This is a genomic window from Streptomyces sp. NPDC107521, assembly GCF_055598485.1.
In genome coordinates this window covers 57672-114165 of the sequence record NZ_JBVKAT010000014.1, presented here as the reverse complement: position 1 = coordinate 114165, position 56494 = coordinate 57672, and the positions used below count along the sequence as shown (strand labels likewise).

The window sequence follows — 56494 nt, the reverse complement described above, 5'->3', positions numbered from 1 at the left end:
CCCGTCATGGGACGCGGCGCCGTCCGGGCCGCCGCCCCGGGAGCGGCCGGTGCGGAAGCCGCCGGACCGCCCGCCGCCGGGCCCGGTACCCCCCGACCTCCTACCAACCGATCCGGTGCCGCCGGGTCCCGAGCCGCCGGGTCCCGAGCCGCCGGGGTCCGTGCCGCCGGGGTCCGTGCCGCCGGGGTCCGTGCCGCCGGGGTCCGCGCCCCCGGGCGGCGCGTGCAGCAGCACCACGGCCGCCCGGTGGCCCGACGCGTCCTCCACCTCCAGCCGCCAACCGGCGACCTCGATGTCGTCCCCCACCTCGGGGATGCGTCCCAGCTCCGCCGCGACCAGCCCGGCGACCGTCTCGTACGGTCCCTCCGGCACCCGCAGCCCCAGACGCGCGAGCCGGTCCACCCGGGCCGAGCCGTCGGCCCGGTACAGGGCGCGGCCCCGTTCGTCCGTGCCGGCCGCGGCAAGCTCCGGGGTCTCGTGCGGATCGTGTTCGTCGCGCACCTCCCCGACGACCTCCTCGACGATGTCCTCCAGCGTGGCCACGCCCGCCGTGCCGCCGTACTCGTCGATCACCACGGCCATCGTGCGGCGCCCGGAGAGCCGGTCGAGGAGCCGGTCGACGGTGAGCGTGCCCGGGACGAGCAGCGGCTCCCGCATCAGCTCCGCGACGGGGGTGAGGGGCCGCCGCTCGGCGGGCACCGCGAGGACGTCCTTGATGTGGACCGTGCCGACCACCGAGTCCAGCCCGCCCCGGTGCACCGGGAACCGGGACAGCCCCGTCGCCCGGGTCGCGTTCGCCACGTCCTCGCAGGTCGCGTCCGCGTCCAGGGCGACCACCTGGACGCGCGGGGTCATCACGTTCTCGGCCGTCAGGTCGGCCAGGTTGAGGGTGCGGACGAAGAGTTCGGCGGTGTCCGCCTCCAGCGCGCCCTCCTTGGCGGAGTGGCGGGCGAGGGCGGCGAGTTCCCGGGGGCCGCGCGCGGACTCCAGTTCCTCGGCGGGCTCCACCCCGAACCGCCGCACCACCCGGTTGGCGGTGTTGTTCAGATGGCCGATGAAGGGCCGGAACGCCGCGCTGAACCAGCGCTGGGGGCCGCCGACCCGCCGGGCCACGGCCAGCGGGGCGGAGATCGCCCAGTTCTTCGGCACCAGCTCGCCGACGATCATCAGGAAGACGGTCGACAGGGCGGTGCCCAGGACCAGGGCCAGCGAGGAGGCGAGCGAGGGCGACGCGCCGAGGGCCTTCAGCGGCCCCGCGAGCAGCGCCGCCACCGACGGCTCCGCGAGCATGCCGACCACCAGATTGGTGACGGTGATGCCCAACTGCGCCCCGGAGAGCTGGAACGTCAGGTTCCGTACGCCTTTCAGCGCGCTGGCCGCGCCGCGTTCCCCCCGTTCGGCGGCCCGCTCCAGCTCGCCGCGCTCGACCGTGGTCAGGGAGAACTCGGCGGCGACGAATCCGCCGCACGCCAGCGAGAGCAGGATGGCCAACAGCAGCAGGAGCACCTCGGTCATCGCCTCACCTCGGCTCCATGATCGGCCGGATGGCCGGGGTCCGCTCGGTGTCGTGGGCCCGGATGCCGTCTCATGCGCCGGTGCGCACCGCCTCTCCGTCGGCCGGGGACAGTGGTCGCGCCCAGCGACGCCACCGCTCCTGCGGCGCGTACCCGGCGGCCCGCCAGGCATGCTCGGCCCGTTCGTTGCGCACCAGCACCATGGCGTCCGCGCGTCGCCCGCCGAGCCGGACGAAGCGTTCCTCCGCGGCGGCCAGCAGTGCGCTGCCGATGCCCCGGCGGCGGTGGTCGGGGTGGACCGCGAGCCGGTACAGATGGCGGCGCCAGCCGTCGAAGCCCGCGATCACCGTGCCGACCGGCGCGCCGCCACGGTCGGCCGGGGGCAGGGACCCGGGGTCGCGGATGATCAGCCGTTCCGCACCGGCGCGGTCGTCGCTGACGCTGGTGCCCGCGGCGGCCGTCTTCCAGAAGGCCAGTACGGCGTCCAGGTCATCGGGGTCGGCAGGGCGTATCCCCAGTTCGCTCATGCGGCGGTCCCACCACCCGCGCCGGACGGCCCGTCCTGATTTCCGGTATGCGGACACCGGGACAGGGGCCATCGCGCGAGCGGACCGTGCGGCCGGGTCAGGGGTCCGGGGTCCGGAAGACAGGCGGGGCCGGGCCCCGGGTGCTGAAGCCGGTGCCGGTTCCGGTGAGCTTGTGCGACGGCGGCCGCTGGACGGCCCGCGCCGGACCCCGCACCGGTCCGGGGAGGTGTCAGAACAGTCGCGAGGCGCTCTCCGCGTCCGGCTCCTCCAGGGCGAGCAGGGCCCGTTTGCGGGCCAGACCGCCCGCGTACCCGGTGAGGGAGCCGTCGGCGCCGACGACCCGGTGGCAGGGGACCAGCACGCAGAGCGGGTTGGAGCCCACCGCCCGTCCGACGCGCTGGGCGAGGAGCGGATCACCGAGCCGGCGGGCGATGCTCCCGTACGTCGTGGTTCCGCCCCGGGGAACCGCGCCGACGAGGTCCCAGACGGCGTGCTGGAAGGTGTCGCCCTCCGCGGCGAGGGGCAGCGCGAACGCCGTGCGGCGCCGGGCGAGGTACTCCCGGAGCTGGGCCGACGCCTCGGCGAGCAGGGAGTCCTCATGCTCCGCGACCGCGGGCCCGAAGGTCTCCCGGGCGGGCCGGCGGACGTGGTCCGCGAAGTACAGGCCGGTGAGGGCCGGGCCCCGGGCCACCACGGTGAGGGGGCCGAGCGCCGAGTCGGTGACGGTGTGCCGGGGGTCCGTGAGCGGGATGTCCATGGTGGTCCTGGGGATGCGGGGGAGGGGTACGGAGGTACGGGGAGAGGGGACGGAGGCAGGGGGGAGGGCGGGCTGCCCGGGGCCGCGCGGCCCCGGGCGGCCGGACGGGCGCTCAGGCCCCGGCGAGGTGCGCGGCGTTCCGGTCGAGGCGGCCGAAGTCGGCGTCGCAGGGCCAGCTGCAGAACCCGGCGCGCTCGACCTCCTCGTAGAAGGGGGTCCCGTCGTCGCCCCGGTGGGCCGCCCGGTCGTGGTGGAGGTGCACCAGGGGGTCGCGGTGGCGGTCCATCGGGCCGTACCGCTCCGCGCGCCACACGAAGTCCTGGTCCTCGCCGCCCCAGCCGCAGAACCGCTCGTCCATGCCGCCGATCCGGGTGAACAGGTCCTCGCGCAGCCATACGCAGCCGCCGGGGGGCCGGCGCAGGTGGACGCCGCGCAGCCGCTCCTGGCCCGGCTCGGGCGCCCCCTCCAGGCAGCGGGTGCGGACCGCCCGGACGCTGGCGGCGGGGTCCAGGAAGAGCAGGTCCTCGAAGGGCCAGTGGGCCTGGGTGCCGGGCCGCCGGAACCGCTCGACGGCGCGGGCGACGAAATCGCGGTCGACGAGGATGTCCCCGTCCAGGACGCACACCAGCTCGGCGGGGCGCGCCCCGTGGACCACGCCGACGTTCACCGTCCAGGACTTGTTGAACCGGCCCGGGTCGGGTGCGAACACATGGCTGTCGCAGGCGGGGGCGAACAGGTCGCGGTGGCGGGGCACGGAGTCGCTCTCCACCACGACGACGCGGTAGCGCTCGCGGGGGTGGGACTGGTCCGCCAGAGCGTTGAGGACCGCCGCCAGGTTGCGGAGCCGTCCGGTGGCCCCGTCCGGGGCGCGGAACGGGATGACCACGGCGGCGTCCACGGGGTGGGTGCCGCGGTGCGGCGCGCTCGCGAGGGAGCCGAGCAGGGCGGCCGGGTCGGGGGCCTCCCCGGCGGGCTCGGCGCGGGCCGGGTCGCCGGGCTGGACGATCAGCCGGGACAGCGACTCGGTCCGGGCGGCGGCGGCGCGCAGCCCGTCCACCGCCGGGTCCCCGCCCCCGGGGCCGCCCAGCAGTTCGGTGAGCCTGCCGGTGAGCGCCGCCGCGGCGCCGTCGTCGGCGGGGTCCCCGGTGAGCCGGTCGGCGGCGGCCCGGACCAGGGCGTCCTCCATGGCGCCGAGCGCCCGAGCGGCGGCGTGGTGGGCGTCGGCGGACCAGTCCCAGTAGTCGGGGGCGACCGCCCGCGAGACCGGGTCGTGGACCAGGACCAGGCTGCCGGTGAGCGCGGTGGCGAGCACGGCGGGGTCGGACGGGCGGGCGGCGGACATGGCGGGCTCTCCCAGCGGTGTCGGACGGATGCGGTGGTGCGGGGACCGGAGCCCCGCGCGGCCGTGGGGGACCGGGCCGGAGCGGCTGGCGGGGGAGCCGGTCCGGGCCCGGCGGGCGGGATCAGCCGCCGTCGGCCGTCCGGGCCCAGCGCACCGGGGTGAGGTCGGGCAGGACGAGGTCGGCCCGGGCGAGGTCGGCCGCGTCGTGCGTGGTGGTGAGGGCGACGCAGCGCAGACCGGCGGTCGCTGCGGCCCGCACCCCGGCCGGGGCGTCCTCGAAGGCGACGCCGTCGGCGGGGTGGACGCCGAGCGCCTCGCAGGCGGCCAGATAGCCCTGCGGGTCGGGCTTGCCCGCGCTCACGTCCTCCGCGGTGACGATGACCTGGAACAGTTCGGCGCCGCCCACGTGGCCGAGCAGCTCCACGGCGTGCTCGCGCAGCCCGGAGGTGACCACGGCCAGCGGCACGCCCCGGCCGCTGAGGTCGGCGAGCAGTTCGGCGGCGCCCGGGACGGCGAACGGGGGCGGGCTGTCGGGGCCCATCAGATAGCCGCACGCCTCCTCGAAGAGTTCGTCGACGGTGTGCCCCGGGAAGCGGTGGACGTGGTCCGCGAGGGCCTCCTGCCCGCGCCGTCCGACGAAGGTCGCCAGCAGCGCGTCGTCGCAGGGCAGCCCGTGGGTGGTGAACAGGCGCGTCCACGCGGCACGGCTGCGGTGCTCGGTGGCCACCAGCGTGCCGTCCAGGTCGAACAGCGCGGCCTTGGCCTGGAGGTGGTGGAGTTCGGGCTCGGTCATGGCGGGTCCTTCGTGGGTCGTTCGTCGGTGGAGTGCCGGGACGGCCGGTCAGTCCGCGGAGGGCGTGGTCCGGCCGGGTGGCTCCTTGGTGGTGAACACCGCGGTGGCCGGACCGGTTGCGGCACCGGTGTCCCCCGGCCCGGGGAGCCCGTCGGCGCCGGGGTCCGCCGCCGTCCCGCCGGGGTCCGCGGCCGTCCCGCCGGAGGCCGCCGTCCCGCCGGAGGCCCCCGCCCCGCCCGGTACCACCGCCTCGTCGGCGGCCGTCGCGCCGTCGTCGCCGGGAGCCGCGGCCACGGCCCGCAGCGCGGCGAGGGCGCACAGGGCGGTGATGACGGCGAGCCCGGCGCAGGTGAGCGTCCAGGCCACGGTGGGGCCGGCCCAGGAACTGCGGCCGAGCCACGGATAGGCGGCGCCGAAGAGGGCGACGCCGGTGACCCCGACGACGGTGGACAGGGTGTTGACGGTGCCGCTGAGCGTCGCCGCGTAGCGGGGCGGGACGGCGGTGGTGAGCACGTTGAGCAGCGACGTGTGGGTGAGCCCGAGGCCGAAGCCGCCGACGCAGAGCACGGCGGTGAGCGGCCAGACGGCGGTGCCCGTACCGGCGGGCACGACGGGGGCGAGGGCGTAGGCGGCGGTGAGCAGGACGCAGCCGGCGAACGGGAGGAGGCGGGCGACGGACCGCGGGGACCGGCCGAGGACGGGACCGGCGAGCCCGAAGGCCAGTACCCAGCCCAGCGGGACGAGACCGGCCTGCCAGGCGGGGAGGCCGAGCTCCCGCTGGAGGTGCAGGGAGAGCAGGTAGAGCATGGCGATGTAGGTCAGCGTGGTGCCCGCGTAGGCGGCCAGCGACCAGCGGACGGTGGGAGCGGCGAGCGGGCGCAGGTCGAGCGCCGGCCGGCCGCCGCGGGCGATGACCCGGCGCTCGGTCCGCACCAGCTGGGCGGCCAGCGGCACGGCGGCGGCCAGCAGCACCCAGATCCAGTCGGGCCGCTCCAGGCTGAGCGGGATGAGGACCGCGAGGGTGGCGGCGGCGAGCAGCACGGTGCCGGGGACGTCGTTGTCGCGCCGCCCGGCGGGGGCGTCGGCCGGGTCCGGACGGTCGCGGGGGAGCAGGGCCACGCCCATCAGCAGCACCAGGACGCCGATGGGGCCGTTGAGGAGGAACACGGCACGCCAGCCGGTGCCGAGCAGGTCGGCGGAGACGATGGTGCCGCCGAGCACCTGGCCGAGCGCGGCGCCGCCGGAGAGAGTGACGGCGTTCCAGCCCAGGGCGCGGGCGCGGCCGGGCCCGGTGAACCAGCGGTGGATGCCGACCAGGACCTGGGAGGTCATCAGGGCGGTCGCGGCGCCCTGGAGGCAGCGGCCCGCGATCAGGACACCGGTGCCGGTGGCGAGTCCGCAGGCGAGGGAGGCGAGGGTGAACAGGGCGAGGCCCCACAGGTAGACCCGGCGCACCCCGTGGTGCTCGCCGAGCCGGGCCGCCGGGGCGAGGAGCACGGCGGAGCACAGCGCGTAGGAGGTGACCATGAGGGTCAGCTCGGAACTGCCCACGTCGAGGTCGGCGCTGATGGCGGGCGCGGCAAGATTGACGATCGCCAGGTCGATGTTGGCCATCGCCTGCCCGATCAGCAGGACCAGCAGGGCACTCCCGCCGGGTCCGGCGCGCCCGCCGGTGGTCGCTCGCACACTGTCTCCCCTCTGGGTGGCCTCCCGTCGGGGAGGCCCGCTTCATGGGGTGGAACACCGGCCGCCCCGGTCCGGTTGCGCCGGTCCGCGGCGCGCGGCCGCGGGGCAGGGCGTCCGGCCGCGGGGCGGGGCGTCCGGCCGCGGGGCACCCCGGCGGGCGGCACCCCACCCACGGGGCACCGCACCTCGCGGCATCCCACGGCGCTCCGCCCCGCCCCACCGCGCCGCGCCGGACCGGCCGGTGGGCCCGGGTCAGGCCGCCGCGGCGTCCAGGTCGAGGTCCCGGTAGGACGCGGCCCAGGGGAGGCGGGCCTCCAGCGCGGCGGAGGCGCGGATGACGAGGGCGTCCTCGCGCCGGCGGGCGGCGATCTGGAGGCCGACGGGGACGCCGTTGGCCGCCCGGCCGACCGGCACCGAGGCGGCGGGGCTGCCGATCAGGTTGAAGGGGCTGGTGAGGGACCAGCCGACGAAGGGGTCGACGGCCTGGCCCTCGACGCTGCTGGGCCCGACGGTGTCGCGCCCGTCGGAGTTGGGGATGCCGGAGACGCAGTTCACCGGGCTGACGACGAGGGAGTACCGGTCGAAGAGGTCCTCGAAGGCGTACAGCACCCGGGTGCGCTTGAGGTCCTCCAGCCGGAACTCCACGGCGCCGAGCGCGTCGCCGACCCGGATGGAGTCGAGGTAGCCCCGGTCGATGGAGCCCGCGTAGTCGCCCAGCAGGTCGATGCCGTTCTCGCGGGAGATGGCGGCCGACTCGGCGTGGGCGACGGACAGGTAGCGGCGCCAGGTCGCGGTCAGCTCGGAGTGCGGCAGGGGCAGCCGGAAGTCGACCTCCTCGACCGTGGCCCCCGCGTCGCGCAGAGCGGGCAGCGCGGCCCTGACGGCGGCCTCGACCTCGGGCTCCACGGGGTAGCCGCCGAGGTCGGGGCTGTAGGCGACGGTGAGCCCGGTGAGGTCGCCGTGGAGTTCTTCGGTGAGCCGGCCGGGGGACGGGAAGGAGTACGGGTCGTAGGGATGGGCGCCGGACATCAGGTCGACGCCGAGGGCGGCGTCGGCGACGGTGCGGGCGAGGGGGGCGTAGCAGATCATCGGGTTGAGGCGACGGAAGGCGTTGGGCCGGGCGGGGACGGGGACCCGTCCGAAGGACGGCATCAGGGCGAAGACCCCGCAGAAGGCCGCGGGGACCCGCAGCGACCCCCCGCCGTCGGAACCCTGGGCGAGCGGCACCATGCCGGAGGCGACGGCGGCGGCGCTGCCGCCCGACGAACCCCCGGCGTTCATGGCCGGGTTGAAGGGGGTGGAGGCGGGGCCGTGGAGGGCGCTGTCGGTGGTGGCCTTGAAGCCGAACTCGGGGGTGTTGGTCTTGCCCACGACGATCGCCCCGGCCTCCTCCAGCCGCTCGACGCAGAGGACGGTCTCCTGCGGGACGTCCTCGGCGAAGACCAGGGAGCCCCGTCCCGTCCGGACGCCGGCCACGGGGTCGAGGTCCTTCACCCCGATCGGCACCCCGTGGAGCGGGCCCAGTTCGGCGCCCGCGGTGACGGCGCGCTCGGCGGCGGCGGCGCGCTCCAGGGCGCGTTCGGCGCAGACGGTCACGAAGGCGTTGACGGCGGGGTTGGTCTTCTCGATCCGGTCCAGCGCCGCCCGCACCGCCTCGACCGGGGAGACCTCCCGTCGGCGGACGGCCGCGGCGAGTCCGGTGGCGCTCAGTTCGGTGGTTTCGCTCATCTCACGCCTCGCACTGATTCGTCGGATGCCCCTTGTCGAGCCGGCGTGAGGGGGAACACCGGGCGGGGTCCCCCGGTTGCGGGCGGTGCGGTCACCGGGGCGTGGGCGGCGCGGTCCGCGGGCGGCGGGCGGCGCGGGGCGTGACCGGGAGGCTGGGGCGGGAGCCGGTGCCGTCCCGGCCTCCCCGGTGGGCGGCCCGGGGCGGGGTTACCGCACGCTGAGTGGTCGACTAGTGTCCTTGCGGAGTTCTAGGTCTAGACCTATCGGAGATCCGGTCATGGTTCTTGTACCCAGCACCCCGGTCGCCCCGTCAGCCACCTCACCGGCTCCTGGCGACCCGCCCGTCCCGTTCACCGCGCCCGCTCCGGTCACCGAACCGGTCCCGGGAGCCTCCACCGCCCCGGCGGGCAGCCCATCCGCCCCGCTGCGCGCCCTCGCCGCCGCCCCCGGTCCGCCACCCGCGCCCGTACCCGCGCCCCCCTCCACCGCCCCCGACGTCACCGCCCCGGGAGGCACCGGCGGGGCCGGCACCGTCGTGCGGAAGGGCGCGTCGCGGGCGGGGGACTCCCCGGCGGGCATCGGGGCCCCGTCCGTCCTCCCCGGCACCGCCGCCGCGTCCGGCACCCCCGGCGTGCCGGACCCACCGGGCATCCGCCTCCTCCCACCGGCCGTCCCACCGGCCGTCCCGCCGGTCGCCCCGCCCGTGGTCCCGTCCACGGGCCCGTCCGTCCTCCCTCCCGGCGGAGCCGACGGTGCCCGCCCCCACCTGCTGGGGCTGCTGGGGCGGCACTTCACCCGCGCCGAGTCCAGGGACCGGGCGCTGGCCTACGTCCGCGCCCTGCTGGCCGACCCCACCCGGGGCAGCGCGGCGGAGATTGCGGAACGGACCGGGGCCGACAGCGCGTGGAGCACCCAGAGACTGCTCACCCGCACGGTCTGGGACGCCGACCTGCTGCGCGACAGCCTCCGCTCCCATGTCGTGTCGCTCCTGGGGGCGTCCGGACCGTGCGTGGTGCTCTGCCGCCACGAGCGGACCCGGGTGGGGACGGGAGTCGTCGCGGTCGGCCCCGGCCGGTCCCGGACGGCGGGCCGGGACCGGGGCACCCAGGTCGCGGCCCTGCTCTGCTACGTCTCACGGGACACCGGCGCCCTGATCGACCGGGAGCTGTACCTGCCGCCCAACTGGACCTCGGACCCGGCGCGCTCGGCACGGGCCGGGGTGCCGCCGGAGCGGCTGGGCCGCCGCAGCATGGCGGAGCTGGGCCGGGAGATGCTGGAGCGGGCCCTCGCGGCCGAGGTGCCCGTCGGATGGGTGGTGGGAGGCTCGGACTTCGCCGACCCGGCGCTGCGCCAGTGGCTGTGCGTCCGGCGGCTGCCGTTCTGCGTCGAACTCCCCCAGCTCCCCCGCCCGGGTGAGGAGCCGGAGACCGCGCCGCTGCGGGCGGAGCCCGGCCGGGAGGAGAGCTGGCAGTTGCTCGGCCGGGGCCTGGGACCGGCCTACGGGCAGCCGGCACCGGGGTTCCGGCTGACCCTGCTGGCCCGCCGCCGTCCCTCCGGGCGGACCACGCGCTTCCTGCTCCACGCGCCCGGCACCACCCCGGAGACCGCCGCGGCCCGCGGAGCGGCGGCCGCCGCCGCGACGGCCGGCCGGGCGGTCGGGGAGGCCGACACCCGGGCCGGGCTGAGCAGCCATCAGGTGCGCCGCTGGGTGGCCTGGTACCGGCACACCACCCTGGCGATGGCCGCCGCCGCGCTCCGGCTGGAGGACGCCCCCGGCAGCGCCGCCCCGAGGGCCCCCGGAAACGGCCGTCCGGCCCCCGACGACCCGGACCGGTGAATTCCCTTTCCGTCCGGAACCCCGGCCCCCACGCGCAAGTACCGTTCCCTTCCGGGTGTGCTTGCTGCTCCGAGCGGGTGCGTGCTCTAATCGATCGCGGCGGAAATCAAGCAACACGGCGGGAATCCCCACCGTATTCCGTCCCCGTATCTGCTCTGCCGAATCCATTCGGTGCCGGGAATGCCTTCCGTTCGCACGCGCCCCCTCGATGAACTCCGAATGACATTCCGGAGGGAATGAGGGTTCCCTTTGGGTCCGCGCGGTCCCGGCGTCTCTGCACGCGTGTCTCGACAAGGCTGTTCCTACCAGGAGTCTGCGAAGTGACATGCCCCAATTGACGAGTGTGACCGGTCTGACGGCCGAGGGAGAGGCCCGGCTGGCCCTGGCCGGGCTGCGGGCCCGGGCCCAGGAGCTCAGCAGGGTGGCGGAGGCGACGGCCAGGGTGCTGGCCGCGCCGGAGGGACTGTCGACGGAGGTCCCGGCCTTCCGGGAGTTCGCCCGGGAGTCGGTGCCGCGCTGGCACTTCGCCATGCTCAACGACCACGAGCGCAACGACGCGCTGGCCACCGCCCTGGAGCGGGTCGTCCCGCAGGGCGGCACGGTGCTGGACATCGGCGCCGGCACGGGTCTGCTGGCGATGATGGCGGTGCGGGCCGGCGCCCGCCACGTCTACAGCTGCGAGACCAATCCGCTGATGGTCGAGGTGGCCCGGCAGGTGGTGGCGGCCGAGGGCTACGCCGACCGGGTCACCGTGCTGCCCTGCCGCTCCGACGAACTGATGGTCGGCCGGGACCTGCCCCGCCCGGTGGACGCCCTGGTCTCCGAGATCGTGGACTGCGGCCTCATCGGCGAGGGCATCCTGCCCTCCGTCCGCCACGCGCGCAGCGAACTGCTCGCCCCCGACGGGGTGATGCTCCCGCGGCGGGCCCGGCTGCTCGGGTCCCTGCTGCACAGCGAGAACGCGATGAACCTCAACCGGGTCGGCCGCGTCGGCGGGTTCGATGTGTCACGGCTCAACGTCTTCGCCACGCCCGGCCACTTCCCGTTCCGGCTGCACACCTGGCCGCACCGCACGCTCTCGGACCCCGTCGAGCTGGTCTCCTTCGACTTCACCGAGGGCCCCCTCGGGCCGGGCCGCCGTGCCCTGGCGATCCCCGCGCGCGAGTCCGGGACGGTGCACGCGATGGTCGCCTGGTTCGAACTGGACCTGGGCGGCGGGGTGATCCTGCGCAACTCGCCCGAGAACGTGGGCTCCCACTGGATGCAGGCACTGATCCCGCTCGCCGAGCCCGTCGAGGCCGTGGCCGGGACCACCGTCCCCCTCGACCTCGTCTGGAGCGAGACCCGCCTCTCCCTCGCGTGAGACCCCGGGGCCGCGACGCCCCGCCGCCCTCCCGGTCCGGGGCCGCCGCCCCGGCGAGCCCCCGCTCCGGGCGCGACCGCCCCCTCCGCGCGACGACGCACCCCCGCGACGCCCCCGGCCACCGCACCCCGCGACGTCCCCACGACCGCACCGCGCGCGACCCCGGCGCCCGGCCGTCAGGCCCCGCGCCCCACCGACCAGCGGAAGGCAGACCCGACCATGGCGCACGCATCTGCTCCGTTCCAGCCGTTCGCACTGCGCGGCGACGCGCTGCGCGAGGCGATCCTGGCCTACGCCGCCAACCCGCTGTACCGGGACAACGAGGAGTGGGAGAACTCCGACAACCCCTACCGCCGCCAGTTGCGCCCCCAGGTCCTGCCCCATCTGGACTTCGACCGGGTGCCGGGCCGCGACCGCGTCCTGGAGTACAGCAGCCTCGCCGCGCAGCGCCTGCTCACCAGCATCTACGAGGCCGACCTGGTCTTCTTCCCGAGAGCCGGACTGGGCGGGCTGGACGAGGACTTCCGCCGTTTCTACAGCCCGGACAACCGTGCCCGGGGCGAACTGATCCGGCCCGCGCTGGAACGATTCGCCTTCGGCTTCCTCGACGAGGAGGTGGAGGTCAGCGGCGACTGGACCACCGAGAGCCTGCTCGCCTACCTGGACGGGCTGGACGTCCACGCCCGGGGCGGGGCCTCGCCCGCCGAGAAGGCCGTCCGCGACTCCTCCGACCCGCGCCGCGCGGCCCGCATGTGGCTCATCCAGTTCGCCCCGGACTTCCTCTCCGAGGCGTCGCCGATGGCCCGGAACATCCTCGGGTGCTACGGCGCCGAGCAGTCCGAATGGTTCAAGATCCTGATCGACGAGTACGGCTACGGAGTTCACCGGACCAAGCACAGCACGCTGTTCGAGTCGACCATGGAATCCGTGGGCCTCGCCCCGGATCTGCACCGGTACTGGCAGTATTACCTGGTGTCCAGTCTGGCATTGAACAACTACTTCCATTACCTCGGAAAGAACCACGAGCATTTCTTCCGCTACGTCGGCGCGCTCTACTACACGGAGAGCACCCTCGTCGACTTCTGCCGCCGCGCGGACGGACTCCTCACGGACGTCTTCGAGGGCGGCGCGGACACCCGCTACTTCTCCGAGCACGTCCACATCGACCAGCACCACGGCCGCATGGCGCTGGAGAAGCTGGTGAAGCCGCTCATCGAGAAGCACGGCACACAGGTCATTCCCGAGATCGTGCGCGGCATCGAGGAGTTCCGGCTGCTGGGCACCCTCGCCGACGAGGACTTCGCCACCCAGATCGCGTGGATGGACGACGCCGACCGCTACAAGGAACTCCACGGCCCCCTGTACGCGGCCATCCGGGAGGGCCGGGTGACCGCCCCCGTCGCCGACATCGTGGAGCCGCACGGCGAACTGTCCAACACCCACAGCCACGAGGGCGACGAACTCTGCCACATCGTCAGCGGCACGATGCGCTTCGTCAGCGGCTTCGACTCGTACCGCATCCTGGAGGCCGGGGAGGGCACCGTGATCCAGCGGAACCGCCTGCACGGCGCGATCATCGAGTCCGAGGAGTGCGTCTACCAGATCCACTCGGTAGGGGACCACCGCGCATGCCTGTCGTGACCTTCCGGGCCGCGGGCGCCGGCAACTGCGTCCGCGTCGCCGACCTGCCCTACGTGTACGTCCGCACCGGGGCCGGCGGCGCCGTCCTGCCCGCCTCCTGCCCGCACCGGGGCGGCCCCCTCAACCTCGCCGAGGTGGACCCGGCCGGGCGCCGCCTGGTGTGTCCCTGGCACGAACGGGGCACCTCGCTCGCCCGGCTGCGCCGCCAGGTGCCCGCGGTCCGCTCCGCGGACACCGTCACCGCGGTCCTGCCCGGCCCGGCCGACGCGCCCGTGGAACTCTGCCACCTCCCCCTGTCCCCGGCGCTCGACGCCGGGACGTGACCCCGCCCCGGGGGCGGCCCCGCGAGGCCGCCCCCGGGAGACAGGAACCCCGTGAACCCCACGCCCTCCCCGCGGGCCGCCGTCGTCGTCGACCCGTTCTCCTCCGGGGCCCGGTACGCGCCCGAGTTCGCCGCCCTCGGTGTCCCCGCGGTCGCCGTCGGCTCCCTGCCCGAGGTCCCCTCCGTCTACGCCGACTCCTGGGAACCCGCCCGCTACCAGCGGGTGTTCTCCTTCGACGGCGACCTCGAACGGCTGGTCGAGGCGGTCCGCCCGCTCGCCCCGCGCTGCGTGCTGGCGGGCGCCGAGAGCGGCGTCGAGCTCGCCGACCGCCTCACCGAACGGCTGCTCCCGGACCAGGCCAACACCCCGGCCCTGGCCGCCGCGCGCCGCGACAAGGGCGCCATGGCCCGGGCCCTGCGCGCCGCCGGGGTCCCGGCCATCCGCCAGATCTGCACCGACGACCCGGAGGCCGTGCGGGACTGGATCGCGCGGGAGCGGCTGCACGGCCGCGACCTGGTCGTCAAACCGCCCCGGAGCGGCAGCACCGACGGCGTCACCCGGGTCCCGGCCGGCGCGGACTGGCGCGTCCCCTTCGACGCCCAGCTCGGCCGGATCAACCAGTGGCACAACCTCAACGACCGGATGGTGGTCCAGGAGTACGCCCGCGGCACCGAGTACGTCGTCGACACCTTCAGCCACCGGGGGCGGCACACCGTCGCCGACGTCTGCCGCTACGGCAAGACCGACAACGGCGGCCAGATGGCCGTCTACGAACGGCTCACCTGGACCGCGCCCGACGACCCGGCGGTGCCGGTGCTGACCCGCTACGCGGAGGCCGTCCTCGACGCGGTCGGGCTGCGGAACGGCGCCGCCCACATCGAGATCATGCTGACCGCCGACGGCCCCCGCCTGATCGAGATCAACTCCCGCCCGCACGGCGGCGGCCACCCCCTCTTCAACCTGGCCGCCACCGGCGACAGCCAGGTGCGCCGCGCCGCCCGCTGGTTCGTCCGGGAGGAGGCCCCGCCGCGCGGCTACCGGCTGCTGCGCCACATGTCCGTGGTCTTCCTGATCGCCCGCGCCTCCGGCACCGTCTCCGGCACCGGGGCCCTCGACGGCATCCGTGACCTGCCGTCCCACCACCACTCGGCGGTCGGACTCCGCGACGGCGACCGGGTCGAGGCCACCCGCGACCTGCTGGGCACCCTCGCCCTCGGCTTCGCCGTGCTCGCCCACCCCGACCCCGCCGTGGTCGAGCGCGACGTCGCCGCCGTCCGCGCCATGGAGGCCGCCCTCGTGGTGACCCCCGACCCCGGCCGCGCCCCTGCCGCCGGGCCGCCGCCCGCCGGACGCGGCACGCCCCGGTGACCCCGGGCGCCCTCGCCGTCGCCACCGGCCCCGTCTTCCTGGCCAGTTGCGCCGCGGTGGTGTGCGGCCCGGGCCCGGACAGCATGCTGGTGCTGCGCCTGGTCAGCAGGACCCGGCGGCGTGCTCCGGTGCTGGCCGCCGCCCTGGGCATGCTGCTCGCCGGAACCGGCTACGCGGCGCTGGCCGTCAGCGGCAGCATGGCGGTGGTCGCGCTGAGCCCCGGACTCTTCCTGCTGTGGCGGGCGGCCGGGGCGCTGGTACTGGCCTTCACCGGGGCGCGCGCCCTGCGGGAGGCCCTGCGCCCGTCGTCGGCGCCCGACGGACCCTCCGACGCCGGGACGGAGCGGCCCGGCCGACTGCCGAGGCACCTGCTGCTGGGTTTCCTCAGCACCGCCGGAAACCCCAAGGTCGGGCTGTTCCTCACGGTCTTCCTGCCGCAGTTCGTCCCGGCCGGCCGTCCCCCGGCCGGGACCCTGCCGCTGCTGGCCGCCGTCTACCTGCTGATCGGCGCTCTCTGGCTGCTGCTGCTCACCGAGGTCGGGGTGCGCCTGGTGACCGCGGGGCGGCGGAGCGGCCGGGCCGCGTTCCCGCCGTACGCCGCCCGCGCCGGGAACGCCGTCGCGGGACTGGTCCTGCTGGGGCTCGCCGCCGGCCTGGTGCTCCGGTGACCGCGCCCCGCGCGAACCGGGCCGGGGCGCGGGGCCGTTCAGCCCTCGCGGCGGTCCGCGGGCGGCGGGCACCGGTGAACGGACCACCGGAGGACGGCGGTGGGCCCCGGCCGTCTCCCGCGCGCGAACGGTGACCGGGTGACCGGCGGTGCCCGTACGGGCCCGGACACCGCTCCGGCCCCGCGTGCGGAGGGCGGCCCCCCGTACGCCCGTGGACCGGTGCCCCGTCAGGCCGCCACGGGGCGGCAGCTCAGGCACCCCCGGTATCCGGCCGCCCGCGCCGCGTCCACCGAGGCGAACGGCACCCGGTGGCGTTCGGTGATGCGGCGGGCGTGCGCACAGGTCGGGTAGCAGAAGATCCGGGTCGTGTCGCTGCCCAGATAGCGGGTGCCCTCGGCGGAGAACCGGTCCAGACGCTCCTCGTCGACGCCCTCGTGGGCGCGCAGCCGGTCCACCAGCTCCGGCGCCAGACCGCAGGCCAGGGGGCGGCCGTCCGGACCGCCCAGCCGGTGCACCGGGATGAGAACGGGGGCGGGGTTGGCCCGGACGGCCGCCAGCAGCTCCGCCGCACTCGCCCCCGGCAGTCCCGCCTCCCGGCCCAGCCAGCCCAGGGGCCGCACCTGGCCGCGCGGGATGCCCCGCACCGCCTCCAGGACCCGCCACCGCTCGGGGGGCAGGGCGCCGTAGTCGTAGCGCAGCATCCGGTCGCGGCCGGTGCGCAGCGCCCCGGCGACACCGGGCAGCGGACGGGCGGTGCGCAGCGCGCTGTGCCCCGTGCGGCGCAGGTGCGCCTCCTCGAACTCCTCCGGGGTGCCGTACCGGTCGGCCGGGGCCGTCCCGGTGACCGCGCCCCGGCCGTGGGCCACGTAGAGCGCGGTGACCGGGCCCGCGACCAGGGTGTAGCGGTCGTACGCGCGGTCGGGGACCCCGGCCCGCCGCATGATGCGGAGGGCCAGGTCCGCCGGCATCGGCACGTTCAGGGAGCCGAGGCCGGGAGGAGCGCCGCCACCGGTCCCGGCGGAGGACGCGCCGGGCGCGGCCGACCCGTTCACGGCGCGGTGGGCCGGGTCGCGGGGCCCGTCGGGGCCGCCGGACCCGGGGTGGAGCCGGCTCATCCGATCACCTCCTCTTCCGCCAGGTGGGGCGTGGCGCGCAGCGCGGCCAGCCCCCGCGACACCTGGGCCTTGACGGTGCCGACCGGGCACTCCAGCAGTTCCGCGATCTCGGTGTAGCTCAGTTCCCCCATGTGGCGCAGTACCACCGGCACCCGGTGGTGCTCGGGCAGTCCGGCGAGCGCGGCCACCAGCCGCTCCCTCTCGAACGCGTGCTCGGTGAGCCGTTCGGGTCCCGGACCGGCGTCGGTCAGGGGCAGCTCCTGGACGTCCACGCCGTCGTCCGGGGCCGGCCGCCGGGTCAGGGTCCGCACGTGGTTGCGCCACACATTGGTGCCGATCGCCAGCAGCCAGGCCCTCGGCCTCAGCGCCCGCCGCCGCTCCGGCACGTAGTCCCGCAGCGCGGTGTAGGCCCGCAGGAAGGTCTCCTGCGTCAGGTCCTCCACGTCGCGCGGGGCACCGGACAGCCGCAGCAGCACCGAGTACACGGCACCGCCGTGGGCGCGCACCAGTTCCGCGAACCCGCGGTCGAGGTCCGCCGCGAGTAAGTCGGTGAGCGGAGAGGGCATCGTGTCCATCACCTCCCTGAACACCGCCGTCCGTCGAACGGTTGCGCCCGCCGGCGCCGCGCCGGGGACGGACGCCGGACCGCCCCCGTCCGCCCGGCGGGCGGGCCCTGCGGCGTCAGGTGCGGGCTCCCGGGGTGCCCGGCCCCGGTCGCGGCACCGGCTGTCCGCGGACCGGGGCCCGGTGCGGCGGCGGCGCGTGCGGGGGACCGCCGGGCGGGCGGGACCGTGACGTCAAGGGCCTACCGTCCGCCGGGTCCCGGCCGCCACGCGGTGCCGAGCACGCAGTACGACACCGGCAGGGCCGGGCCCCGCTCGGGGAGCCGCATCCGCCGGTAGGGGCCCAGAGTGAACCCGGCCGACCGCAGGGCGGCGACCGGCTCCCGGGACAGATGGCAGCCGCCGGCCACGGCGGGCCAGAGCGTACGGTCCAGCGCGCGCTGGGCGAGGTTCATCGCCCGGCCGCCGCCGAGGCCGTGCTCGAAGAACCGCACCTGACCGCCCGGCCGCAGCACCCGGCGGACCTCGGCGAGCGCCCGCGGCACGTCCCGGACACTGCACAGCACCAGGGAGAACACGGCCGCGTCGAACGCCTCGCCCTTGACCGGCAGCGCCTCCGCGACGCCCGGCACCACGTCCACCGGCACCTCGGCGCGTACGGCGGCCTCCAGGGCCGGACGGCGCAGCAGCCGCTCGGGCTCGATCACCACGACCTCCGAGACGGCCGCGGGGTAGTGCGCGAAGTTCAGGCCGTTGCCCGCGCCGATCTCGATGACCCGCCCGGACAGACCGGCCAGCAGCCGCTCCCGGACCGGGCCGATGCCGAGCCGGGTCTCGGCCCGGGTGCCCGCGCGGGCGTAGCAGCGGGCGAACAGCGGATGGCGCACGGCGTCCCGCGCCGTGCCGCGGTCCCGCACCGGTCCCCGGACCATGAAGCCTCCTCCACGGGCGCCCCCGCCCCACCATCCTGCCCCCGGCCCCCGCCCGGCGCCCGCGCACGCCGTCACCGCCGTGCGTCCCGGCCGCGTCGGGCCCGCGGCGCCGCCCCCGCACCGGAGCCACGGCGGGACGGCACGCGGGCGGGCACAGGCGCCCCGGTCACGCGGTGCCGGGCGGGCGCGCGCCGTGCGCGCAGCGCCGCGCACGGGCCTCACGGGTCCCCGCCCGAGCTCACCTGCCCCGCCGGACGGTCCGGCCTCCGGCCCGGGGCGGCACCCGGGCCCCGGTCCCGTTGGCGCGACGCCCCGGGCCCCGGTCCCGTCGAAGCGGTGCTCCAGCAGAGGGGATGGCGCCGGGCGGGGTGACGGAGGCCCGGCACCCGAGGACGCGGCCCCGGCCGGGGCGGGCGCCGGACGGGTGGGCCGGCCGCGGAGGCCCGAACCCCGGGCCCGAACCCCGGGCCAGGCGTCCTCCCGGGACAGTCGCCCCCCAGGGTCAGGCGCCCTCCCGGGCCCGGAAGACGTCCGCGTCCCAGGTGCCGTGCAGGGCGGGTGCCAGCCACTCCGGGGCCGCCGTGCGGAAGGCGCCCGGGTCGAGCCCGCCCGCCCCGGCGGGCACGGCGCCCAGCAGCGGCGCCCCCGCGACCTCCGGCAGATCCGCCAGGTTGCAGCGGGAGGCCAGGTCCGGGGCGCCGGGCCAGCTCCCGATCACCACGCCCGGCAGCCGCAGCCCCCGGTTCCGCAGCTCCCGCGCCGTCAGCTCCGTCGTGTTCAGGGTGCCGAGCCCGGCCGACGCCACCACCAGCACCGGCGCGGCCAGCGCCCCGGCGGCGTCCGCCAGGGTGCCCCCGGCGTCGTCGAAGCGGACCAGCAGCCCGCCCGCACCCTCCACCAGCACCAGATCGTGCTCCGCGGCCAGCTTGCCCGCGGCCTCGGCCACCTCCCACGGACGCACCGGCGCCCGCCCCGCCCGACGCGCCGCCGTGCCCGGGGCCAGCGGCTCCGGGTAGCGGGCGACCTCGGCCACCGTCACCGCCCCGGCCAGCCGGGCGGCCTCCAGGGCGTCCCCCGGCTCGTCCGGCGCCACCCCGGTCTGCGCGGCCTTGAGCACGGCCACCGACTCCCCGGCGGCCAGCGCCGCCGCGGCGACGGCGGCGGTCACGACCGTCTTGCCGACCTCCGTGCCCGTGCCCGTGATCACCAGTACCGGCATGTCATCCCTCCCGGGCCGCCGCGCGGACCGCCGAGGCGATCCGCGCCACGTCCGTGTCGCCCGTGACGTACGGCGGCATGGTGTAGATCAGGTCCCGGAACGGCCGCAGCCACACGCCCTCGCGCACCGCCGCCGCCGTGGCCGCCGCCATGTCGACGGGGTGGTCGAGCTGTACCACCCCGATCGCGCCCAGCACCCGCACGTCCCGCACCCCGGGCAGTCCGGCGGCCGGTGCCAGCCCGTCCCGCAGTCCCGCCTCGATGCGCTTGACCTCGGCGAGCCAGTCCTGGCCGAGCAGCAGCCCGATCGAGGCGCAGGCCACGGCCGCCGCCAGGGGATTGCCCATGAACGTCGGCCCGTGCGCCAGTACCGGAACCTCCCCCCGCGAGATGCCCTCGGCCACCCGCGGGGTGCACAGCGTGGCCGCCATCGTGAGGTACCCGCCGGTCAGCGCCTTGCCGACGCACATCACGTCCGGCGTCACCGCCGCGTGCCCGGCCGCGAACAGGGCGCCGGTGCGGCCGAACCCGGTGGCGATCTCGTCGAGGACCAGCAGCACGCCGTGCGCGTCGCAGGCCTCCCGCAGCACCCGCAGATACGAGGGGGAGTGGAACCGCATCCCGCCCGCGCCCTGCACCACCGGCTCGACGATCACCGCCGCCAGCTCGTCGGCGTGCCGTTCGACCGTCGCCCGCAGGTGCTCGGCGTACTCCTCCTCGTACCGCTCGGGCGGGGCGTCCGCGAAGACCTGCCGGGGCAGCGCCCCGCTCCACAGCTCGTGCATCCCGCCCTCGGGGTCGCACACCGACATCGGCTGCCAGGTGTCGCCGTGGTAGCCGCCGCGCCAGGTCATCAGGCGGCGCTTGGCGGGGCGGCCGAGCGAACGCCAGTACTGCAGGCACATCTTGACGGCGACCTCGACCGACACCGACCCGGAGTCCGCGAGGAAGACGTGCTCCAGGCCGTCGGGCGTGATGTCGACGAGCAGCTTCGCCAGCCGCACGGCGGGCTCATGGGTCAGCCCGCCGAACATCACATGGCTCATCCGCTCCAACTGCTCGCGGACGGCCTCGTTGAGCACCGGGTGGTTGTAGCCGTGGATCGCCGACCACCAGGAGGACATGCCGTCGACCAGTTCCCCGGAGCCGTCGGCCGGCCGCAGCCGGACCCCGCTCGCCGACTCCACGACGAGCGGGTCCTGCCGTCCGGGCATCGGACCGTACGGGTGCCACACGTGCCGCCGGTCCAGGGCCAGCAGTTCGGCCACCGTCGAAGCGGGCTCAGGCATTGGGCGCGAGGTCCGTCCCGGCGCCGCGGCGGCGCACCGCGACCAGATCGGGACGCGGTCCGGCGGCCGGACCCGCGGTGGTCACCGGGCCGCTCCCGGCCGCCCCGCCCTCGTCCGTCCCGGGCGCCGCGCCGTCGGCGGCTTCCGGAGCCGGCGCGGACGCCGACGCGGGGGCCGCCCCGCAGATCCCGTGCCCCTCGTGGCCGCCGTCCGCGCCGTGCGGCCCGCAGGCTCCCTCGCCCCCGGAGCCGCAGGCCCCCGCTCCGCCGTGCCCTCCGCAGCCCCCGGCGCCCTCCGGCGCCCCGTGGCCGCCGGCCACCCGGTGCTCCGGCAGGGTCACCCGGTCGGTGCCCTCCACCTCGAACCCGGCGTCCGCGATCATCTCCAGGTCGGCCCGGCCCGCCTGGCCCTCACTGGTGAGGTAGTCCCCGAGGAAGATGGAGTTGGCCAGGTGCAGCGCCAGCGGCTGCATCGTCCGCAGATGGACCTCGCGCCCGCCCGCGATGCGCACCTCGACGTCCGGGCAGACGAAGCGGGTCATGGCGAGGATCCGCAGGCAGCGCTGGGGGGTGAGGTTCCACTCCTTGGCCAGCGGCGTGCCCTCGAACGGGATCAGGAAGTTGACCGGCACCGAGTCCGGGTCCAGCTCGCGCAGCGAGAACACCACGTCGACGAGGTCCGCGTCGCTCTCGCCCATGCCCGCGATCAGCCCCGAGCAGGCGGACAGCCCGGCCGCGTGCGCCTTGTGCACCGTGTCCACCCGGTCGGCGTACGTGTGGGTCGTCGTGATGTCCCCGTACGTCGCCTCGGAGGTGTTCAGGTTGTGGTTGTAGGCGTCGGCGCCCGCCTCGCGCAGCCGCTCCGCCTGGCCGTCCGAGAGCAGGCCGAGGCAGGCGCACACCTCGACGCCCTCGTTGCTCCCCTTGATGGCCCGGATGGTCTCGGAGACCCGCTCCACGTCCCGGTCGGTCGGGCCGCGCCCGCTGGCCACCAGGCACACCCGCTTGGCTCCGCCCGCCACTCCCGCGGCGGCGGCGTCGGACGCCTGGCCGGGCTTGAGCCAGGTGTACTTGAGGATGCCGGCCCGGGAACCGAGCCGCTGCGAGCAGTACGAGCAGTCCTCGGGGCACAGGCCCGACTTGAGGTTGACCAGATAGTTGAGTTTCACCCGTCGGCCGAACCAGTGCCGCCGCACCCTGCCGGCCGCGGCCACCACGTCCAGCAGGTCGTCGTCGGAAGTCGCGAGGACGGCCAGCGCCTCCTCGCGGGTCGGCGGCTCGCGCCGAAGCCCCTTGTCCACCAGCGTGTTCAGCAGGTCCATGGGAACCGATCCTGTCCTACGCGGAGGCTCCGGGCCAAGGAGGCTTCGCACAACACTGGCCGATCGACGTGTGGGTATGACCACACCTCGTACGGGTGAACGGACGGCTAGGGTCTGTTCACTGCCTACAAAACCCCTGCGGAGGACCGACCCATGGCGTTCGGCTGGATCGACGAGGCGGCGGAACGGCGCCGCCGGGCCGGACTGACCAGGACCCTGCGCCCGCGCCCCGCCGACTCGCCGCTGCTGGACCTGGCGAGCAACGACTACCTCGGCCTCGCCCGGCATCCGGAGGTCACCGGGGCCGCGGCCCGCGCCGCGGCGGTCTGGGGCGCCGGCGCCACCGGCTCCCGCCTGGTCACCGGCACCACCGAGCTGCACGCCGAACTGGAGCGCGAACTGGCCGCGTTCTGCGGCTTCGAGGCCGCCCTCGTCCTCTCCTCCGGCTACGCGGCCAACCTCGCCGCCGTCACCGCGCTGGCGCCGCACGGCAGCCTCCTCGTCTCCGACACCGGCAACCACGCCTCGCTGATCGACGGCTGCCGCCTCGCCCGGGGCACCACCCGGGTCGTGGGGCACGCCGATCCCGAGGCCGTGGCCAAGGCCCTCGGCACCCACGACGGTCCGGCCGTCGCCGTCTCCGACACGGTCTTCTCGGTCGACGGAGACGCCGCGCCGGTCGCCGCCCTCGCCGCGGCCTGCCGGGAGCACGGCGCCGGGCTGATCCTGGACGACGCCCACGGCCTCGGGGTGCTGGGTCCGGGAGGGCGCGGCTCGGCCCGCGCGGCGGGGCTCGCGGGCGCCGACGACGTCGTCGCCACCGTCACCCTCTCCAAGTCGCTCGGCAGCCAGGGCGGCGCCGTGCTGGGCCCGGCGCGGGTGATCGCCCATCTGGTCAACACGGCCCGGACGTTCATCTTCGACACCGGGCTCGCCCCCGCCGCGGCCGGGGCGGCCCTCGCCGCGCTGCGCCTGCTGCGCCGCGAGCCGTGGCGGGCCGCGTGGGCGCGGGAGGTGGCGGCCGGTCTGCACACGCGGCTGACCGCCGCGGGTCTGGACGCGGTGCGTCCGGACGCCGCGGTGGTCTCCGTGCGTGCTCCCTCCCCGGAGGAGGCCGTGCGGTGGTCGGCCGACTGCCGTACGGCCGGCCTGGCCGTGGGGTGCTTCCGCCCTCCGTCCGTGCCCGATGGCATCTCACGGCTCAGACTGACCGCACGCGCGGACCTCTCCGGGGATCTGGTCGACCGTGCCGTACGGGTGATCGGCGAGACGCGGCCGTGAGTCGGCGGAGCACGGTCGTGCGTCGCGTGGTGCCCGTACGCGGTGCGTGACGCGGGGTCGCGGCCGGGTCAGCCCCGGTGGACCGCGGCGGTGAACGTCGACCAGCTCTCGGGGGAGAAGAGCAGGGCGGGTCCGGCCGGGTCCTTGGAGTCGCGCACGGCGAGCCGTCCGGCCCAGGGGCCGGCCGACGGCCGTGCCGTCTCCACGCAGTTGTTGGCTCCGGTGCTGTAACTGCTGCGCAGCCACCGGACCTCGTGCAGATCGGTACTGGCGGGAACACTCCGGGTGAGTGGGGACATGGTGCCTGACATGGTGCCTCCTTACGCGCCGGCCGCGGTCGCGGCAATGAAGTCCAACGATTCCTCGGGCGAAAGGGCATGGACCAGAAGGGCGTTGAAGGCCTCGGTGTAGGCCTCCAGGTCTTCTTTCCGTTCGAGATAGAGGCTACTCGTCAAGTGGTCGAGAACTACCACGTCAAGATCGGACGTGGTCGAAAACGACAGGATGACGAAAGGGCCGGTGACGCCGATGTGCGCCCCGGCGGCGAACGGCAGCACCCGCAGCCGGACCTGCGGCAGCCGCGCCGCCTCCACCAGCCGCTCCAGCTGGCGGGTCATCACCCCCGGTCCGCCGACCTCCCGCCGCAGCACCGCCTCGTCCAGCACCGCGTTCAGCCGCAGCGGCGGACTCGCGCGCAGCACGTCCTGCCGGGCCAGCCGGACCTCCACCAGGGCGTCCAGCCGCTCCTCGGGCAGCCCCTCCACCGCCGCGCGGGTCACCGCGCGGGCGTACTCCGGCGTCTGGAGCAGGCCCGGGACCACCGTGGTCTCCAGTGTGCGCATCGCCGTGGCCTGCGACTCCAGGCTGATGAAGTCCCGGTAGGTGGGCGGCAGTACACCGCGGTAGGCATGCCACCAGTGCTCCCGGCCCACCGCGTTGTCGGAGCCGGCCAGCACCACCAGCAGCTCCCGCAACTGGGTGTCGTGCACCCCGTAGGCGTCCAGCAGGAGCCGCACGTCGGGCGGCCTCACCCCGCTGGTGCCGGTCTCGATCCGGCTGACCTTCGACTGGTGCCAGCCCACCAGCCGGGCCGCCTCACCACTGGTGATCCCCGCCGCCGTGCGCAGGGCGCGCAGCTCCGCGCCCAGTTTGCGGCGGCGCACCACGGGACCGTGCTGCATGGGTCACTCCCTTACTCCCCACGAGCCGCCCGAATACGGTCCGCCGTCGCGGAGTTCACCGCTTCGAGCGACAGATATATGCATATCCTGGCGGATCGCCCCCTCCGCCGGTGCGGTGATGGCAGTCTGACGGCGAAGCACCAGTCCGGGACCGTACTCGAACCCCACGCTTCATGCCGGACCGCGGTCCCGCGGGAAAGGGGCGACATCGCCATGGCAGACCATCTGGAAGCATCCGTCACTCTGCCGAGCGAGCCCGCGTCGGTGGCCGTGGCGCGCACCTACGCGCTCGGCACACTGGCCGAATGGGGGCTGACGGCCGACGCCGGCGTCGTGGAGGCGGTCCGGCTGATCGTCTCCGAGCTGGCGACCAACGCGGTGCAGCACACCTCGGGACTGTCGCCCACCTTCACGGTGGACCTCGCGCTGGACCGGCACCAACGGCTGAGCGTCGGCGTCACCGACAGCCACCCGTGCTTCCCCAAACGGCTGCGAGCCGCCACCCAGCAGGACAGCGGGCGGGGCATGGTGATCGTCCGCTGGCTGGCGGCGGAGCGCGGCGGGAGGCTGCGGGTCTGCTCCACGCGCGAGGGCGGCAAGACGGTCCGGGTCGAGCTGCCCTGGCCCCCGCAGGAGCCGTCGGCGGCCGAACCGGTCCCGGTACCGGTCGCGGCCCCCCATCCGGGCCGGGGGGACTGAGCCGGGGAGGTCCTCCCGGGGCCACCGGGTAGGCCGGTACGGTCGGTGCGCAGGGGCGAGCCGGTGCGCAGGGGCGACCGGAGGCCGGGCCGCGCCGCGGGAGTCCACCGGGGCCGGGTCCGGGGCCGGAGGGCCCGGAGGGCCCGAACGGTGGAGGTCCGGGAGGGTGCGCGTCCAGGAAGCGTTACGCCGGAGGGCCCGGCCCGGAACCACCCGCGGCCGGGAGGCCGGCGTGGCACCCCGGGCGCCCACGCCGGGCAGGCGGACCGGTGCCCCGGCACCCGGGCACTCACGCCGGTCACGGAGGCCCGGCGCACGGGCCCGGCGACCCGTGTCCGTGCCCCGCGCGGACCCGTCCCCCGGCCGGACAGGGCACCGAGGCCCGGACCAACGGCGGCCCGGAGCACCGGAGCACGGAGCACCCGGACCAGGGGGCACCGTCGGCCGGGGGCGCCGGCGGTCCGCCGGATCGGCACCGGTGCCCGGGACGCCTCACCCCGGACGCCTCACTTGACCCGCCCGTACCAGACGCTGTTGGTCCAGATCTTCTCCAGCCGCACCACGGCGCCCGTCTTCGGCGAGTGCCAGATCTTGCCCTGCCCCGCGTAGATCCCGACGTGGTAGACGTTCGGGCCCGCGTGGAAGAACACCAGATCGCCCTGCTTGCGGCTGGAGGAGCTGATGTGGCGGGTGCTGTTGTACTGCTGCGCGGCGGTGCGCGGCAGCTTCTTGCCCGCCTTCTTGAACGAGTACTGCGTCAGGCCCGAGCAGTCGAACCGGCTCGGACCGGTGGCGCCCCACTGGTACGGGGAGCCCTTCTTGGACGCCGCGACCTGGAGTGCCTTCGTGGCGTGGCCGGCCGCGGCGGCCCCGGGGGCCGCGCCGGGGACCACGATGGCACCGCCGACGGCGGCGATGGTGAGGGCCGAGGCCGTACCGGCACGGGCCATGAGGGACGGGACGCGATTGAGCGCAGTCATGCGCAACCCTTCGTCAGCCGCCTGTGAAGGATGACCTGTCGGATTCGGGCTGGCGAAGTTGCCCGGCCGCTTCTGCGCGGCTTCACCCCAAGGGCTGCTCGGCCCGGCCGTGGCGCGACCGTACCGGCGACCCGTCGTGCTCGGGTCCTCCACTCCTGCCGATCCACTCCTTGTCGACCGTTCGTCCGGGCGGCGGCAGGACTCGGCGTCCGCCCGGACCGCCCCGCCGCTGCGGCGGGGTCTTGTCGTCAGTCACGGATCTTGTCGTACTCAAGTCGGAAAATCCCAATGAAACCGGAGCTCTGTGTTGTTACTCACCGCTGACCCGTCCGGGTGCACGAGGTTGATCCGGCGTCATCCCCGGGCCCGGTCCGGCCCCCGCGACCTGCGGCGCGGGCCGTCCCCGCACGGGTGCACCGAACGGCGCGGAGCGCAACTCCGGGGGGCCGGGAACCGGGGTGTTCCTACGCCGAAAGGCGGTCCGCCGTTCGGCCCGCTCCGCCGCCAGGGGCGTCGCGCCGCGGAGTGTGCCCGTCCTCCGGCGGCGGACTCCCGGCCTCCGCCGTTCGGCCCGGGACGCCCGGCGCCCCTTCCCGACGATCGAACACGATTGTCCATTTATCGGATTGGCAAAGAAGTCCCGCCGCCCCTGTCTCCGGGCGACGCGCAGCCGCAAGGATGCCCCTGTTCGTCACCATCCATATACGGAGGGCCAGTTGAGGAAGATCAGACGGGGACGGAGGGCGGCGGCGCTCGGCTCGGCCGGAGTGCTCGTCACCGCCACGCTGATAGCCGGCGCCGTCTCGGTACCCGCGGCGAGCGCGGCCCCGGCCGCCGAAGCCGCCCACGCGGACCTGAACGGCCAGGACGGCAACGACCAGGGCGGGAACGGGAACGGCCGGGGCGGGAACGGAAACGGCCGGGGCGGTGACCGCGAGGCGCGGGGCGCCGCCGTGGCCGCCGCCCGCGCCGCGCGGGCCGGCGTCGACTGGAAGGACTGCCCGGCCGACTGGAACCTGCCCCGCCCCATCCAGTGCGGCTGGGTCACGGTGCCCGTCGACTACGCGCGGCCGGACGGCCGGACGATCCGGCTCGCCGTCGACCGCATCGGCAACACCGGCACCCCCGCCGAGCGGCAGGGCGCCCTGGTCTACAACCCCGGCGGCCCCGGCGCCTCCGGGATGCGCTTCCCGGCCCGCGTCACCAACAGGAACGCGATCTGGGCCAAGGCCGCCAAGGCCTACGACTTCGTCGGGTTCGACCCGCGCGGCGTCGGCCGGTCCGCGCCCGTCTCGTGCGTCGACCCGCAGGTGTTCGCCGCCGGTCCGAAGGCCGACCCGGTGCCCTCCTCCGAGGCCGACAAGCGCCTCCAGCGACGGCTCGCCCGGGAGTACGCCGAGGGCTGCGGCGAGCGCGGCGGGGCGCTGCTCCCGTACCTGACCACGCCCAACTCCGCGCGCGACCTCGACGTCATCCGCGCCGCCCTCGGCGAGAGCGGGCTCAACTACCTGGGCGTCTCCTACGGCACCTACCTGGGCGCCGTCTACGCCACGCTCTTCCCCGGCCATGTCCGCCGCATGGTCGTCGACAGCGTCGTCGACCCCTCCCGGGAGAAGATCTGGTACCAGGCCAACCTGGACCAGGACGTCGCCTTCGAGAAGCGGTGGAAGGACTGGCAGGACTGGGTCGCGGCCAACGACGCCGTCTACCACCTCGGGACCACCCGCGCCCAGGTCCAGGCCCAGTGGCTGGCCCTGCGCGCCACCGCCGAGAAGGCCCCCCTCGGCGGGGTCGTCGGCCCGGCCGAGCTGATCGGCTTCTTCCAGAGCGCCCCGTACTACGACTCGGGCTGGGCGCCCGTCGCGTCCGTCCTCAGCCGCTACGCCGCCGGTGACACCCAGGCGGTCGTCGACGCCGCCGCGCCCGACCCGTCCGACACCGCGGGCAACATCGCCGCCGAGAACAGCAACGCGGTCTACACGGCCGTCGAGTGCGCCGACGCCAAGTGGCCCACCGACTGGCGCACCTGGGACCGCGACAACACCCGGCTGCACCGCGACAACCCGTTCATCACCTGGGCCAACGCCTGGATGAACCTGCCCTGCGCCACCTGGCCCGGCCCGCAGCGCACGCCCGTCGACGTGCGGACCGGCAAGGGCCTGCCGCCCGTCCTGATCGTCCAGTCCGAGCGGGACGCGGCCACCCCGTACCCCGGCGCCGTCGAGCTGCACCAGCGGTTCAGGGGCTCCCGCCTGATCACCGAGCGGAACGCCGGTTCCCACGGCGTCACCGGGCTGCTCAACCCGTGCGTCAACGACCGGGTCGACGCCTACCTGCTCACCGGCGGGCTCGACGCCCGGGACGTGACCTGCGACCCGCACGCCACGCCCAGGCCGTAACCCCGCGAGCGCGACGAGGGGCGGCCGGAGCCACCGGCCGCTCCTCCCGCGCACCCCGGCCCCGCCGCCCGTACGGCCGCTAGCGGCCCGGCCGTCCCGGTGACCCGGAGGACCCCGCCTCCCGCTCCGCCGCCCGGGCGGCCCCGCCGTCCGCCCCGCCTTCCGCTCCGTCCGTCCCGGCGGTCTTGGCGTCCGTCCCGGCGGCCTTGGCGTCCGCCTTGGCCTCGGTCGCGTACCGGTCGACGTACTCCTGCCGCGACAGCGTCATGACCGCGTACATGATCTCGTCGGTCACGGCGCGGAGCACCGCCTTCTGGTTCTCCAGGCCGGCGAACCGGGAGAAGTCCAGCGGCTCCCCGAACCGGATCACCACCGGGTGCAGCCGGGGCAGCCGCCGTCCCGGGGGCTGCGCCTCGAAGGTGCCGATCATCGCGCAGGGCACCACGGGCACCCCGGCCTCGAGCGCCATCACCGCGACCCCCACCTTGCCCTTGTAGAGCCGCCCGTCGTGCGAACGGGTGCCCTCCGGGTAGATGCCGAGCAGCTCGCCCCGGCCCAGCACCCCGAGCCCCTCGCGGATCGCCGCCCGCCCCGCCTCCTTGCCGCTGCGGTCCACCGGGATCTGCCCGATGGAGCGGAAGAAGAAGGCGGTCAGCCGCCCCTTCAGCCCCGGGCCGGTGAAGTACTCGGCCTTGGCCAGGAAGGTGATCCGGCGCCTGAGCACCGCCGGCATCAGGAAGTGGTCGGAGAACGAGAGGTGGTTGCCGGCCACGATGGCGGGCCCGGTCTCCGGCACGTGGTCCAGGCCCTCGATCCGGGGGCGGAAGACCAGCTTCAGCAGGGGGCCCAGCAGGACGTACTTGAGCACGTGGTAGAACACGCCCGGTCTCCCAATCTCCCGTTGCCCGCCGGGCCGTGCGGACGGCGCCCGCGGCGCGTGGCGCGCGCCCCGGCGCCCCGGCCGGGCGGCGGGCCGCCCGGGGCCCGGGAACCGATCGTAGCCCGGCCCCTTCGGCGGGCGCCGCCGGGCGCGGTTCGGACGCTCTTCGGCCAACTCGATTGACGCGGCGGGTGCCCTCCCTTGTGCTGTCCCCTAGCAGCGGGCTACGAAGCCCGGATGTACGGCTCCCGAACGGAGCCCGGCAGGGGAGGGGACATGACCGGGGGAGGGGACATGACCACAGGGCCGGCGAGAGCGGGCGAGGCGTCATGGGCGGAGTTCGGACGGCAGTTGCGCTCCCGGCGCAGGGCCGCCGGGCTCACCCAGCTGCAGCTCGGCCTGCGGGTGGGCTACCACCACTCGGTGGTCAGCAAACTGGAGGCGGGGCTGCGCGAGCCGCCCATCGGCCTGGTGCGCCGCCTCGACTCCGTCCTGGAGACCGGTGGCGAGCTGGCCGCGGTGATCGCCGCGCCCCGCGACGTGCCGCACGGTCCCGGCCGTTTCCTGGCCGACCCCGGGCTGTTCTCCCCGCTGCCCGGCGCCGACAACACCGAGGGTCACGGTGCCCTCGACCCCCGGCACTGGCCCGACCGGCTGCCCGCCGAGGGGCTGGCCTGCCCCCTGCACGGCACCGCGGGCTGCGCCGTGCCCGACCGCTCCGAGCTGCCCGCGCTGCCGGAACTGCTGGGGGCCTCCCCGGCCCTCGTCGCGGGCTCGCTGCCCCGGTGCGGGGCGGAGGCCGAGCCGGATCTGCTGCACGGGCTCACGGCGGTGCTCGCCTGTCTGATCCGCGAGACCTTCCAGCAGCCCCCCGACGACTACCGGGTGGCCGTCGTCGAGGGACTGCTGCGGGCCCTCGCCCGGTGGGCCGACGCCGTCAACGCCACCGGGCGGCTGCCCTACGGACAGCTCCGGCTGGCCGCCCAGTACGCCCAGGTCGCCGGGCGGCTGCGGATGGACCGGGGGCAGAGCGCCGTCGCCATGGCCTGGTTCGGCCACGGGCTGCGCTGGGCCGACGCCGTGCAGGACGCGCCGGCGCGGGCGACCCTGCTGAGTGACACGTGCACCCTGGTCCGGCTCGACGGGGACACCCACTCGACGCTCGCCTACGCGGTGGGCGTCGGCGCGGTGGACACCGGCCGCCGCTGGATGACCACCCTGTCCGGCCTCTACCAGGCCCGCGGTCACGCCATGGCCGGGAACGCGGTCGAGTGCCGGCGCCACATCGCCCTGGCCCGGCGCAAGTTCGCCCGGCTGGACCGGCGTGATCTGCTGGAGGCGCCCTGGCTCGCCGGGGCCGAGGGCGAGATGCGGATGGACTCCGCGATCGGCGGCGCCCTGCGTGATCTGGCCGTCGCCACCGGCGACCGGTCGACCGCCCGGCGGGCCGTCTCCGCCACCGCCCGCTCCTGCGCCAGCGTGCCGCCCGAGATGCGCACCACCCGGCTGCTGCTGACCCTGCGGCTCGCCGACAGCTGGGCCTGCGCGGGCGATCCCGCCGCCGCGGCGGCCCTGGCGGGAGAGGTGCTCGCGGACGCCCTGCGGGCCCGTGAGTCCATGGTCAGCGCCGAGCTGCGGGGGCTCCACAGCCGGCTCGCCGGACAGTGGCGCGACGTTCCGGAAGTACGGGCCTACCGGGAGCGTTTGCTGGACGCGGGCGGGTAACTCGACGCGCCCTTCTTCCACTTGCCGGATTTTGCCGGGACCGGACGTTGCTGGTGGGGCAGTTGACCCTGGCGCGGCGCGGTGTGAGGGTTCAGCCGCCCACGACATGACATGCAACCGTCACTGTGTCGACGGGTGTGCCGTCGTGACTCCCGAGCCCGCGCGGACCCGGCATGACCGGGTCCGGGCCGGCTCACCGGAGCCTCCACACCTCTCACAAGGAGCAATGATGCTCAGAACGACCGCGGTGGCCGGGATATCCTCCCTGGCCCTGACCATCGGGGGGGTGGTGGTGCCGGCCTCCCTCGCCTCGGCCTCGGCGGCGACCGCGTCCGCCCCGGCCGAAACCTCGTCCGTCGCCAGAGCCGTCGCCGCCGCCGACCGCGCGGTCAACAGCGGCCTGGACGCGCTCGTCGCGGGCGGTGCCGAGGAGCAGTACGACCGCACGGACGTCACCCCCTGGGGCGGCAAGGACCTGTACTCGGTCGCCTACGAGCGCACCTACCACGGCCTGCCCGTGGTCGGCGGCGACGCGGTCGTCCTCGCGGACGGCCAGGGCAAGGTCCGGGCCGTCCGGTCCGCCACCGAGGCCACGATCGCGGTGCCCACCGAGGCCCGGGTCAAGGCCGACCGCGCCGAGCGCACCAGCCGCGCCCGTGTCGCCAAGGTGACCAAGAACGAGGCGCCGCGGCTCGTGGTGCGGGTCAAGGACGACGTCCAGACCCTCGCCTGGGAGACCGTGGTCACCGGTTCCGCCAAGGACAACCGGCCCACCAGGCTGCACGTCTTCGTGGACGCGCTCTCCGGCAAGGTCGTCGACAGCTACGACGAGGTCCGCGCCGGCACCGGCCGTAGCGAGTGGAACGGCCCGAGCCCGCTGACCATCGACACCTCGCGCTCCGGCAGCAACTACGTGCTGCGCGACACCACCCGCCCGGGTCTGCAGTGTTCGGACTACAGCGGCGGCCTCTTCACCAAGGCGACCGACGACTGGGGCACGGGCAGCGCCACCAGCAAGGAGACCGGCTGCGTCGACGTCATGTTCGCTGCGCAGAAGCAGTCGGACATGCTCCGCGACTGGCTCGGCCGCAACGGGCACAACGGCAACGGCGGAAGCTGGCCGGTCCGGGTCGGTCTGAACGAGCTCAACGCCTACTGGGACGGCTCCACCGTCACCATCGGCCGCAACACCGCCAACAAGTGGATCGCCGGCATCGACGTCGTCGCCCACGAGTTCGGCCACGGCCTGGACTCCTTCACCCCCGGTGGCGCCAACCACGAGAGCGGCCTGGGCGAGGCGACCGGCGACATCATGGGCGCCCTCACCGAGGCGTACGCCAACGAGCCGGCCCCGTACGACACCCCCGACTTCACCGTCGGCGAGATGATCAACCTCCAGGGCCGCGGTCCGATCCGCAACATGTACAACCCGAGCCAGGTCAACAACGACCCCAACTGCTACTCGGCCTCGATCCCGAACACCGAGGAGCACGCGGCGGCCGGTCCGCTGAACCACTGGTTCTACCTGCTCTCCGAGGGCTCCAACCCCGGCGGCGGCAAGCCCTCCAGCCCCACCTGCAACAACCAGCAGGTGACCGGCGTGGGCATCCAGAACGCCGGCAAGATCTTCTACGGCGGCATGCTGCTCAAGACCAGCGGCATGACCTACAAGCGGTACCGCACCGCGACCCTCACCGCGGCGAAGAACCTGGACGCCTCCTGCGCCCTGTTCAACACCACCCGGGCCGCCTGGGACGCCATCAACATCGGCGCGCAGACCGGTGACCCGACCTGCACCAGCCGGGACGCCGACTTCTCGCTGGCGCTCAGCCCGTCCAGCGGCAGCGTCGACGCCGGCGCCACCGCCACCGCCACGGTCAACACCTCGACCACCGTCGGTGACGCCCAGCAGGTCTCGCTGACCGCCTCCGGCGCCCCCGCCGGCGTGAGCGTCACCTTCAGCCCGGCCACCGTCACCTCGGGCTCCAGCTCCACCATGCGCGTCGCCACCTCGGCCGGCACGGCCGCCGGTGCGTACACGATCACGGTCCAGGGCGCCGCGGGCGCCAAGACCCACACGGTCCAGTACAACCTGACCGTCGGCGGCGGCACCACGCCGAACAACCCGCCGGACGTGGACGTCGCCCAGGTCCAGGCCCACCTGTCGCAGCTCAGCACCATCGCCGCGCAGAACGGCGGCAACCGCCGCTCCACCAGCGCGGGCTACCGTGCCTCCCTCGCCTACGTCAAGGGCAAGCTGGAAGCGGCCGGCTACTCGGTCTCCGAGCAGACCTGCACCTCCGGCTGCACCGCCGGCGCGGGCAACAACCTGATCGCCGAGTGGCCCAAGGGCGACGCCAACAGCGTCTACATGTTCGGTGCCCACCTCGACGGCGTCTCCGCCGGTCCGGGCATCAACGACAACGGCTCCGGTTCCGCCGCGCTGCTCGAGACCGCGCTGACCCTGGCCAAGACGGACCCCACCATGAAGAACCGCGTGCGCTTCGCCTGGTGGACCGACGAGGAGCAGGGCATGAAGGGCTCCGACTTCTACGCCCGGTCCCTCTCCACCACTGAGCGCGCCAAGATCAAGGCGTACTACAACTTCGACATGGTGGCCTCGGTCAACGGCGGCTACTTCATCAACAACCTGAACTCGGCCGCCTCGGCGCCGATGAAGGAGTACTGGACCTCGCTGGGTCTGGCCCCGCAGGAGAACGTCGAGGGCCAGGGCCGTTCCGACGACTACTCCTTCCAGAAGGTCGGCGTCGCCACCTCGGGCTACGCCACCGGTGCCTCCGCGGTGAAGTCCGCCGCCGAGGCCACGAAGTGGGGCGGTACCGCGGGCCGTGCCTACGACCCCTGCTACCACTCGTCCTGCGACACCACGTCCAACATCAACGCCACCGCCCTGAACCGCAGCGCGGACGGCATCGCGTACACCATCTGGAAGACCGCCGTCGGTGAGGTCTCCAACCCGACGGACGACTTCTCCGTCTCCGCCGACCCGGCCTCCGGCACCGTCGCTCCCGGCTCCGCCGCCTCGGTGACCGTGCGCACCGCCACCACCACCGGCAACGCGCAGACCGTGCGGCTCTCCGCCTCGGGCGCGCCGTCCGGCGTGAGCGTCTCCTTCTCGCCGGCCTCCGTGACCTCGGGCCAGTCCTCGACCGCCACCGTCCAGGTCGCGGCCGGCACCACCGCCGGGACCTACACCCTGACCTTCACCGGTTCGGGCTCGGTCGCGCACACCACCACCTACACCCTCACCGTCAGCGGCAACGGCGGCGAGACCACCTGGCAGCTCGGCGCGACCTACGCCGCCGGTGACATCGTGACCTACAACGGCGTCCGCTACCGGTGCCTCCAGGGCCACACCGCCTACCCGGGCTGGGACCCGCCGAACGTTCCCGCCCTCTGGCAGGCCATCTGACCCGGCCGTGCACGACTGATCCACTGATCCACTGATCCACCTGCCGCGGGGCGGGGGACGGGCGCTCACCGCCCGTCCCACCGCCCCGCGGTGCGTTCCGCCCCGGGACGTCCGGGGCCGCCGCTCAGAACTTCGGCGTCTGTGCCTGCGACTCGACGATGGCCGCCGCCTCCTCCTCCGTCTGCACCGAGGGGGGCGACCCCTCCAGCGGGCGACGGGCGGTCTCCTTCATGCAGGCCACCGCGCCCACGCCGACCAGGGCCGCGGCCATCGCGTAGTAGGCGGGCATCATCTCGGAGCCCGTGGCGCCGATCAGCGCGGTGATCACCAGCGGGGTGGTGCCGCCGAACAGGGACGCCGACAGGTTGTAGCCCACCGACAGGGACCCGTAGCGGACGTTGGTCGGGAACATCGCGGGCAGCGCCGCCGACATGGTCCCCAGCAGGCACACCAGGGACAGGCCCAGCATCAGCATGCCGCTGGTGACCGCGATCATCCCGCCCTCGCGCACCAGCACGAAGGACGGCACCGACAGCACGAGGAAGCCGAGCATGCCCGTCATCAGCAGCGGCCGCCGGCCGAAGCGGTCCGACAGCCGCCCCACCTGGTTGATGATCAGCATCAGCAGCACCATCGTGGCCACCAGGATCAGCAGCCCGTGGGTCACGCTGTAGTCCAGCTCGTCCGACAGGTACGTCGGCATGTACGACAGCAGCATGTAGTCGGTGATGTTGTACGCGCCGACCAGCGCGATGCACAGCACCAGCGGACGCCAGTGGGAGCGGAAGATCTCCGCGAGGTCGCCCCGGGCCGTGGTCTCCACCGCGTCCGCCGCGTCGGAGACGTGGACGGTGGAGTCCTCCAGCTTGAGGTAGGCGGGGGTGTCGTCCAGCCGCAGCCGCAGATAGATGCCGATCATGCCGAGCGGCGCCGCCGCGAGGAACGGCACCCGCCAGCCCCAGGAGTCCATGCCGTCGTGGCCCAGCCAGGCGGTGAGCCCGGTGACCAGGGAGGCCGCGGTGGCGTATCCGGCGAGGGTGCCCAGCTCCAGGAAGCTGCCGAAGAAGCCGCGCCGCTTGTCGGGCGCGTACTCGGCGATGAAGGTGGACGCCCCGCCGTACTCGCCGCCGGTGGAGAAGCCCTGGAGCAGGCGGAAGAGGATGAGCAGCACCGGGGACCAGTAGCCGATGGTGGCGTAGCTGGGGATGAGGCCGATGGCCGAGGTGCCGATGGCCATCAGGATCATGGTCAGCGCCAGCACCTTCTTGCGGCCGATCTTGTCGCCCATCGGCCCGAAGACCATGCCGCCCAGCGGCCGCACCAGGAAGGCGACGGCGAAGGTGGCGAAGGACGACAGCAGCTGCGCGGTGTCGCTGCCGGACGGGAAGAACACCCGCCCGATGGTTCCGGCCAGATAGGCGTAGATGCCGAAGTCGAACCACTCCATGGCGTTGCCCAGCGAGGCCGCCTTCACCGCGCGCTTGACCGCGGCCTCGTCCGTCACCGTGATGTCGGAGCGGCGCAGCCGGGGGTTCTGCCGGCGCCTGATCGCACGGAACAGGGTCGGATGGCGCTTGACCGCGGCCGAATCGGGGACCTGACCGTTCTCGGGGGAGGACGTGGCGACTTCCTTTCCGGGGGCATACCGCTCACCTGCGGAGCTGACGCTCGTACCGGGAGCTTCTGCGGGTACCGATGGTTCTCAGGTCGTACTGTTCCCCGGATCGGGCGTCGTATTTTCGCGACCTCGCTCACGGGGAGCGCCGAACGGGTGGCGGGCCGGTCGCATTCGGCTCACACGGAGGCTCCGCCGGGGCCCCGGACATCCCGGCGGGAAGCCCGTAGGCTCGTCCCATGCGGATCTCCGTCTCCTCCGACATGGACGAACCCGTGGCCCGTCTGCTCGTCGAGGAGCTGCGCGGCCGCGGACACGAGGTGCTGGCGCACGGCGCGCTGCGGCCCGGGGCCGACGCCCGGTGGGCGGTGTGCTCCGAGCGGGCGGCCCGGGACGTCGCCGAGGGCCGTGCCGACCAGGCCGTGGTGTGCTGCTGGACCGGCACCGGCGCGTCGATCGCCGCCAACAAGGTGCCCGGCGTCCGGGCCGCCCTGTGCACCGACGCCGGGACCGCGGACGGGGCGCGCCGCTGGAACGACGCCAATGTGCTCGCCCTGGGCCTGCGGCTGACGTCGGGTCCGCTGCTCGGGGAGATCCTCGACGCCTGGTTCGCGGCCGAGCCGAGCCAGGACGCCGGGGACCGGGAGAACGTACGGCACGTGGAACGGCTCGACGAGGACCGCGGCCCGGCCTGACGCCCGCCCGGGCACGCCCGTGCCCCCGGCGCGGAGTGCGGCCGGGGGCGGGGCGGCGAGGGCGGGGCGGCGGGGCCCGGGACGGGGACGGTGTGCCCGGGGACGGGGCGTCGGGCCGGATGCCCCGCCCCCGGGGGTCGGGGAAGGGCCGGAGCCCCGGTCGATGCGCCGGGACCCCGGCCGGGACGCGGAGCCGCCGGGGCGGCCCGGCTCGCGGCTCGCGGGGGACACCGGGGCGGTCGCGCCGTCGCGCGGCCGGGCCACGGACCGTCGCGCTCGGGGCCGGCACCCCCCGGGGCCCTCGGGACGCCGGGCGACCGGGACCCGCGTGGCAGGAGCGACCCGCGCGGCCCGGGTGATCCCCGGGGACGGGACCGGGGCACCGGGTCGGCCTGGCCCCGGTGCCCCGGTCCCGGGACGGCCGGTCCCGGGACCGTCGGCCCCCGGGGCGGGCGGCCCCTCGGGGGCTCAGGTGGTCAGGACCTTCTCCAGTGTTGCCAGCGCCCCCCGCAGCTCCTCCTCGGTGATCGTCAGCGGGGGTGCCAGCCGGATGGTGGAGCCGTGGGTGTCCTTGACGAGCACGCCCTCGCGCAGCAGCCGCTCGCCGATCTCGCGGCCGGTGCCGATCTCCGGGTCGACGTCCACCCCGGCCCACAGGCCCCGTGCGCGGAAGCCGGTGACGCCCCGGCCCACCAGCTTCCCGAGTCCCTCGCGCAGCACCCCGCCCAGCTCCGCCGCCCGGAGCTGGAAGCCGCCCGTCTCCAGCAGCTCCACCACCGCCGTGCCGACCGCGGCGGCCAGCGGATTGCCCCCGAACGTCGAACCGTGCTCGCCCGGCCGCAGCACCTCCAGCACCTCGCGGCGGCCGACCACCGCCGACACCGGCACGATGCCGCCGCCCAGCGCCTTGCCCAGCAGCACCAGATCCGGGGCGACCGACTCGTGGTCCACCGCGAGGGTGTGCCCGGTGCGGCCCAGCCCCGACTGGATCTCGTCCGCGACGAACAGGCAGCCCGCCCGGCGGGTCAGATCCCGCACCCCGGCCAGATAGCCGTCGTCCGGGATGTTGACCCCGGCCTCGCCCTGGATCGGCTCGATCAGCACCGCCGCCGTCGTCGCGTCGACCGCCTCCTCCAGGGCCGCCAGGTCGTTGTACGGCACCACCCGGAAGCCGGGGGTGAACGGGCCGAAGCCGGCGCGGGCCGTCGCGTCCGTGGAGAAGCTCACGATCGTCGTCGTCCGGCCGTGGAAGTTGTCCGCGGCCACCACGATCGTCGCCCGGTCCGCGGGGACGCCCTTGACGTCGTAGGCCCACTTGCGGGCGATCTTGATGCCGCTCTCCACCGCCTCGGCGCCGGTGTTCATCGGCAGCACCATGTCGGTGCGGGTCAGCGCGGCCAGCCGCTCGGCGAAGGAGGCCAGCCGGTCGTTGTGGAAGGCGCGCGAGGTCAGGGTGAGCCGGTCGAGCTGGTGGTGCGCGGCCGCCACCAGATCGGGATGGCGGTGGCCGAAGTTGAGCGCCGAGTACCCGGCCAGCATGTCCAGGTAGCGGCGGCCCTCCACGTCCTCCACCCACACGCCCTCGGCGCGCGCCACCACCACGGGCAGCGGGTGGTAGTTGTGGGCGAGGACGGAGTCCTCCGCGCGGATCAGCGCGGCGGAGCCGCGGGTGTCGGCGGACGGTGTCATGAACGGGCCTCCCGGATCTCCTGGGTGCAGCACTTGACGCCGCCCCCGGCCTTCAGGAACTCGGACAGGTCGACGGGGACGGGGACGTAGCCCCGGTCGGCCAGCCGCCCGGCGAGTTCCCCCGCGCCGGGCGACAGGAACACATGGCGGCCGTCGCTGACGGAGTTCAGCCCGAACGCCGTGGCGTCCTCCCGGGTGGCCGGGACCGCGTCGGGGAAGCGCCGCTCCAGCACCTCCCGGCTGCCCGGCGAGAACGCCTCCGGGTAGTAGGCGATGTTCCCGTCGCCGGACCCGGTGCCGTCCGGGCCGCGGCCGTCGTCGAGGACGAACAGCGCGGTGTCCAGGTGGTAGAAGTACGGGTCCACCAGGGTCAGCGAGACCACCGGGCGGCCGAAGTACTCCTGCGTCTCGTCGTGGGCCTCGCGGGAGGTGCGGAACCCCGTACCGGCGAGGATCAGCCGTCCCACCGGCACCAGGTCCCCCTCGCCCTCGCAGGTGGCGGCCGGATGGTGGACCTCGAAGCCGGCGTCCTTGAACCACGCCTCGTAGGGGGCCGACTCGGGGCGCCGCTCCGGCGCGTGGAACCGCGAGCCCAGGACCCGGCCGTCGAGCACGAGCGCCGCGTTGGCGGCGAACACCATGTCCGGCAGCCCGGGCACCGGAGCCACCCGGTCCACGGTGTGGCCGTGCGCGCGGTAGGCGTCGACCAGGGCGCGCCACTGGGTCAGCGCCAGGCCCACGTCCACGGGCGTGGCGGGGCGCATCCACGGGTTGATGGCGTAGCGCACGTCGTAGAACCTGGGCTCGCAGACCAGGAAACGCCGGTGGCGCGGCACGAGGGGGTCGGGCACGAGGGGTCCCTCCGGTTCCTCACGGAACGTGACGGTGTTATGACACCACGGTAGGAACCGGCCCCGGCGGGCGACAAGCGTGATCGGCTGCGCGTTCACGCAAGAACGCTGCGTGGTCCGCCCTCCTCGCGCAGCACTGCTGCGTCATCCGGCGCCGGCTGGCTGGCCGCGGCCTCCGGACTGTCCGGGATCAGATGGGACAGCACCATCACGCTGATGGTCTTCCGGATGAACGGCTCCGCCCGGATGCGCTCCAGCACCTCCTCGAAGTGCTCCACGTCCCGCGCCCGCACGTGCAGCAGCGCGTCCGCCCCGCCCGTCACCGTCATCGCCGCCGTGATCTCCGGATAGCCGCGCACCACCTCCGCCAGCCGCCTCGGCGGAGCCGCGCCCTCGCAGTACACCTCCACGTACGCCTCGGTGCGCCAGCCCAGCGCCGACGGCCGGACCGTCGCCGTGAAGCCGGTGATCACACCGGTCTCCCGCAGCCGGTCCACCCGGCGCTTGACCGCCGTCGAGGAGAGTCCGACGTCCGCGCCGATCTCGGCGAAGGAGGCGCGGGCGTTGTCCATCAGCGCGGTGACGATCTTCCGGTCGAGCTCGTCGAACGGGGCGGGCCTGCTGCTCATGCCCGCACTGTAGCCAGCGCCGCCCGCCCCCGGGGCCGTCCGCGGGGGCGCTCCGGCACCTCCCGCGGCCCCGCCGCGGCGCACCGGGAGCGGAGCGCCCCCGCCGACGCATGTCCACCCGTGCGGATTCCACCTACACTCCACGTTCATGCTGCGCGCCCTCGCCGTCGACGACGAACGTCCCTCCCTGGAGGAACTGCTCTACCTGCTCAACGCCGACCCGCGCGTCGCCGGGGCGGAGGGAGCGGGCGACGCCACCGAGGCGCTGCGCCGCATCAACCGCGCCCTGGAGTCCGGACCGGACGGCCCCGAGGCCATCGACGTGGTCTTCCTCGACATCCAGATGCCCGGCCTCGACGGCCTCGACCTCGCCCGGCTGCTCGGCGGCTTCGCCCGGCCCCCGCTGGTCGTCTTCGTCACCGCGCACGAGGACTTCGCCGTCCAGGCCTTCGACCTGAAGGCCGTCGACTACGTCCTCAAACCCGTCCGCCGGGAACGGCTCGCCGAGGCCGTGCGCCGCGCCGCCGAGCGCCAGGGCACCGCCACCGGCACCGGTCCCGGCGGGGACCCCGCCGCCATCGCCCCGCGCGTCCCCGTCCACGAACCCGACCCGGACCACATCCCCGTCGAACTCGGCGGCGTCACCCGCTTCGTCGCCGTCGACGACATCACCCACGTCGAGGCCCAGGGCGACTACGCCCGGCTGCACACCGGCCGGGGCAGCCACCTCGTCCGGGTCCCGCTCTCCACCCTGGAGGAGCGCTGGCGGGCCCGCGGCTTCGTCCGCATCCACCGCCGCCACCTCGTCGCCCTGCGCCACATCGGCGAACTGCGCCTGGACACCGGCAGCGTCAGCGTCCTGGTCGGCGCCGAGGAGCTCCAGGTCAGCCGCCGCCACGCCCGCGAACTGCGCGACCTGCTGATGCGGAGGCCGTGAACCGTGCCCCCGGAACCCGCCGAACGCCGCGTCGTCGTCACCGCCCCGCCCCGCCGCACCCCGCCGCACGCCCGGCTCCGCGCGCGCGGACGCCATCCGCACGCCTCCGGCCACTACCGGCCGCGCACCGAGATCGACGAGCAGACCACCCTCGGCCACACCTACGTCCGCTCCCTGATGCGCAGCCAACTGCGCGCCGGACTGACCGCGTTCGCCGTGCTCGGCCTGCTGGTCGGCCCGCTGCCGCTGCTGTTCGCCGTCGTGCCCGCCGCCCGCCGCCTGGAGTGGGCCGTCCTCGGCTTCGCCCTGTACGCCCCCCTCGTCCTGCTCGCCCGCTGGTACGTGCGCCGCGCCGAACGCAACGAACGCGACTTCGTCCGACTGGTCGAGGACCGGTGACCGCCCCGGCCCCCCGCCGCGGCGCCACCGCCCACCGCCCGCCGAGCCGCCCGTGAACCCGAACTACGCGATACCCGCCGTCGCCCTCGTCGTCGTCGCCACCGTCCTGGTGGGCGCCTTCGGCCTGCGCGTCTCCCGCACCACCTCCGACTTCTACGTCGCCTCCCGCACCGTCGGCCCGCGCCTCAACGCCGCCGCCATCAGCGGCGAGTACCTCTCCGCCGCCTCCTTCCTCGGCGTCGCCGGACTCGTCCTCGTCCAGGGCCCCGACATGCTCTGGTACCCGGTCGGCTACACCGCCGGGTACCTCGTCCTGCTGCTCTTCGTCGCCGCCCCGCTGCGCCGCTCCGGCGCCTACACGCTGCCCGACTTCGCCGAGGCGCGGCTCGCCTCCCAGGTCGTGCGGCGGCTGGCCGGCGCCTTCGTCGTCGGCGTCGGCTGGCTCTACCTCCTGCCCCAGCTCCAGGGGGCCGGGCTCACCCTGACCGTGCTCACCGGGGCCCCCGACTGGCTCGGCGGCGTGATCGTCGCCCTCGTCGTCATCGCCATCGTCGCCGCCGGCGGCATGCGCAGCATCACCTTCGTCCAGGCCTTCCAGTACTGGCTGAAGCTCACCGCCCTGCTCGTCCCCGCCCTCTTCCTGGTCCTCGCCTGGCAGGGCGACGGCGCCCCCGGCCGCGCCTTCGACGAGCCGGTCACCTTCCGCGAGCAGCGCTCCGTCCGCGTCGACGGCGCCCTCGCCCTCCGCCTCGACCGGCCGCTGACCGTCACCGTCGACGGCACCGTGGACGGCCGCGCCCACGACGGCACCCGGCTCACCCTGCCCGAGGGCACCCACCGCATCGCGGCCGGCACCCGCCTCACCTTCGCCCCGGGCACCCCCGTCCCGGCCGCCGGGCACGGCGCCGACGACGCCCTGTCGCCCTCCCGCGCCGAGAGCCGCACCGAACGCCCGCTCTACGCCACGTACGGGCTGATCCTCGCCACCTTCCTCGGCACCATGGGCCTGCCGCACGTCGTGGTCCGCTTCTACACCAGCCCGCACGGCGTCGCCGCCCGCCGCACCACCGTCGCCGTCCTCGCCCTCGTCGGCGCCTTCTACCTGCTGCCGCCCCTGTACGGCGCCCTCGGCCGCCTCTACGCCCCCGAACTGACCCTCACCGGCGAGGCGGACGCCGCCGTGCTGCTGCTGCCGGACCGGGTCATCGGGGGCGTCGGCGGCGACCTGCTCGGCGCGCTGGTGGCCGGAGGTGCCTTCGCCGCGTTCCTGTCCACCGCCTCGGGGCTCACCATGGCCGTCGCCGGCGTCCTCACCCAGGACGTCCTGCCCTCCCGGGGCGTGCGGCACTTCCGGCTCGGCACCGTCCTCGCCATGGCCGTGCCGCTCGGCGCGAGCGCCCTCGTCGGCGGGCTGCCCGTCGCCGACGCCGTTGGCCTCGCCTTCGCCGTCTCCGCCTCCTCCTTCTGCCCCCTGCTGGTCCTCGGCATCTGGTGGCGCCGCCTGACCCCGCCCGGCGCCTCGGCCGGGATGCTGGTCGGCGGCGGCTCCGCGCTGCTCGCCGTCGCCGCCACCATGGGCGGCTTCCCGGGCGGCGGCGGTGCCCTGCACGCGCTGCTGGCCTGGCCCGCGCTGTGGTCGGTGCCGCTGGGCTTCCTCACCATGGTGCTGGTGTCGCTGGCCACCCCGGGCCGGGTCCCGTCCGGGACGGCGGCGATCCTGGCCCGCTTCCACCTGCCCGAGGAACTGCGGGCCGAGGAGCTGCGGGGCGACGAACCCCGGGGCGCCCGGCAGCGGACGGAGAGCGCCCCGTGAGCGATTTCGTCGCCGGACTGGTCGTCGCCGTGCTGCCGCTGCTGGCCGCCGGGTTCTGGCTGGGCCGCCGCACCGCCCGCACCCCGCACCTGGGCGGGCTGGGCACCCCGGTGGAGCACGCCACCTTCCAGACCCTGCACACCGCCTCCCTGGCCACGCCCCCGCTGCGGGCCGGACTGACCGAGGAGACCGCCCGCAAGTCCGCCCGCAAGCTGCGCTCCCTGCTCGGCACCGACGCGCTGTGCCTCACCGACCTCACCGAGGTCCTGGTCTGGGACGGGGTCGGCGCCCACCACCGCACCGAGATCATGGAGCGGCTGGCCGGGCCCCTGGAGAGCGGCCGGGGCGAGGCCTTCCCCCTGACCTGCGGGACCCCCGACTGCGCGGTGCGCTGGGCGGTCGTCGCCCCGCTCACCGTCGACGACCGGGTGCACGGCGCCCTGGTCGCCTGCGCGCCCCGGGAGTCCGCCGTCCTGGTCCGCGCGGCGGGGGAGGTGGCCCGCTGGGTCTCCGTCCAGCTGGAGCTGGCCGACCTGGACCAGTCCCGCACCCGGCTGATCGAGGCGGAGATCAAGGCGCTGCGGGCCCAGATATCCCCGCACTTCATCTTCAACTCGCTGGCCGTGATCGCGTCCTTCGTCCGCACCGACCCCGAGCGTGCCCGCGAACTGCTGCTGGAGTTCGCGGACTTCACCCGCTACTCCTTCCGGCGGCACGGCGACTTCACCACGCTCGCCGACGAACTGCACGCCATCGACCACTACCTGGCGCTGGTCAGGGCCCGCTTCGGCGACCGCCTCTCGGTCACCCTCCAGATAGCCCCCGAGGTCCTCCCGGTGGCGCTGCCCTTCCTCTGCCTCCAGCCGCTGGTGGAGAACGCCGTCAAGCACGGCCTGGAGGGCAAGGCCGACCGCTGCCGCATCCAGATCACCGCCCAGGACGCGGGCGCCGAGGCCCTGGTCGTCATCGAGGACGACGGCGCCGGCATGGACCCCGGACTGCTGCGCCGCATCCTCGCCCGGGAGGTCAGCCCCTCGGGCGGCATCGGCCTGTCCAACGTCGACGACCGGCTCCGCCAGGTGTACGGGGACGACCACGGGCTGGTCATCGAGACCGCCGTCGGAGCGGGCATGCGGATCACCGTGCGGGTGCCCAAGTACCAGCCGGGGGTCCACCCGGCCGGCCCGCCGGGACGCCCCTGAGCGGCGCCCCGCGACGGGCCGCGGCTCACGAGCCGCGGGTGGCCACCATGCCGAGGGTGATCAGGACCAGGAGGACCCAGCCGAACCACAGCCAGCCGTTGCTCCCGAGCGTCACCGTGTACCCCGTCACGGCGATCAGGCCGCCGACGGTGAGCACCCCCATGGTCTTGGTCGAACTGTCCGTGGAACCGGGCATCGCGACACCCTCCTCGTGGTCCGTTGCCCTCCATGGTGCCCCGGTTCCGCCCGAACGTCAGACCCTGGTGCGAACGGATGTGCGCGAGGGGCGCGCGGACACCCCTCGGGTGCCGCGCGCCCCTCGCCGCTCCGGTGGCCCCCGGTGCTCAGGTGCCCCGGGCGTTCAGCGAGGCGAGATAGGCGTTGTACGCCTCCAGGTCCTTGTCGCCGTCCCGGTCGGCGGCCCGGTCGGTGCGCCGGGCCTGCCGCTGGTCCGAGGCGTACCACTGGAACAGCAGCGCGATCAGCACCAGCACGGACGGCACCTCGCTGAACGCCCAGGCGATGCCGCCCGCCGCGCTCTGGTCGGCCAGCGCGTCCAGGCCCAACGAGGCCGGGGGCTCGCGGAAGGTCTCCACCAGCGGCTCGGTCGCCATCATCACCGCGATGCCGAAGAACGCGTGGAACGGCATGCCCGCGAACAGCTCCAGGATGCGCATCAGATGGCTGGGACGGTGCGGCCCCGGGTCGACGCCCATGATCGGCCAGAAGAAGACCATGCCGACCGCGAAGAAGTGCACCATCATCGTCACGTGCCCGGTGCGCGAGCCCATCAGGAAGTCGAACAGCGGGGTGAAGTACAGCGCGTACAGGCTCGCGATGAACATGGGGATGGTGAAGCCCGGATGCGTGATCACCCGCATGTAGCGGCTGTGCAGCAGCATGAGCAGCAGCTCGCGCGGACCCTTGCGGCCCCGCCCGGCCGGCGGCAGGGCCCGCAGCGCCAGCGTCACCGGGGCGCCCAGCAGCACCAGGATCGGCGCCACCATGCTGATGACCATGTGCTGCGCCATGTGCACGCTGAACATGACCATGCCGTAGTCGTTGAGCCGGGTGCACATCACCGCGCCGATGCTCAGCACCCCGATGACGAACGCGACGGTCCGGCCCACCGGCCACTTGTCGCCGCGCCGCACCAGACGGACCACGCCCCAGCCGTACAGACCCAGCCCCAGGAGGCAGGCGACCAGGAAGAACGGGTCCGCCGACCACGCGAGACCGCGCTCCAGCGTGAACGGCGGCAGATCCGTCGTCATGCCGTGCCCGCTGTGATCCATCCGCCGGCTCCGTTTCGTGGGGTTTGAGCACTGTCCGTCCGCCCCCCAGACTAGAACCGCCCCCGGCGGCATCCGTCACCGGGGCGGGCCGAACGGCCCCGTGCGCGGACGGCCGGGCACGGCGCCGGACGGCGCGGGCCCGCACCCGCCGCACCGGCCGCCGGGCGGCCGGTGCGGCGGGTCAGCGGCGGCTCACAGCACGCACTGCGCCTCGTCGTACCGCGCGTCCGGCACCGTCTTCAGCGACTCGACCGCCTCCGCGAGCGACACCATCACGATGTCCGTCCCGCGCAGCGCCGTCATCTGGCCGAACTCCCCGCGGCGCACCGCCTCCACCGCGTGCCAGCCGAAGCGGGTCGCCAGCACCCGGTCGTACGCGGTCGGCGTCCCGCCCCGCTGCACATGGCCGAGGATCACCGGCCGGGCCTCCTTGCCGAGCCGCTCCTCCAGCTCCACGGAGAGCTGGCGCGCTATCCCGGCGAAGCGCTCATGGCCGTAGACGTCCTTGCCGCCCTCGTCGAAGTCCATGGTGCCGGGCCTCGGCTTGGCGCCCTCGGCCGCGACCACGATCGCGAACCGCTTGCCCGCCGCGAACCGGGCGCCGACCTTCGCGGCCAGCTCCTCGATGTCGAACGGCCGCTCCGGGACGACCACGGCGTGCGCCCCGGCCGCCATGCCTGAGTGCAGCGCGATCCAGCCGGTGTGGCGGCCCATGACCTCCACGATCAGCACCCGCTGGTGGGACTCGGCGGTGGTCTTCAGCCGGTCCAGCGCCTCGGTGGCGACGGTCACGGCGGTGTCGAAACCGAAGGTCACGTCCGTGACCGCTATGTCGTTGTCGATGGTCTTCGGCACGCCGACGATGGGCAGACCGTTGTCCGACAGCAGCCGCGCGGCCTTCAGGGTGCCCTCGCCGCCGATCGGGATGATGGCGTCCAGACCGAGCTCCCGGACGTGGCCGCGGGCGCGCTCCACCCCGTCCCGCAGCTGCTCCGGGCGGACCCGGGAGGAGCCGAGGATGGTGCCGCCGCTGGCCAGGATGCCGCTGACCGCGTCCAGGTCGAGCTTGAGGTAGTCGGACTCCAGCAGGCCGCGCCAGCCGTCCCGGAAGCCGATGACCTCGTCCCCGTGGTCGACGACGGCGCGGTGGACCACCGACCGGATGACGGCGTTCAGACCGGGGCAGTCACCGCCGGACGTGAGGACACCAATGCGCATAGCCCGAGATACCTTCTCCGCGTGGGCACGAGGACCGGACCGCGCTGTCCGGTTCGGATCCCCGCCACCCTAGCGGTACGGAAGGGCGCGGCCGTACTGTCCGTCCGCCTGCTGGACGAACCCCCGCTCACCTGTGCGGATGCGATATCAGACGGGCTCTCGACGGCATCCCCGGACGGTCTTCGGGACGTTGACGCGGGTGTTGACGCGGGCGCTCCTCAGGCGGGCTGCTGGGCGGCGGCGATCCGCTCGGTGCGCAGCGCCTCGTACCAGCGGTCGTCGGTCGGCGGCAGCGCGTTGACGTCGAGGGCCAGCTTGAGCAGGTGGTCGGCGATCAGCGGGTTGCGCGCGAGCACCGGGCCGTGCATGTAGGTGCCGAAGACCGTGTCGTTGTACGCGCCCTCGCCGCCGTCGCCCGTGCCGTTCCCGTTGCCGAAGCGGACCTGGGCGAAGGGGCGGGCGGTGGGACCCAGATGGGTGACGCCCTGGTGGTTCTCGAAGCCCGTCAGCGGCGGCAGGCCGAGCCTCGGGTCGATGTCCGCGAGGACGTCGCCGACGCAGCGGGCGCCCTCGCCGCGGGTGGAGACCACGTCGAGCAGGGCGAGGCCGGGCTCGCGCTGGCCGAGGTCGTTGATGAACTCGTGGCCGAGGATCTGGTACCCGGCGCAGACCGAGAAGACGATCGCCCCGTTCTCCACGGCCCGGTACAGCCCGCCGTCCCGGCGCAGCCGCTCGGCCGCCAGCCGCTGCGGGCGGTCCTCGCCGCCGCCGATCAGGTAGATGTCCCCGGACGTCGGGATCGGCTGGTCGCTGCGCACGTCGAGCCGGGCCACGTCCAGGCCGCGCTGCCGGGCCCGGCGCTCCACCACCAGGGCGTTGCCCTGGTCGCCGTAGGTGCTGAGCAGGTCCGGGTAGATCCAGACGATCCGCAGTTGGTTGTCGCTCACGTCCACTCCCTGGGGGGTCGTACGGTCAGTTGCCGACGCGGCGGCGCAGGTCCTGGAAGGCGGTGTAGTTGGCGATGACCTCGATGCGTCCCGGCGGGCAGAGCTGCACCGCCTGGTCGAGGGTCTCGCACACCTGGAACTGCTGGCCCGCCACCTCCAGGCGCACCGCGAGGTCCAGCTTGCGGTCGCCGAGGACGCAGATCGGGTGGCCGGTCAGCCGGGTGTAGTCGACGTCCCACAGCCAGGAGGTGTCCGTGCCGTCGGCGCCGCGCGCGTTGACCGAGAGGATCACCGGGGCGGGCGGCGGATCGATCAGGGAGAAGGTCTCCAGCCAGCCCGCCGGGTTCTTGGCGAGCAGCAGCCGCAGGTCGCGGCCCTGGAACTGGACCACGTCGTAGCGTCCGGCGACCGCCTGCACCTGGTACATGCGTTCCAGCGCCACCTGCGGCGGGACGCCGAAGACGGCGGCCACGGCGGCCGAGGAGGCGGCGTTGGCCTTGTTGGCGCGGCCCGGGAGCTGGAGGTGGATCGGCCAGGCCGAACCGTGCGGGTCGAGGACGTGGTCGCCGGAGAGCGCCCAGCTCGGTGTGGGGCGGCGGAAGCCGCACTCGCCGCAGAACCAGTCGTCGCCGGGGCGCTGCATCACACCGCCGCAGGAGGGGCAGGACCAGGCGTCGTCCTTCCACATCTGCCCGGCGGCGACCCAGATCACGTTGGGGGAGGAGGACGCGGCCCACACCACCAGCGGGTCGTCGCAGTTGGCCACGATCACGGCCTTGGAACCGGCCAGGCCCTCGCGCCAGTTCTCGGCGAGCATGCGGGTCTCGGCCGCGCGGTCGAGCTGGTCGCGGGAGAGGTTGAGCAGGGCGATGCACTTGGGGGCGGTGTCCCGGGCGACACCGGCGAGGTACTTCTCGTCGACCTCGATGACGCCGAACCGGGCGTCCGACCCCCCCGCGAGGGCCGAGGTGATGCCGGCCGGCATGTTGGCGCCGAGCGCGTTGGAGACGACCGGGCCGGCCGCCTTGAGCGCCTCGGCGATCAGCCGGGTGGTGGTGGTCTTGCCGTTGGTCGCGGAGACCAGGGTCACGTCCAGGTGCTGGGCGAGCCGGGCGAGGAGGTCGGGGTCGAGCTTCAGCGCGACCCGGCCGCCGATCACCGAACCGCTGCCGCGCCCCGCGGCGCGGGACGCCGCCGCGACCGCCTTGCCCGCGGTCACGGCCAGCTTGGCCCGCGGCGTGAGCGGGTCCGAGTTGCCTGCCATCAGTTCTCGATCCTCCTTGCGTACGCGCCGCGCCTGAAGCCTGCCGGCCACGTGGTGTGAACGTCAGCCTATCCAGATCCCTTCGCACTCCCGAATCGCGGCACCGGCCGCGCGGCCCCGGCGGAGGGCGCTGACCGCCGTGGACACAGGGACCTTACTCTTGCCCGTATGCGACAAGGCCCCATCCCCGGCGTCCGCGGGCGCGTACGGCCCCTCCGGCTCCTCGGCGACCCCGTCCTGCACGCGCCCTGCGCCGAGGTCACCGAGTTCGGTCCGCAACTGGCCGCGCTGGTGGAGGACTTGTTCGCCACCATGTACGCGGCGAACGGAGTGGGGCTGGCGGCCAACCAGACGGGTGAACCGGTCCGGGTCTTCGTCTACGACTGCCCGGACGACGAGGACGTCCAGCACCGGGGCCACGTGGTGAACCCCCGGCTGGTGGAGCGCGGCGGACTGGTGCTGCGCGGGCCCGAGGGCTGTCTGTCGCTGCCGGGCCTGGAGGCCGGGACGGAGCGGTACGACGAGGCCGCGGTGGAGGGGTTCACGGTCACCGGTGAGCCGGTGCGGGTGCGCGGCACCGGGTTCTTCGCGCGCTGCCTCCAGCACGAGTGCGACCACCTGGACGGCGGGGTCTACAGCGACCGCCTCACCGGGTGGCGGCGGCGCAGGCTGCTGCGGAGGGCGGCCCGGGCGCCGTGGAGCGGGGGCACCCCGGGGTAGGGCCCTCGGGGTGGCGACGCCTCTGCGGACGGGCCGGGCCGGGCTAGGGCTTGTGCCGGGCCGGAGGCTGTGCCGGGCCGGGGGCCCGGGGCCGCCCGTCGTCCCCGCCCCTCCCCGTCACCGCAGGCCGCCGCCGGAGCCCGGGTGCCGCCGCCGCGCCCCCGCCGTCGCCGGAGTCCGGCTGTCGTCAGACCTCTGACGTCGTCAGGGCCCTGCCGTCGTCAGAAGCCGGGGCCGCCCACCCGGTCGCCCGCCCCGGCCAGCCGCCCCCACAGCAGGTCGGCCAGGCTGCGCACCAACACCTCGCGGGAGCAGGGGCGTTCGCCGAGCCACCAGTCCCCGGCGGCGTGCATCATGCCGACGATGCCGTGTCCCCACACCCGGGCCCGCAGCGCCGTGTCGGGGCCGAGGTCGAGCCGCTCCTCGACGACCTTGCCGAGTTCCTCGCCCATCCGGCGCAGCAGGGGTGCCAGGTGCCTGCCGACGTCGAAGCCCTGCTCGCCCTGGTCGCCGGGGCCGGTGGCGCCGTCGGCCGGGTGCATCAGGAAGCGGTAGACCTGGGGGCGGGCCTCGATGGCCGCGAGGTAGGTGTCCAGGGTGGCCTCGACCCGGCTGCGGCGGTCCGCCGGGGCGTCCAGTGCGGCGCGCAGCGAGTCGAGCAGGGCGTCGGTGTGGCGCTGGGCGAGGGCGGCATAGAGTCCGCTCTTGTCACCGAAGTGCCGGTAGAGGATCGGCTTGGTGATGCCGGCCTCGGCGGCGATGGCGTTCATGGAGGCACGCGGTCCGTCGCGCAGCACCACTCGGTCGGCTGCCTCCAGCAGTTCGCGCCGTCGGCGGTCGGCGGACCGTTGCTGCTCGGTCCGCTGCGTGGTGTCCATCTGCTCTCCCCACCCCGTGCTGTTTCGGTGACGCCTGCGCAAAGTAGCACTCGGCGGACGGGGCCCGGCGAACCGGATGGAGCGCCCCGGCGCGGGTTGACTTTCTCTACCAGCCGGTAACAGAAGGTGAGTTACCGTAGGTAACATGCGTAGGCGCGTCACTGGGGGGGGACATGTCCGGGTTCACCATGGAGCTCAACGACGAACAGAAGGAGGTCCGGGACTGGCTGCACGGCTTCGCGGCCGACGTCATCCGCCCCGCGGCCGCCGAATGGGACGAGCGTGAGGAGACTCCCTGGCCGGTCATCCAGGAGGCGGCCAGGATCGGCGTCTACTCCCTCGACTTCTACGCGCGCCAGTACTTCGACCCCACCGGCCTCGGCATCCCGCTGGCGATGGAGGAGCTGTTCTGGGGCGACGCCGGGATCGCCCTGTCCATCGTCGGCACCGGCCTCGCCGCCGTCGGCGTCCTCGCCAACGGCACCGAGGAGCAGATCGGCACCTGGATCCCCCAGATGTACGGCGACGCCGACGACGTGAAGCTCGCCGCCTTCTGCTCCTCGGAACCCGACGCCGGCTCCGACGTGGCCGCGATGCGCACCCGCGCCGTCTACGACGGGGCGAGGGACGAGTGGGTGCTCGACGGCACCAAGACCTGGGCCACCAACGGCGGCATCGCCAACGTCCACGTGGTCGTCGCCGTCGTCGACCCGGAGCTGGGCTCCAAGGGCCACGCCTCCTTCATCGTCCCGCCCGGGACCCGGGGGCTGTCCCAGGGGCAGAAGTTCAGGAAGCACGGCATCCGCGCCTCGCACACCGCCGAGGTCGTCCTGGACGGAGTCCGGGTCCCCGGTTCCTGTCTGCTCGGCGGCAAGGAGCGGCTCGACGAGCGCCTCGCCCGCGCCCGGGAGAAGGCCCGCGCCGGGGGCGAACGGGTACGGAACGCGGCCATGGCGACCTTCGAGGCGTCCCGCCCGGCCGTCGGCGCCATGGCCGTCGGCACCGCCCGCGCCGCCTACGAGGTCGCCCTCGAATACGCCCGCACCCGGGAGCAGTTCGGCCGGCCCGTCATCGACAACCAGGGCGTCGCCTTCCAGCTGGCCGACATGCGGACCTCCATCGACGCGGCCCGGCTGCTGGTGTGGCGGGCCTCCTGGATGGCGGTCAACGGGCGGCCGTTCACGGCCGCCGAGGGCTCCATGTCCAAGCTGTTCGCCAGCGAGACGGCGAAGAAGGTCACCGCCCGGGCCGTGCAGATCCTCGGCGGAAACGGCTACACCCGGGAGTACCCGGTGGAGCGGATGCACAGGGACGCGGCGATCTACACGATCTTCGAGGGCACCAGTGAGATCCAGCGGCTGGTCATCGCCCGCACCCTGTCGGGCGTACCGATTCGCTAGTGACCTGAGTCAGAGACTCTTCGTCAGATCGCGGCCATCAGCCGGATGCCGTGCGGCCGACAGGGTTCCGGCCCGGCCTGCTGATATCCGGCCTCCGGCACGCCGGGCAGCTCGCGAGAACCACCCGAATTTCTCTGACTCAGGTCACTAGGGTCTTTCGTTTGGATCAGGCCGGATCAGGGAGCGGTGCCGGACCCCGCGAGCCCGGCATGATCCAAACGAGAGGCGCTAGGGCCGCCGCCCTCACCCGGCCCGCTCACCACGTCACGGGCAGGGCCTCGGGCCCGCGGATCAGCGCGCCCCGCTTGAAGGGGACCTCCTCCGGCGGTACCGCGAGCCTCATCCCCGGCACCCGGTCCAGCAGGATGTCCACCAGCAGCTCCGACTCCAGCCGGGCCAGCATCCCGCCGGGGCAGTGGTGCGGGCCGGAGCCGAAGGACACATGCGGATTGGGGCTGCGGGAGAGGTCGATCGTGTCGGGGTCGGGGAAGACCCCGGGGTCGCGGTTGGCGGCCAGGTACGACACGTAGACCGCGTCGCCCGCCCGGATCCGCGCCCCGTGCAGCTCCACGTCCTCCAGCGCGATCCGGGCCAGCCCCACCGCGTTGCGGTGCGGAATCCAGCGCAGCAGTTCGTCGACGGCGGCGGGCCGCAGCTCCGGCGCCGACCGCAGCCGCTCGGCCAGTCCGGGCCGGGTGAGCAGGAGGTGGAACATCTGGCCGCTGTTGTTGGTGACCGCCTCGCCGCCGATCTGCAACAGGACCGCGAGGCCCACCGCCTCCTCCATGGTGATCCCGCCCCGTCCCACGGCGGCACCGAGCAGCGAGGTGACGTCCTCGGCGGTGCTCCGGGCGCGTGAGCCGATCAGATCGGCGAAGTAGGCGCTCAGCTCCCGCGTGGCCCGCTCGCCGACGTCCGGGCCGTGCGCGGCGGACAGGATGAGACGCGTCCAGGTGTGCAGCGAGCCACGGTCGGCGTCCGGCACCCCCATCAGCTCGCAGACGACGGCGACGGGGAACGGGCCCAGCACGGCCGCGGTGAGGTCGGCGGGCGGTCCCGCCGCCACCATGTCGTCCACCAGCCCGGCCAGCAGGGCCCGCGCCCGCTCCCGGACCCGCTCCACGCCCCGGGCCGTGAACGCGGCGGCCACCGCGCCGCGCAGCCGGGTGTGGTCCGGCGGGTCGAGGAAGCCGACCGCGCCGCGCGCCGGGACGAAGTGCCGGGCGAGCCGGGTGACCTGCCGTTCCATCACCGCCTCGCGGCCGAACCGCGGGTCGTTGGTGACCAGCCGCACATCGTCGTGGCCGGTGACGAGCCAGGCCCAGCCCTCGCCGTCGGGCAGGGCGATCCGGGTGACCGGGCCCTCGCGCATCAGCTCGGCGAGGACCGGGTCGAACTCCGAGCCCGGCAGGTCCGCGACGGGCCACTCCCGCACGGGCGGCAGCGGCCGGGAGACCGTCTCTTCGCTCATGCGTTCCTCACACCCTGCCCCGGGTCCTCGGCCCGCCCGCGCGGGCGGGCCGAGAAGTCCGGGTCGCCCGCGTCCCGGCCGTACCGTCCGGCCGGCTCCGCGAGGGCCGGAGCGAGCGGCTCCGTGGCCGTCGGCACCCGTCTGCCCGGCAGGAGGCGGAATCCGGTCGCCCTGACGTCGTGGAGCCGGTCGCGGTCCTCGGAGCCGGAGTGCCCCGGGGCTCTCCCGGTGGACTGCGCGAAGTGCCCGGCCCGGACCCCCGTGTCCGCGGCCATCCGCGGGAACAGGGGCGGTCGGGGGTGACCGGCACGCCGTTCCCGTGCCGGCGGGAGCGTCTCCTCCCTCGTGATCACGTACTCCGGCACGGACCCCGAGGATCTGCGCAACGTCGCCATGGACCGTGCCTGCTTTCGCCTCGCGGAAGGCCCTCGGCCCACCGGCCGGAGGGCCGCTCCCCTCGTCCGGGGGTGTTCCCCCACGATCACCCGGCCGGACGGCGATCTCTCGTCGGGCTACTCCGTACCGGGGACCGCCGGCGGGTACCGGCGGCGCGGACCGCGCGCCCGGCGGACGGGAGGGGGCCGCGCCCGCCCGGCGCGGCGGGAGGGCGCGGCACGGGACCGGTCAGGAGGACCGGCCGCTGCTGTGGGCGATGCACGCCACGTCGATCCGGTCGGCCAGCTTGGCCAGCTCGATGGTCAGGGCCGCGACGGTGTCCTCGTCCAGACCCTCGTCACCGGCCTCCACCAGCCGCAGCCACCGGCCGCCGACCGTGCGCAGCAGCTTGCTCACATCGGCCGCGGACACCCGCAGGGTGCCGCGGTGGTCGACGATCAGAGGCAGGGTCACTTCGCGCGTCACAGGAAGGGATCGTAGACCCGCCACCCCCTACGCCCCGTGCCATACGGTGGTGATGTTGCAGAACTCCCGGATTCCGTGCCCGGACAGCTCACGTCCGTAGCCCGACCGCTTGACCCCGCCGAACGGGAACGCCGGATGGGACGCGGTCATCCCGTTCACGTACACGCCGCCCGCCTCCAGGTCCCGCACGAAGCGCTCCACATCGGCCTCGTCGCGGGTCCACACGTTCGAACTGAGCCCGAAGTCCGTGTCGTTGGCGATCAGCACCGCCTCGTCCAGGTCGGCCGCCCGGTACAGCGTGGCGACCGGCCCGAACGCCTCCTCGCGGTGGATCCGCATCTCCCGGGTGATGTCCGCCAGCACCGTCGGCGGGTAGTACCAGCCCGGCCCCTCGGGGCGCTCGCCGCCGCACAGGACGGCCGCCCCGCCGCGCACCGCGTCCTCGACCAGCTCCGCCAGATCCGTCACCCCCCGCTCGCTGGAGAGCGGCCCGACGTCCGTCCCCTCGTCCATCGGATCACCCACCCGCAGCGCCCGCATGCCCTCGGTGAAGCGCTCCGCGAACGCGTCGTACACCTCGGTGTGCACGATGAACCGCTTGGCGGCGATGCAGGACTGACCCGCGTTCTGCACCCGGGCGGTCACCGCCACCCGCGCGGCCCGGTCGAGGTCGGCCGAGGGCATCACCACGAACGGGTCGCTGCCGCCCAGCTCCAGCACCGTCTTCTTGATCATCTCCCCGGCGGTGGAGGCGACCGCCCGCCCGGCGGGCTCGCTGCCGGTGAGGGTGGCGGCCCGCACGCGCTCGTCGCGCAGGACGGCGTCGACCGCGGCCGAGCCGATCAGCAGGGTCTGGAAGCAGCCCTCGGGAAAGCCCGCCCGGTGGAACAGGTCCTCCAGGTACAGGGCGGTCTCCGGCACGTTCGAGGCGTGCTTGAGCAGTCCGACGTTGCCCGCCATCAGCGCCGGGGCGGCGAACCGGACCACCTGCCAGAGCGGGAAGTTCCACGGCATCACGGCGAGCACCGGGCCCAGCGGCCGGTAGCGGACCAGGGCCCGGGAGGCGCCCGAGTCCGCCACGTCCGCGGCCCCGGGCTCCTCGTCTGCGAGCAGGCCGGCCGCCCGCTCGGCGTACCAGCGCATCGCCCCGGCGCACTTGGCGGCCTCCGCGCGGGCCTGGGCGACCGGCTTGCCCATCTCCGTGGTGATGACCCCGCCGATCGCGTCCCGGTCCTCGTCCAGCAGGTCGGCGGCGCGGCGCATCAGCCGGGCCCGCTCGTCGAACCCCGTCGTCCGGTAGGTGCGGAAGGTGGCCTCGGCGAGCCGGAGCCGCCGTTCGATCTCCTCCTCGCCCATGGCCTCGTACGTCCGGAGCGTGTCGCCGGTCGCCGGGTTCACCGTCGCGATGGGCATGGCCGTCCTCCCTGGGTGCGCGTGTCTGCTTCGACCCCTGCCCCGCGTCGCGGCGCACCGCAACGCGGACGGGGCGCGTCGTCACCGGGACGAGTGCTCAGCCAGCCGGTCGAGAAACGCGGACTGCGCCCCGACGATCACCTCGCGGGCCCGTTCCAGCCCGAACCACGCCACCCGGTCCAGCTCCGGGAACTCCGCCGTCCGGCCCGAACGGGGCGGCCACTCCATGCGGAACGTCCCGGGGACGACGGCCGCCGGGTCCAGATCCGCCTCCACCGCCCAGGCCGTGACGACCTTGCCGCCCGCCTGCCGGACCTCCCCGAGCGGCACGGCGGGCCCCTCCGGCGGCGGCAGCCCCAGCTCCTCGGCGAACTCGCGCCGGGCCGCGTCCCAGGCGCTCTCCCCGCCCTCGTACTCGCCCTTGGGGAGGGTCCAGGAACCGGCGTCGCGGCGGGCGTGGAAGGGACCGCCCATGTGGCCGAGCAGGACCTCGGTGCCGTCCCGTCCCGGCCGGTGCAGCAGCAGCCCCGCACTCCGCCTCACGGCGCGGCCCCGGGGTGGGCGGCGAGCAGCGCCTCCACCGAGTCCGCCTCCTCGGGACGCTTGTCCTTCCGGTAGCGCAGGACGCGGGCGA

Annotated in this window: 50 protein-coding genes (2 of these 50 only partly in view); 18 read left to right on the top strand and 32 right to left on the bottom strand. The window is 74.8% G+C overall.

Going from position 1 to position 56494, the window contains the following annotated elements; all coding sequences use genetic code 11:
- The 7 genes from ACZ7LB_RS21250 to ACZ7LB_RS21220 all read right to left on the bottom strand — a co-directional run.
- Window positions 1–1515, bottom strand: partial view of a hemolysin family protein gene (locus ACZ7LB_RS21250; protein ID WP_471470267.1) — the 5' portion only. The gene continues 15 nt to the left of window position 1, outside the view; only the first 1515 of its 1530 coding nucleotides appear in the window; the start codon lies at window positions 1513–1515; the stop codon falls past the left edge of the window.
- 70 nt (window positions 1516–1585) lie between these two features.
- A complete protein-coding gene (locus ACZ7LB_RS21245; RefSeq protein WP_471470265.1) occupies window positions 1586–2041 on the bottom strand; it encodes a GNAT family N-acetyltransferase in 456 nt (151 codons plus the stop codon).
- A gap of 229 nt (window positions 2042–2270) precedes the next feature.
- Window positions 2271–2798, bottom strand: a complete 528-nt coding sequence (locus ACZ7LB_RS21240; protein ID WP_471470264.1) for a methylated-DNA--[protein]-cysteine S-methyltransferase — start codon at window positions 2796–2798, stop codon at window positions 2271–2273.
- Window positions 2799–2910: 112 nt separating this feature from the next.
- On the bottom strand, window positions 2911–4140 hold the full coding sequence (locus ACZ7LB_RS21235; protein ID WP_471470262.1) for a glycosyltransferase family 2 protein: 1230 nt from the start codon (window positions 4138–4140) through the stop codon (window positions 2911–2913).
- Window positions 4141–4261: 121 nt separating this feature from the next.
- Complete coding sequence (locus ACZ7LB_RS21230; protein WP_471470261.1) at window positions 4262–4933, bottom strand: HAD family hydrolase; 672 nt, start codon at window positions 4931–4933, stop codon at window positions 4262–4264.
- A 48-nt stretch (window positions 4934–4981) separates the two neighbouring features.
- Entirely contained in the window at window positions 4982–6619 is a 1638-nt protein-coding gene (locus ACZ7LB_RS21225) for an MFS transporter (protein ID WP_471470259.1), read from the bottom strand.
- A gap of 252 nt (window positions 6620–6871) precedes the next feature.
- Window positions 6872–8347 (bottom strand): amidase, encoded by a 1476-nt coding sequence (locus tag ACZ7LB_RS21220; RefSeq protein ID WP_471470257.1) that lies wholly within the window; start codon window positions 8345–8347, stop codon window positions 6872–6874.
- 766 nt (window positions 8348–9113) lie between these two features.
- Here ACZ7LB_RS21220 and ACZ7LB_RS21215 point away from each other — a divergent pair.
- The 6 genes from ACZ7LB_RS21215 (at window position 9114) to ACZ7LB_RS21190 (ending at window position 15547) form a co-directional block, all read left to right on the top strand.
- Window positions 9114–10184, top strand: a complete 1071-nt coding sequence (locus ACZ7LB_RS21215) for an IS701 family transposase (protein ID WP_471470391.1) — start codon at window positions 9114–9116, stop codon at window positions 10182–10184.
- 325 nt (window positions 10185–10509) lie between these two features.
- On the top strand, window positions 10510–11547 hold the full coding sequence (locus ACZ7LB_RS21210) for a 50S ribosomal protein L11 methyltransferase (RefSeq protein ID WP_471470255.1): 1038 nt from the start codon (window positions 10510–10512) through the stop codon (window positions 11545–11547).
- 219 nt (window positions 11548–11766) lie between these two features.
- On the top strand, window positions 11767–13188 hold the full coding sequence (locus ACZ7LB_RS21205; protein WP_471470253.1) for an iron-containing redox enzyme family protein: 1422 nt from the start codon (window positions 11767–11769) through the stop codon (window positions 13186–13188).
- Window positions 13176–13511 (top strand): Rieske 2Fe-2S domain-containing protein, encoded by a 336-nt coding sequence (locus tag ACZ7LB_RS21200; RefSeq protein ID WP_161226760.1) that lies wholly within the window; start codon window positions 13176–13178, stop codon window positions 13509–13511. Before ACZ7LB_RS21205 ends, ACZ7LB_RS21200 begins: the two co-directional genes overlap by 13 nt.
- Before the next feature lie 51 nt (window positions 13512–13562).
- Window positions 13563–14879 carry an ATP-grasp domain-containing protein gene (locus ACZ7LB_RS21195; protein ID WP_471470251.1) on the top strand — a complete coding sequence of 439 codons (1317 nt, stop codon included), beginning with the start codon at window positions 13563–13565 and terminating at the stop codon, window positions 14877–14879.
- Window positions 14876–15547, top strand: coding sequence for a LysE family translocator (locus ACZ7LB_RS21190; protein WP_471470249.1), 672 nt, complete (start codon window positions 14876–14878; stop codon window positions 15545–15547). The genes ACZ7LB_RS21195 and ACZ7LB_RS21190 overlap by 4 nt, the downstream gene beginning before the upstream one ends.
- 227 nt (window positions 15548–15774) lie before the next feature.
- On the opposite strand, the gene ACZ7LB_RS21185 is transcribed toward ACZ7LB_RS21190, so the two are convergent.
- The 6 genes from ACZ7LB_RS21185 to bioB all read right to left on the bottom strand — a co-directional run bounded on the left by ACZ7LB_RS21185 (window position 15775) and on the right by bioB (window position 21985).
- Window positions 15775–16662, bottom strand: coding sequence for an Ada metal-binding domain-containing protein (locus tag ACZ7LB_RS21185; protein WP_471470247.1), 888 nt, complete (start codon window positions 16660–16662; stop codon window positions 15775–15777).
- A complete protein-coding gene (locus tag ACZ7LB_RS21180; RefSeq protein ID WP_471470245.1) occupies window positions 16659–17228 on the bottom strand; it encodes an RNA polymerase sigma factor in 570 nt (189 codons plus the stop codon). Before ACZ7LB_RS21180 ends, ACZ7LB_RS21185 begins: the two co-directional genes overlap by 4 nt.
- Window positions 17229–17467: 239 nt before the next feature.
- The gene (locus ACZ7LB_RS21175; RefSeq protein ID WP_471470243.1) at window positions 17468–18157 is read right to left on the bottom strand and encodes a class I SAM-dependent methyltransferase; all 690 of its coding nucleotides are present in this window, start codon (window positions 18155–18157) and stop codon (window positions 17468–17470) included.
- Between the two features lie 502 nt (window positions 18158–18659).
- Window positions 18660–19376, bottom strand: coding sequence for a dethiobiotin synthase (bioD, locus tag ACZ7LB_RS21170; RefSeq protein WP_471470241.1), 717 nt, complete (start codon window positions 19374–19376; stop codon window positions 18660–18662).
- Between the two features lies 1 nt (window position 19377).
- On the bottom strand, window positions 19378–20664 hold the full coding sequence (locus ACZ7LB_RS21165) for an adenosylmethionine--8-amino-7-oxononanoate transaminase (RefSeq protein WP_471470239.1): 1287 nt from the start codon (window positions 20662–20664) through the stop codon (window positions 19378–19380).
- Complete coding sequence (gene bioB / locus ACZ7LB_RS21160) at window positions 20657–21985, bottom strand: biotin synthase BioB (RefSeq protein ID WP_471470237.1); 1329 nt, start codon at window positions 21983–21985, stop codon at window positions 20657–20659. Before bioB ends, ACZ7LB_RS21165 begins: the two co-directional genes overlap by 8 nt.
- Before the next feature lie 153 nt (window positions 21986–22138).
- Between bioB and ACZ7LB_RS21155 the strand changes: the two genes are divergently transcribed.
- A complete protein-coding gene (locus ACZ7LB_RS21155; protein WP_471470236.1) occupies window positions 22139–23266 on the top strand; it encodes an 8-amino-7-oxononanoate synthase in 1128 nt (375 codons plus the stop codon).
- A 68-nt stretch (window positions 23267–23334) separates the two neighbouring features.
- Here the strand turns inward: ACZ7LB_RS21155 and ACZ7LB_RS21150 are convergent, their stop codons facing one another.
- On the bottom strand, window positions 23335–23565 hold the full coding sequence (locus ACZ7LB_RS21150) for a DUF397 domain-containing protein (RefSeq protein ID WP_471470390.1): 231 nt from the start codon (window positions 23563–23565) through the stop codon (window positions 23335–23337).
- A 21-nt stretch (window positions 23566–23586) separates the two neighbouring features.
- Entirely contained in the window at window positions 23587–24447 is an 861-nt protein-coding gene (locus ACZ7LB_RS21145) for a helix-turn-helix domain-containing protein (RefSeq protein WP_471470234.1), read from the bottom strand.
- Window positions 24448–24660: 213 nt separating this feature from the next.
- Between ACZ7LB_RS21145 and ACZ7LB_RS21140 the strand changes: the two genes are divergently transcribed.
- On the top strand, window positions 24661–25146 hold the full coding sequence (locus ACZ7LB_RS21140) for an ATP-binding protein (RefSeq protein WP_471470232.1): 486 nt from the start codon (window positions 24661–24663) through the stop codon (window positions 25144–25146).
- Between the two features lie 506 nt (window positions 25147–25652).
- On the opposite strand, the gene ACZ7LB_RS21135 is transcribed toward ACZ7LB_RS21140, so the two are convergent.
- Window positions 25653–26126, bottom strand: coding sequence for a C40 family peptidase (locus ACZ7LB_RS21135; RefSeq protein ID WP_161226771.1), 474 nt, complete (start codon window positions 26124–26126; stop codon window positions 25653–25655).
- Between the two features lie 716 nt (window positions 26127–26842).
- Here ACZ7LB_RS21135 and ACZ7LB_RS21130 point away from each other — a divergent pair.
- Window positions 26843–28525 (top strand): alpha/beta hydrolase, encoded by a 1683-nt coding sequence (locus ACZ7LB_RS21130; protein ID WP_471470230.1) that lies wholly within the window; start codon window positions 26843–26845, stop codon window positions 28523–28525.
- A 79-nt stretch (window positions 28526–28604) separates the two neighbouring features.
- Here the strand turns inward: ACZ7LB_RS21130 and ACZ7LB_RS21125 are convergent, their stop codons facing one another.
- Window positions 28605–29405: a lysophospholipid acyltransferase family protein gene (locus tag ACZ7LB_RS21125; RefSeq protein WP_471470229.1), complete on the bottom strand. Its 801-nt coding sequence runs from the start codon at window positions 29403–29405 to the stop codon at window positions 28605–28607.
- Window positions 29406–29699: 294 nt separating this feature from the next.
- Here ACZ7LB_RS21125 and ACZ7LB_RS21120 point away from each other — a divergent pair, with 294 nt between their 5' ends.
- Both ACZ7LB_RS21120 and ACZ7LB_RS21115 read left to right on the top strand, forming a co-directional pair.
- Window positions 29700–31130 (top strand): helix-turn-helix domain-containing protein, encoded by a 1431-nt coding sequence (locus ACZ7LB_RS21120; protein WP_471470227.1) that lies wholly within the window; start codon window positions 29700–29702, stop codon window positions 31128–31130.
- A 229-nt stretch (window positions 31131–31359) separates the two neighbouring features.
- Complete coding sequence (locus ACZ7LB_RS21115) at window positions 31360–34563, top strand: M20/M25/M40 family metallo-hydrolase (RefSeq protein ID WP_471470225.1); 3204 nt, start codon at window positions 31360–31362, stop codon at window positions 34561–34563.
- A gap of 124 nt (window positions 34564–34687) precedes the next feature.
- Here ACZ7LB_RS21115 and ACZ7LB_RS21110 read toward each other — a convergent pair whose 3' ends face one another.
- Complete coding sequence (locus tag ACZ7LB_RS21110; protein WP_471470389.1) at window positions 34688–36124, bottom strand: MFS transporter; 1437 nt, start codon at window positions 36122–36124, stop codon at window positions 34688–34690.
- Window positions 36125–36417: 293 nt separating this feature from the next.
- Between ACZ7LB_RS21110 and ACZ7LB_RS21105 the strand changes: the two genes are divergently transcribed.
- Window positions 36418–36873: an RpiB/LacA/LacB family sugar-phosphate isomerase gene (locus tag ACZ7LB_RS21105; protein ID WP_471470223.1), complete on the top strand. Its 456-nt coding sequence runs from the start codon at window positions 36418–36420 to the stop codon at window positions 36871–36873.
- Between the two features lie 468 nt (window positions 36874–37341).
- Here ACZ7LB_RS21105 and rocD read toward each other — a convergent pair whose 3' ends face one another.
- The 3 genes from rocD to ACZ7LB_RS21090 form a co-directional block, all read right to left on the bottom strand.
- A complete protein-coding gene (gene rocD, locus ACZ7LB_RS21100) occupies window positions 37342–38562 on the bottom strand; it encodes an ornithine--oxo-acid transaminase (RefSeq protein ID WP_471470222.1) in 1221 nt (406 codons plus the stop codon).
- On the bottom strand, window positions 38559–39413 hold the full coding sequence (gene ddaH / locus ACZ7LB_RS21095; protein WP_471470221.1) for a dimethylargininase: 855 nt from the start codon (window positions 39411–39413) through the stop codon (window positions 38559–38561). The genes rocD and ddaH overlap by 4 nt, the downstream gene beginning before the upstream one ends.
- A gap of 95 nt (window positions 39414–39508) precedes the next feature.
- Complete coding sequence (locus ACZ7LB_RS21090; RefSeq protein ID WP_471470220.1) at window positions 39509–40042, bottom strand: Lrp/AsnC family transcriptional regulator; 534 nt, start codon at window positions 40040–40042, stop codon at window positions 39509–39511.
- A 148-nt stretch (window positions 40043–40190) separates the two neighbouring features.
- On the opposite strand from ACZ7LB_RS21090, the gene ACZ7LB_RS21085 reads away from it, so the two are divergent.
- The 4 genes from ACZ7LB_RS21085 to ACZ7LB_RS21070 are packed head-to-tail and all read left to right on the top strand — an operon-like array spanning window position 40191 to window position 44393.
- Window positions 40191–40979, top strand: coding sequence for a LytR/AlgR family response regulator transcription factor (locus ACZ7LB_RS21085; RefSeq protein WP_471470219.1), 789 nt, complete (start codon window positions 40191–40193; stop codon window positions 40977–40979).
- 3 nt (window positions 40980–40982) lie between these two features.
- Window positions 40983–41378, top strand: a complete 396-nt coding sequence (locus ACZ7LB_RS21080; protein ID WP_471470217.1) for a hypothetical protein — start codon at window positions 40983–40985, stop codon at window positions 41376–41378.
- 52 nt (window positions 41379–41430) lie between these two features.
- A complete protein-coding gene (locus ACZ7LB_RS21075) occupies window positions 41431–43191 on the top strand; it encodes a sodium/solute symporter (RefSeq protein ID WP_471470215.1) in 1761 nt (586 codons plus the stop codon).
- Entirely contained in the window at window positions 43188–44393 is a 1206-nt protein-coding gene (locus ACZ7LB_RS21070) for a sensor histidine kinase (RefSeq protein ID WP_471470213.1), read from the top strand. Before ACZ7LB_RS21075 ends, ACZ7LB_RS21070 begins: the two co-directional genes overlap by 4 nt.
- Before the next feature lie 25 nt (window positions 44394–44418).
- Here ACZ7LB_RS21070 and ACZ7LB_RS21065 read toward each other — a convergent pair whose 3' ends face one another.
- The 5 genes from ACZ7LB_RS21065 to ACZ7LB_RS21045 form a co-directional block, all read right to left on the bottom strand.
- Entirely contained in the window at window positions 44419–44589 is a 171-nt protein-coding gene (locus tag ACZ7LB_RS21065) for a hypothetical protein (RefSeq protein ID WP_471470211.1), read from the bottom strand.
- A gap of 148 nt (window positions 44590–44737) precedes the next feature.
- Window positions 44738–45688 carry a cytochrome c oxidase assembly protein gene (locus ACZ7LB_RS21060; RefSeq protein ID WP_365206482.1) on the bottom strand — a complete coding sequence of 317 codons (951 nt, stop codon included), beginning with the start codon at window positions 45686–45688 and terminating at the stop codon, window positions 44738–44740.
- A 192-nt stretch (window positions 45689–45880) separates the two neighbouring features.
- Window positions 45881–46906 (bottom strand): 6-phosphofructokinase, encoded by a 1026-nt coding sequence (locus tag ACZ7LB_RS21055; protein WP_471470209.1) that lies wholly within the window; start codon window positions 46904–46906, stop codon window positions 45881–45883.
- A gap of 218 nt (window positions 46907–47124) precedes the next feature.
- Window positions 47125–47853 carry a type 1 glutamine amidotransferase gene (locus tag ACZ7LB_RS21050; protein ID WP_471470207.1) on the bottom strand — a complete coding sequence of 243 codons (729 nt, stop codon included), beginning with the start codon at window positions 47851–47853 and terminating at the stop codon, window positions 47125–47127.
- 25 nt (window positions 47854–47878) lie between these two features.
- Window positions 47879–49117: a MurT ligase domain-containing protein gene (locus tag ACZ7LB_RS21045; protein WP_161226787.1), complete on the bottom strand. Its 1239-nt coding sequence runs from the start codon at window positions 49115–49117 to the stop codon at window positions 47879–47881.
- A gap of 168 nt (window positions 49118–49285) precedes the next feature.
- On the opposite strand from ACZ7LB_RS21045, the gene def reads away from it, so the two are divergent.
- Window positions 49286–49837, top strand: a complete 552-nt coding sequence (gene def, locus ACZ7LB_RS21040) for a peptide deformylase (protein WP_471470205.1) — start codon at window positions 49286–49288, stop codon at window positions 49835–49837.
- 221 nt (window positions 49838–50058) lie between these two features.
- On the opposite strand, the gene ACZ7LB_RS21035 is transcribed toward def, so the two are convergent.
- Window positions 50059–50715 (bottom strand): TetR/AcrR family transcriptional regulator, encoded by a 657-nt coding sequence (locus tag ACZ7LB_RS21035; protein ID WP_161226789.1) that lies wholly within the window; start codon window positions 50713–50715, stop codon window positions 50059–50061.
- A 173-nt stretch (window positions 50716–50888) separates the two neighbouring features.
- Between ACZ7LB_RS21035 and ACZ7LB_RS21030 the strand changes: the two genes are divergently transcribed.
- The gene (locus tag ACZ7LB_RS21030; protein WP_471470203.1) at window positions 50889–52115 is read left to right on the top strand and encodes an acyl-CoA dehydrogenase family protein; all 1227 of its coding nucleotides are present in this window, start codon (window positions 50889–50891) and stop codon (window positions 52113–52115) included.
- Between the two features lie 256 nt (window positions 52116–52371).
- Here ACZ7LB_RS21030 and ACZ7LB_RS21025 read toward each other — a convergent pair whose 3' ends face one another.
- The 5 genes from ACZ7LB_RS21025 to ACZ7LB_RS21005 form a co-directional block, all read right to left on the bottom strand.
- Complete coding sequence (locus ACZ7LB_RS21025) at window positions 52372–53586, bottom strand: cytochrome P450 (RefSeq protein WP_471470201.1); 1215 nt, start codon at window positions 53584–53586, stop codon at window positions 52372–52374.
- Between the two features lie 624 nt (window positions 53587–54210).
- Complete coding sequence (locus ACZ7LB_RS21020) at window positions 54211–54447, bottom strand: DUF6213 family protein (protein ID WP_471470199.1); 237 nt, start codon at window positions 54445–54447, stop codon at window positions 54211–54213.
- Between the two features lie 27 nt (window positions 54448–54474).
- The gene (locus ACZ7LB_RS21015; RefSeq protein ID WP_471470197.1) at window positions 54475–55860 is read right to left on the bottom strand and encodes an NADP-dependent succinic semialdehyde dehydrogenase; all 1386 of its coding nucleotides are present in this window, start codon (window positions 55858–55860) and stop codon (window positions 54475–54477) included.
- An 81-nt stretch (window positions 55861–55941) separates the two neighbouring features.
- Window positions 55942–56403 (bottom strand): NUDIX hydrolase, encoded by a 462-nt coding sequence (locus ACZ7LB_RS21010; RefSeq protein ID WP_471470195.1) that lies wholly within the window; start codon window positions 56401–56403, stop codon window positions 55942–55944.
- Window positions 56400–56494 carry the final stretch of an ATP-dependent DNA ligase gene (locus ACZ7LB_RS21005; RefSeq protein WP_471470193.1) on the bottom strand. 1444 nt of this gene lie beyond the right edge of the window, so the window shows 95 of its 1539 coding nt (coding positions 1445–1539); its start codon lies beyond the right edge, outside the window; it ends in the stop codon at window positions 56400–56402. Before ACZ7LB_RS21005 ends, ACZ7LB_RS21010 begins: the two co-directional genes overlap by 4 nt.

Excerpts from the sequence above, each read along its gene's own strand:
- ACZ7LB_RS21145 (WP_471470234.1), bottom strand. The coding sequence starts at position 24,447 with ATGCAGCACGGTCCCGTGGTGCGCCGCCGCAAACTGGGCGCGGAGCTG.
- ACZ7LB_RS21105 (WP_471470223.1), top strand. The coding sequence starts at position 36,418 with ATGCGGATCTCCGTCTCCTCCGACATGGACGAACCCGTGGCCCGTCTG.
- ACZ7LB_RS21120 (WP_471470227.1), top strand. The coding sequence starts at position 29,700 with ATGACCACAGGGCCGGCGAGAGCGGGCGAGGCGTCATGGGCGGAGTTC.
- bioB (WP_471470237.1), bottom strand. The coding sequence starts at position 21,985 with ATGGACCTGCTGAACACGCTGGTGGACAAGGGGCTTCGGCGCGAGCCG.
- ACZ7LB_RS21210 (WP_471470255.1), top strand. The coding sequence starts at position 10,510 with ATGCCCCAATTGACGAGTGTGACCGGTCTGACGGCCGAGGGAGAGGCC.
- rocD (WP_471470222.1), bottom strand. The coding sequence starts at position 38,562 with ATGACACCGTCCGCCGACACCCGCGGCTCCGCCGCGCTGATCCGCGCG.
- ACZ7LB_RS21045 (WP_161226787.1), bottom strand. The coding sequence starts at position 49,117 with ATGGCAGGCAACTCGGACCCGCTCACGCCGCGGGCCAAGCTGGCCGTG.
- ACZ7LB_RS21180 (WP_471470245.1), bottom strand. The coding sequence starts at position 17,228 with ATGCCCTCTCCGCTCACCGACTTACTCGCGGCGGACCTCGACCGCGGG.
- ACZ7LB_RS21165 (WP_471470239.1), bottom strand. The coding sequence starts at position 20,664 with ATGCCTGAGCCCGCTTCGACGGTGGCCGAACTGCTGGCCCTGGACCGG.
- ACZ7LB_RS21090 (WP_471470220.1), bottom strand. The coding sequence starts at position 40,042 with ATGAGCAGCAGGCCCGCCCCGTTCGACGAGCTCGACCGGAAGATCGTC.
- ACZ7LB_RS21150 (WP_471470390.1), bottom strand. The coding sequence starts at position 23,565 with ATGTCCCCACTCACCCGGAGTGTTCCCGCCAGTACCGATCTGCACGAG.
- ACZ7LB_RS21220 (WP_471470257.1), bottom strand. The coding sequence starts at position 8,347 with ATGAGCGAAACCACCGAACTGAGCGCCACCGGACTCGCCGCGGCCGTC.
- ACZ7LB_RS21185 (WP_471470247.1), bottom strand. The coding sequence starts at position 16,662 with ATGAGCCGGCTCCACCCCGGGTCCGGCGGCCCCGACGGGCCCCGCGAC.
- ACZ7LB_RS21175 (WP_471470243.1), bottom strand. The coding sequence starts at position 18,157 with ATGGTCCGGGGACCGGTGCGGGACCGCGGCACGGCGCGGGACGCCGTG.
- ACZ7LB_RS21065 (WP_471470211.1), bottom strand. The coding sequence starts at position 44,589 with ATGCCCGGTTCCACGGACAGTTCGACCAAGACCATGGGGGTGCTCACC.
- ACZ7LB_RS21235 (WP_471470262.1), bottom strand. The coding sequence starts at position 4,140 with ATGTCCGCCGCCCGCCCGTCCGACCCCGCCGTGCTCGCCACCGCGCTC.
- ACZ7LB_RS21155 (WP_471470236.1), top strand. The coding sequence starts at position 22,139 with ATGGCGTTCGGCTGGATCGACGAGGCGGCGGAACGGCGCCGCCGGGCC.
- ACZ7LB_RS21055 (WP_471470209.1), bottom strand. The coding sequence starts at position 46,906 with ATGCGCATTGGTGTCCTCACGTCCGGCGGTGACTGCCCCGGTCTGAAC.
- ACZ7LB_RS21015 (WP_471470197.1), bottom strand. The coding sequence starts at position 55,860 with ATGCCCATCGCGACGGTGAACCCGGCGACCGGCGACACGCTCCGGACG.
- ACZ7LB_RS21135 (WP_161226771.1), bottom strand. The coding sequence starts at position 26,126 with ATGACTGCGCTCAATCGCGTCCCGTCCCTCATGGCCCGTGCCGGTACG.
- ACZ7LB_RS21245 (WP_471470265.1), bottom strand. The coding sequence starts at position 2,041 with ATGAGCGAACTGGGGATACGCCCTGCCGACCCCGATGACCTGGACGCC.
- ACZ7LB_RS21230 (WP_471470261.1), bottom strand. The coding sequence starts at position 4,933 with ATGACCGAGCCCGAACTCCACCACCTCCAGGCCAAGGCCGCGCTGTTC.
- ACZ7LB_RS21200 (WP_161226760.1), top strand. The coding sequence starts at position 13,176 with ATGCCTGTCGTGACCTTCCGGGCCGCGGGCGCCGGCAACTGCGTCCGC.
- ACZ7LB_RS21060 (WP_365206482.1), bottom strand. The coding sequence starts at position 45,688 with ATGGATCACAGCGGGCACGGCATGACGACGGATCTGCCGCCGTTCACG.
- ACZ7LB_RS21085 (WP_471470219.1), top strand. The coding sequence starts at position 40,191 with ATGCTGCGCGCCCTCGCCGTCGACGACGAACGTCCCTCCCTGGAGGAA.
- ACZ7LB_RS21140 (WP_471470232.1), top strand. The coding sequence starts at position 24,661 with ATGGCAGACCATCTGGAAGCATCCGTCACTCTGCCGAGCGAGCCCGCG.
- def (WP_471470205.1), top strand. The coding sequence starts at position 49,286 with ATGCGACAAGGCCCCATCCCCGGCGTCCGCGGGCGCGTACGGCCCCTC.
- ACZ7LB_RS21025 (WP_471470201.1), bottom strand. The coding sequence starts at position 53,586 with ATGAGCGAAGAGACGGTCTCCCGGCCGCTGCCGCCCGTGCGGGAGTGG.
- ACZ7LB_RS21205 (WP_471470253.1), top strand. The coding sequence starts at position 11,767 with ATGGCGCACGCATCTGCTCCGTTCCAGCCGTTCGCACTGCGCGGCGAC.
- ACZ7LB_RS21030 (WP_471470203.1), top strand. The coding sequence starts at position 50,889 with ATGTCCGGGTTCACCATGGAGCTCAACGACGAACAGAAGGAGGTCCGG.
- ACZ7LB_RS21115 (WP_471470225.1), top strand. The coding sequence starts at position 31,360 with ATGCTCAGAACGACCGCGGTGGCCGGGATATCCTCCCTGGCCCTGACC.
- ACZ7LB_RS21240 (WP_471470264.1), bottom strand. The coding sequence starts at position 2,798 with ATGGACATCCCGCTCACGGACCCCCGGCACACCGTCACCGACTCGGCG.
- bioD (WP_471470241.1), bottom strand. The coding sequence starts at position 19,376 with ATGCCGGTACTGGTGATCACGGGCACGGGCACGGAGGTCGGCAAGACG.
- ACZ7LB_RS21035 (WP_161226789.1), bottom strand. The coding sequence starts at position 50,715 with ATGGACACCACGCAGCGGACCGAGCAGCAACGGTCCGCCGACCGCCGA.